Raw genomic sequence first — 57671 nt, 5'->3', positions numbered from 1 at the left:
TTTCTCCACCGGCAAAAATATTTGGTGTCGGAAGACCCATGAATGAAATCTTAGATCCATCTGTACCGCCACGAATCGGTTCAATGATCGGCTCGATAGAAAGATTTTTCATCGCTTCTTCAGCTATATCAACTACAGTCATATCTTTTTCGATGATCTCACCCATGTTGTAGTAAGAATCATTTAATTCGATCGTGATTCGTTCACTGCCATATTCTTTATTTAATGTTGCAACTTGTTCCAACATAAAGGCTTTACGCGCTTCAAATTGCTCACGGTCATGGTCGCGAATAATATAAGTCAAAGTCGCTTCGTCTACTTCACCAGTGATTCCAACTAAGTGATAGAATCCTTCACGTCCATCTGTTTTCTCTGGCACTTCATCTTGAGGCAATAAAGCATCAAAAGCCATTCCAATTTTTACTGCATTGACCATTGTATTTTTAGCCGTTCCAGGGTGAACATTTTTACCTTGAATCTTTACAATAGCTGAAGCTGCATTAAAACTTTCAAATTCTAATTCGCCAACAGGTCCGCCATCCATAGTATAAGCAAATGTGGCATTGAACCCCGGAACATCAAATCGATCTGCTCCGATGCCGATTTCTTCATCCGGACCAAATCCGACACGAATGTCACCATGTTCAATTGAATCATCATTGATCAAAATTTCCATAGCTGTCATGATTTCGGCAATTCCTGCTTTATCGTCAGCACCTAATAACGTTGTACCATCGGTTGTGATCAACGTTTGGCCAATATAATTTTTTAGGTTCGGAAACTCTTTAGGATCTAAAACAACTTGTTGCTCTTCGTTTAGAACGAGCACTTCTCCATTGTATTGTTCATGGAATTGCGGATTTACATTTTCTGCATTAAAATCAGCTGTATCCATATGAGCAATAAAACCAACAGTTGGCACTTTTTTAGCTGTATTACTTGGCAATGTTGCTGTTACATAACCATTGCTCTCATTATAAGAAATATCGCTTAAACCAATATCTTCTAATTCTTTCATTAACGTCTTAGCAAACGCGACTTGGCTTTGCGTAGATGGAATGGTTGTACTATTTTCATCAGAACGTGTTTCTGTTTTTACATAACGAATAAAACGAGGGACTAAATTTTCATACATAAGAATTAACTTCCTTTCAACATTGTTTTTCAGATAAATTCATAAGGATCTGTATTTAATTCTGATTGAATGATGTCAAAATCCCATTCAAGATCAGATTTCCACTCCGTGAATAGTTCAACCAATTTTGGTTTACAAATACTTTCAATGTGATGCCCAGGATCGATAACCGTCAAACCATCCGCTAACATATCGTGAGCTGTGTGGTAATAAACATCTCCAGTAATGAAGACATCCGCTTTTTTACTTAAGGCATCAGGGTAATAGCCCCCTGCATCCCCACCACAAACGGCAACACGTTGAATCAATTTATCTTTATCAGGTGTTACGTAGCGTAAGCCTTGTACACCAAAAGTTTCTTTTACCTTTTGAGCAAATTCCTGAACAGAAATAGGTTCAGCTAAATTCCCTATTCTTCCAAGGCCATATTCATCAACAAAATTCTCAATCGTATACAAATCATACGGCGGTTCTTCATAAGGATGAGCTTCAAATAAGGCTTTTTCAATTGTTTGCGTTAAATGTTCAGGAAAAACAACTTCAATTCGAACTTCTGCTACGTGTTCAGGTTCATCGATTTCTCCAATGGTCGGATTAGCATGGTTGATGGGTGTGAAGCGTCCAATACCCTCAAACGTATACGTACAATCTTTGTAATTCGGACCGATTTGACCCGCTCCTGCAGCGGTCAATGCTTTTCGAACCTCTTCTTCATTTTCTTTCGGAACAAATACTGCAATCTTTTTATAAGCTAATCTTTTCGTGACATGTAAAATCTCTGTTTCAGTTAAGTTCAGCTCATCGGCTAACCATGTATTCATTCCATTTGTAGCCACATCTAAATTTGTATGTGCAGCATAGACGGTAATATCATTCTTCAACAGATCTGCGTACATCTTCGTTTGTGCATCATCTGTGGCTAAATTTTTAAGCGGGCGGAAAATAGGTGGATGATGTGCAAAGATAAATTCAACGTGTTGTTCAATGGCTTCTTGCACCACTTCTGGACGAACATCTAACGTCACCATCATTTTTTTTATGGGTTTCTTTAACGTTCCAACTGCTAAGCCAACCGGGTCTCCAGCTTCAGCTAAATATTTTGGAGCAAATGATTCAAATTTTTGGATAAACTCAATTCCATAAGTCTCAGTCATTTTAGCACCTCTTCTATTTTTTGAATTTCTGCTTGGATTTTTTGGATTTTAGTTGTTTGATCTACACTTGAATGCGTTAGACTATCTAGAATATAGCGGTTCTTTTCAAGTTCTTTTTGCCATTTCTTTTTAAAGATAGCAGAACGTTCCTCTTTTAAATAAAAACCAAACATTAAGTTTGATTCTGTTGCCTTTACTTTTTGCGACGGATCTTTCACGGCCACCATTACTTCATAGATTTTATTGTTTTCTTCAATGATTTCTTCAGCCTTAATCGTGTACTCATGATCGACCAACCATTCACGCAGGGTTATTTCTCCTACGTTCGGCTGCAAGATCAAGCGTTCCTTTCCTGTCAAATGGCCTTTTTTAAATCCATTCTCCAAGATAGAGGCAATTAAGGATCCGCCCATGCCGCATATGGTAATCGCGGTTACTTCATCTTCAGGAGAAAGAACTTCTAATCCATCCCCTAAACGCACACTGATTTGGTCTGTTAAACCAAGACGTCGCACTTGATTTTTTGCTGCTTGGAAAGGGCCTTCGACAACTTCTCCTGCAATAGCAAACGTAATACGCTTGTTACTCGCTAAAGCACAAGGCAAATAAGCGTGGTCAGAACCGATATCGGCTAAACGATCACCGGGTTCGACATAAGACGCCGCTCTGCTTAAACGCAGCGATAATTGACTTTCGTCCATACTCATCACTTCTTTCTTTTCATGATCATTGTTTATCCTTGGAAGAACTCTTCATCCATTAAATAACCTTCTGCGGCATCTTTTGAATGAAAAACTCCTTCAACTTGATCGTTCGGTAAGGTAACGACCCATGTCGGATTATCATAGACTAAACGCAAAACATCGCCATTATTGTCAAACCATAATTCAGAATAGCCTTCTTCATATCCGTCAGCTGTTTTCTTTAAATGAGCAATCGCTTGATCAACTAAAGAACGAATCGTTGCTTCGTCTTCATCTCTTACAGAAATGTAACCTTTATCCGTTTCTTCTTTAGGCAAATAACCTGCATAGATCAAAGCATTTCCATTCGGGTGAAGGAAACGCACAGCCATTGTTTTAGGTACTGCGCTGTCTTTAAAATGGTAATTCAAACGATTCATCGATACTTTTGTTGCCGTTAATTCTTCGTAGCTATCAAAAATAGCCTTTTTTTCTTCAAATGATAACATGTCATTCATCCCTTCATTCCTACATCGTCTATTATTATACCAGTTTTTTCTTTCATTCGTTGAGTTTTATCTCTCCACACGAAAGAAGGCCGTCCAAATATTATTGATTTTGGACGACCTTAATCTATTTTTTATTCTAAGAAGTCTTTTAATTGTTTTGAACGGCTAGGGTGACGTAATTTACGAAGTGCTTTAGCTTCGATTTGACGAATACGCTCGCGTGTTACGCCAAATACTTTACCCACATCTTCAAGAGTACGATTGCGTCCATCATCTAAACCGAAACGCAAACGAAGTACATTCTCTTCACGATCTGTAAGAGTGTCTAGTACATCCTCTAGTTGTTCTTTTAGCAATTCATAAGCAGCGTTTTCAGCTGGACTTGTCGCATCGTGATCTTCAATAAAGTCGCCTAAATGAGAATCATCTTCTTCTCCAATAGGTGTTTCTAAAGAAACTGGCTCTTGTGCAATTTTTAGAATTTCACGAACTTTTTCAGTTGGAAGATCCATTTCTGCTCCGATTTCTTCAGGAGTTGGTTCACGTCCTAAATCTTGCAGCAATTGACGTTGGATACGAATCAATTTATTGATTGTTTCAACCATGTGCACTGGAATACGAATCGTACGTGCTTGGTCAGCAATCGCACGCGTAATTGCTTGACGAATCCACCAAGTCGCATACGTTGAAAATTTAAATCCTTTTTTGTAATCAAATTTTTCAACAGCTTTCATTAATCCCATGTTACCTTCTTGGATCAAATCTAGGAATTGCATACCGCGCCCAACATAACGTTTGGCAATACTAACAACTAAACGTAAGTTAGCTTCTGCAAGACGTTGACGTGCTTCTTGGTCGCCTTCTTCTATTTTTATCGCTAGTTCGACTTCTTCAGCAGCTGTTAATAAATTTACTCGTCCAATTTCTTTCAAGTACATTCTAACGGGATCGTTAATTTTAACTCCAGGAGGAGCCGTTAAGTCTTCCGGTTTTTCTGCTTCTCTTTCAGCTTTCATTTCTTTGAGTTTCAGTTGTCGAGCTGTTGGACCACCATCGTCTCCAACTACTCCAACACCTGCATCTTCAACCGTTTGGATCAATTGATCCATTTTTTCAGCATTTAAAGAAAAAGGAGTTGCTATTTTATTTGTTAACTCATCGTAATGAATAGTTCCTGCTGCTTTATACTCTTTGATCAAACTCTTTACTTCACTATCATACGCCTTTTTTGTTGTCAGTTTTTTTTCAGCCATTAAAAAGCCTCCTCTTTCAATCTTACTCGTACATATTATGAATTATTTTTATTTATTTTTCAATAAACGAGATAAATTAACTACTTCGATCATCAACACACGAAGCTGCTCTTTATCGCCTCGTCTGGATGCTTCTTTCAATGCATCTTGTTTTTCTTTCAATTGCAATTGAAGACCAGATTTCCTAGAGATTACGTCTAAATAATCTTCTATTTCTCTTGTCGAAACTTCGTTGCTTATCGATAACAGTTCAATTTCAACAATTAAATTTTTCAATTCCGGTTCTTTTACAAAATCAATAAACGCATCAATCGTACCTTCATTAGCTGTGTGTTCTCGGAAGCTTTCATACAAAATAAAGACCATTTGATACTCGTCGTGCACAAAATGAAATTCATCTGCAACATTTTTCAAAATAATCCACGCTTCTTCAAAATGAAATAACCGATTTAATAACAACCGCTCTGCGTGTTCAATATTAGTCGGTTTCCTTTTTTGGGTCTGCACTTGCGGGTAATTTGCCTCAGCAGGATGATTCTGCTGACTTTGCTGCTGTTTTTCTTTTGTTCGCTTATTACGAGACTCATGGAACTTCTGTTGAAACTGCTCTTTTAAAGAATCGATTGAAAGATCAAATTCCGTTGCTAGTTGCTTAAAATAAAGTTCACGTTCAACAGCTGAAGTGACTGAAAGCAGTTCGGATAATATCTTTTCAATATATCCAAGTCGTTCACTCTCATTTGATAAATTAAGCGACTTACGGTAATAAGACATCTTGAATCCAAAAAGTGTTTCTCTTCCGTGAGCGATTAATTCTTTAAAAGCATCTGCACCATTTTTTTTAATGTATTCATCCGGATCCATACCTTCAGCGAATCGAATGATATCAATATCAAAATTGGTCTCTGTCGCTAAAAGATCACTAGCTCTTTTGGTGGCTTCAATTCCAGCAGAATCTCCATCATAAGCAATTACGACATGATCTGTAGTTCGGTCAATCAAATGAATTTGTTCGTTGGTAAGACTGGTTCCCATTGAAGCAATTCCATTGGTTATACCGGCCTTCCAAGCTCCAATAACATCCATAAAGCCTTCAAACAAAATGACTTCTTTTTCTCGTCTGATCGAAGAGCGTGCAAGATCAAAATTAAACAGAATAGTTCGTTTATTGAATAATTGAGTCTCCGGACTATTTAAATATTTTGGTGCACCATCATCAGCATCTTGCTGAAAGATCCGCCCTGAAAAAGCCACGGTTTTTCCTTGTTGATTGCGAATGGGAAAGATGATCCGATTGTAAAATCGATCAAGCAGTTCCCCACTATCTTTCTCAACAAACAAACCCGTTTTTTTTAATAATTCTTGCTCATAATTTTTTCCAACTAAATATTGATGAAGCATGGTTCGTTCTCGTGGAGCAAACCCGATATTAAACGTATCAATTACTTCACGGGTCAATCCTCTTTGAGTTAAATACTCTAAAGCTTCTTCTCCTATTGTGGTATTCAAGAGAATATGATGAAATAATTCTGCACTTTCTTCATGGACACGGATCAGTTTTTCTTTAGCTGAGTCATTTGGCTGGTTTTTATGATCGTGGTCTTGTACCAATGATTCATCTAATTCAAATTGACTCAATTCAGCAGTTTTAATGACGGCTTCCGGGAAAGTTAACCCATCGACTTCCATTAAAAAAGTAAAAACATTCCCACCACGTCCACAACTAAAACAGTGAAAAATTTGTTTCTCTTCTGTTACAGAAAATGAAGGAGTTCGCTCTTCGTGAAAAGGACAAAAACCAAAAAGATTTTTACCTTTCTTTTTTAATTGAACATACTGACTGACAACATCCACTATATTGGTTTCTTGTCGTACTTTATTGACCGTTTCTTCTGGAATCATTATCGCCAAGCTGTTCACCTCTTAATCAAAAAAATAAAGAACGTTAGGCTCTATCAGAAATTACATTTAGTATCTAAAAGTCGCACTCAAATACTAGTGCGACTTTACTCTCAAAATCTATTCTCAGACAGAACTATACATGTTTTATAATAGCACACTCTCTATAAGAAAACAAATCTTTAAATTGGTTATTTAAAGAGCCCCTTATCGCCTATAAAGAGGTTTTATTACAAAGAATAATAAAAGTTATTTATTTTGCTCTAACCTTAATTGCTAGCATCTTTTTTATCACAGACAAACGTAAAATAAAAAGATTGGTTTAGAACATCACCTAAGCGCATTGTTCCAAACCAATTTTTTACTTCCGTAATTTTTATTTTAATTTTGCTACCGTTGCCGAGAATGTCGAGCGACTCATTAAAGATTTCCATACAATATGTGCAAGTGTGAAATCAATCATGCTGTGAACGATTGTGCCTGCTCCCACCAATAAGAAGACTGATTGCAAGAAACCTTGTGTATAGTATGCAGTTGTCATCTCACCACCAAAATAAAAAACAGAAACCACAGCAACTTCACAACTAGCATGCAGCAAGCCGATTAAAAACGAAAAGAGTTGCGTTTTAGCAGTTGATTGCAAGATAGAAGGTTTTTTAAGGAGAACATAAGATCCGACTCCCGCAAAAACAACATGGGTTAAAGCCCTCAAAGCAATAACAATCGGGAAACCACCAAGCAAAAATCCGAGTGCCGTTCCCAAAGCTACAGTCAATGCAATCATAGGCGAGATAAACATCGCAATGAAAATCGCCACATGACTAGCTAACGTAAAGGATGCGGGTTCCAAGATTAATTTAACTGGTGAAACCATTGGAATTAAAATACCTACAGCTACCAACAAAGCTGCAATCGTTAATTTATGAACTCTATTCGTTTTCATTTCAACAACTCCTATCATCAAATGCGCATTTACACGTGTCAAGACACGTTAGCAAATTTAATTATAGGTGTTTTCAAAAAGATGTCAAGACACCTTTTAGTTTTTGTATAACAATCCTAAGTCATTCAGTTCTTTTTTGATTCGATCAAACGTTTTTTTGTCTGGACAAGCTATTGTATGCAAATGAACACCACCGGTTAATTCAGATAGTAAGTTGGCTTGTTTATTTTCGATTGCTTCCATAAATTGATCTGCATCATATCGCGAAGAAATCATTAAACGTCCTTTTAGTTCTCCGTATATCGGGTGCTCAACAATAACATCAACTACTTCTCCTCCATTATCGACTACCGCATACAATTCAGTCTTTGTTTCTGCTGCACTATGGGAACTAGCTAATTGACCAAGATATTTGTTCGTCATAGTATCAGATTCTAATACGTATCCTTTTGGGGTAGCAATGACATCAACCCCACTCGCTCTTAACAAAGCCACATCGCCCACAATTATTTGGCGACTCACATTTAATCGAGCAGCTAGATTTCTTGCACTTATGGGTCTATTTTCTTGTGATAAAATTGAAATAATGTTGTCTCTTCTTTTCGTTGCCTCCATAAAAATCAGTCCTTTTTCATTATTGAGCTCGTTTTAATCTTATTATACCTTAATTGACCACGTTTGAAGTCTCTAAACAAAACTTCTTATATATAGGAACTATTTCTAAATATGCTATACTTTAAAAAACGATTTCAGTTAGGAGGTTCAAATGAAACTTTTTAAACTTAGTTTACTTATCTTGATCGGTTTAACTCTGCCTTTTTGTCTATATGGCTACTATCAAAATCGTTCATTAGACGTTGAATACCAAACGATTGCACTCGATGATCTACTCCAAGAATTAGATCAATTAAAAATCGTCCACGTATCAGATACCCATTTTGAAAGAAACCGCATCCCAATTGAAACGCTGCTTTCCGAAATAGAACAAGCTCAACCAGATCTGATTTTTTTAACGGGAGATTTGATTGACCGCACAGCTGACTTGAGCAATGTGCCTTTAGAAGAATTCGGCCGCTCCTTGAGTGCTCTTGCGCCAACTTATGCCGTATCAGGAAACCACGAAACGAGCAGTGGACAACTAGAGGAATGGGCTCAAGTAATCAATCAAAGCGGGGTTACATTATTAAACAATGAACAGATCACCATTGAATTTAATGGTGCTCAGCTAGCTTTGGTAGGGGTTAAAGATGAAGATTACCCTATTGATGTTCCTATGACAAATCCTATACAGAACAAGCCTGTATTGTTACTCGCTCATCACCCAGAATATTTTGAAACCTATCTAACTTCTAACCCTCTTATTGAACCAGATATCACATTTAGCGGTCATGCTCATGGCGGCCAAATAAGAATCCCACTTATCGGTCCGCTGTACGCTCCTGGTCAGGGATTTTTTCCTAAATACACGACAGGAATCTACAATAGCGAAGTAGACCCCTCAAAAAAATTGGTCGTGAGCCGAGGAATCGGAAATAGTCTATTTCCATTTCGCATCAATAACAAACCCCATCTGTTAGTGATCACCCTTGAACGTACTAAATAAAAGAAGCCACTTATGAGGAAGGAACAGGATTTCTCACAAGTGGTTTCTTTTTATATCTACTTTATTGACTAAATTGTGCTTCATAGAGGTTTTTATATGGACCATTTTTTGCTAACAATTCTTCGTGACTGCCTTGTTCGGCAATCCCTTCTTCATTTACCACGATGATACGTGTCGCATGCTTGATCGTTGCTAAACGATGCGCAATAATCAATGTCGTACGACCTTCTGCTAATGAGTTTAAAGACTCTTGAATCACTTGTTCTGTTTCAGTATCCAAAGCAGAGGTTGCTTCATCTAAAATTAAAATTGGAGGATTCTTTAAAAACATACGCGCAATCGATAAGCGTTGTTTTTGACCACCAGATAATTTTACCCCTCTTTCACCAATGATCGTATCCAATCCTTCCGGCATCTCGTTTACAACTTTTTCTAGATGCGCTAATTGGACTGCCTTGTGTATTTCTTCTTCACTAGCATCTAGTTTTCCATAGGCCACATTTTCTCTGATACTCCCTGGAAAAAGGTACACATCTTGTTGGACAACACCAACCTGATCCCGCAACGACTGCATCGTCATATCTTGAATATTGATTCCATCAATGGTTATTTCACCTTCGCTGACTTCATAAAAACGAGGCAGTAAGTTACAGATGGTTGTCTTTCCTGCTCCACTTGGGCCAACAAACGCCACTGTTTCACCTGCACGAATCGATAAATCGATTCTGTCCAAGACTTTTTTGGATGAGTCGTACCAAAAAGAAACATGTTTATATTCGATATTTCCTTTTAAGCGGTCGACTTCAATAGCATTTTCTTTGTCCTGAATCGTAGGTTTTTTATCAAGTTCTTCTGTCAATCTTTTGAATCCGGCAATTCCTTTAGGGTAACTTTCAATCATTGTATTTACTTTTTCGATCGGTCGAACAAACACATTAGATAATAAGATAAATCCTACAAAATCACCATAACTGATTTCACCTTGGATCGTATAATACGCTCCAAAAAATAACGCAAATAAATTAATTAAGCGAATCAGTAAATAATTATATGAAGAACTAATCGCCATCATCTTATAGAATAAAATTTTTGATGATCGGTAAGCTTGATTCAGCAACTCAAATTTTCCGGCTTCGTGTTCTTCATTTGCAAAAGCTTGAACCACACGTATTCCACTAACGGACGACTCAATACCCGCACTAAATTCGCCTAAATCATTAAAGATCTTTGTATTGATTTTGGTCATGCGTTTATTGAAAAATACTAGTGCGATCGTGATAAAAGGAATCATTACGAACGTTGCCAAAGCTAGTTGAACGTGCACTGTTAGCATCAGTAAAAATGCTCCACCCAAAGTAATAATGGTAATAAATACATCTTCGGGACCATGATGAGCAACTTCTGATATTTCGAACAAGTCCGTTGTCAAACGTGTCATTAACTTCCCTGTCTTTTGATTGTCATAATAACTGAACGGCTGCTCTTGCAAGTGGCCATACAATTCGCGTCGCATATCTGTTTCGATATTCACTCCCAGTTTGTGCCCAAAATAAACGACTACATACTGCAAATACGTGTTTACAACATACAAAAACAACAAAGATAACGAAACTGTTACAATCAATGTCCAATTTGCTGAAGGCAAAAGGTCATCGACTACTCGATTGACTACTAACGGAAAAGACAATTCTAAAACAGCTGCGAGTATCGCACAGCTAAAATCTAAGATAAATAATTTTTTGTATGGCTTATAATAACTAAAAAAACGTTTTAACATAGGATCCTCCAATCTGGTTTAGCCAATTTGATTCATAAAAATATTTTTTATGAATCTTATTTAGTTTGAACATACTCCATTAAGATTACTACATGATTGTATTGCTCATCTTTAGCAGCATAGATGAATGTTACCGGAGTGTGTTTCAATTGCTCAAAAATATGTTGTTTAAATTTTTCTGCGTGTGGATTTGCTTCTAATTCAGCCCAATAAGCTTGTTTAAACGCATTAAATTTTTGTGGTTGATGGTTAAACGATTTGCGAATCGTTGGAGTTGGAGCAATTTCTTTTGCCCATTCTTTTATATTGGCTTTTTCTTTTGCTACTCCTCTTGGCCATAGTCGATCTACTAAAATACGGTACCCATCTTCTTTTTCTATTTTTTCATAAACTCGTTTCATGGTTAAGGGATGATTAATCATATTTTCCCACTCCTTTGTCCAATTAAATAAAAACCCCACTAAGGAAAATTCTATCCTTAATGGAGTATAAAGTAAACTTATTTGCTAAAGGTTATTTAACAACTAATTTGTCTACACTTGCAAAAGATAACACAAAATCAGAGATCTGCATCAATAACGCTAATCGGTTATTTCGAACAGCTTCATTGTCTGCCATAACCATATTTTCATTGAAAAAGGCTTCAATCAATGGTTGTAGTTGTTCAAAAGCTTCATAGCTCTGACTGCTGTTTTCTTGGCTAGAATTTGTTGCAATTGTAGCAAATGATTCATGTAAGTTTTGTTCAGATGTTGTTTCAAACAAAGCAGGATCTACTGACGCTTGCGTTTGATCAAGGAGTTCTTCTCCTTTAGCAGCTAGATTTAGGACACGAGTCAATGCTTCGATGGTTGGTTTAAAAATAGCATCTGATAAATGACCATTGATGGTTCGACTAGCTTCGATCAATTTCAGTACATTTTCTTGGCGAGAATTTAAAGCCGCATCGATAACATCATGACGAATGCTCTCTGCCATTAATAATTGACGTACACGTGCTTTAATAAAATCAATGACTTGTACAGTGCTTGATCGGTAACCTTCTATCAAAGCGCTCTGTGTGATAACTGGAGTAGCTAAAATACCTTCTTTAAGTGAATCCATAGGGAAAATCCAATTTTTCGATTCAATAATACGAACAATACCATATGTCTGACGTCTTAAGGCATATGGATCATTAGATCCAGTTGGAATCATTCCGACTGCGAAGAAACTCAAGACACTTTCCAACTTATCGGCAATAGCTAACACTGCTCCGACAGATGATTGTGGAAGTTCTCCTTCACTTGAGATTGGCATATAGTGTTCTCTGATAGCAGCAGCTACAATTGGATTCTCTCCTTGCATCAAGGCATACTTTTCACCCATAATTCCTTGTAATTCTGGGAATTCTCCTACCATATTGGTTACCAAATCAAATTTATAAATTTCAGAGGCACGGTTTAAATCTGTTAGCTCAGTCGTCGTTAAGCCGACTTGTTCCCCAATTAATTGAGCAATAGCTTGTACTCGGTTCATTTTTTCATAGATCGAACCGATTTTTTCATGAAAGGTTACTTGTTTTAAACGGTCCACACAAGAAGCAATCGTTAACTTTTGGTCTTCTTCAAAGAAAAATTGTCCATCATCTAAACGAGCAGTCAACACTTTTTCATTTCCTTTCGCAACCGTTTCAATGTGTTCAGCATTTCCATTACGAACCGAAATAAAGTAAGGTAAAATGATTCCTTCGCTGTCTTTCACTCCAAAATAACGCTGATGGTCTTTCATTGATGTAATCAATACTTCTTCCGGTAAATCGAGGTATTTTTTATCAAATGAACCATAAAAAGCAGTTGGGTATTCAATCAAATTGTTTACTTCTTCTAATAATTTTTCATCAAATGTAACAGACCATTGATTTGCTTCCATCAACTCTTCAATTTGACTCACGATCATTTGTTTACGTTTGGTACTGTCCGCAATCACAAAAACGTTTTCTAACGTTTTTTCATAGTCTAATGCACTAGCAAAAGTGACATCTTGTCCTAAAAAGCGGTGTCCGCGTGAGGTATTTGCTGTTTGAATATCCAGTATTTTAAAAGGAATCACTTCTTCATCCAACATCGCAGTCAGCCAATGGAATGGGCGGATGTATTTAAAGGAGTGGCTGCCCCAATGCATGCTTACTGGGAAAGTCATAGATGTGATCACTTCATCTAAACCAACTAAAATTTCTTTAACGGTTTTACCTGAAATAAATTTATCTACATAAACATACTCAACGTCTTTAATTGATTTGAAATAAATATCCTCTGTCGTTGCTCCTTGTCCTCGCGCAAATCCCATAGCTGCTTTGCTCCAATTTCCTTCAGCATCTTGAGCTATTTTTTTAGCAGGGCCTTTTACAGATTCTTCAATGTCTTCTTGTTTTTCGGCAATATCCTTTACAATGACCGCTAGACGGCGAGGCGTTGAAAAAGGAATCACTTCTCCATGTGCTAACCGATTTTCTTTTAAAAAGGCAGCTACCTTTTGTGTTAATTGTTTGCTGCTTGGGGTAACGATATGAGCTGGGATTTCTTCTAAACCGATTTCTAACAGTAGATTTTTAGTCATATTACTTTGCCTCCTTATTTTCGACAGATTGACCTTGAAGCAAAGGGAACCCTAATTTTTCACGTTCTGTAACAAAAGCTTTTGCAATCGAACGAGCCATTTTACGAATACGAGCCAGATATCCAGCACGCTCAGTAACAGAAACGGCCCCTCTTGCGTCTAACAAATTAAAGGTGTGACTACATTTTAAAACATAATCATAAGCTGGGTGAACCAGGCCTGCTTCAATTTGGGTAGTAGCTTCTTTTTCATATTCATTAAATAACATTAGAAGCATTTCTTGATTGCTATTTTCAAAAGCGTATTTTGAATGCTCGTATTCAGGTTGAATAAAGATTTCGCCATATTTCACGCCTTTTGTCCATTCAATATCATAAACACTGTCGACATCTTGAATGTAAGAAGCTAAACGTTCTAAACCAAATGTGATCTCGCTAGTTACAGGATTGCATTCTAACCCACCAACTTGTTGGAAATACGTAAATTGAGTGATTTCCATTCCATCTAACCAAACTTCCCAACCTAAACCTGCACATCCCATAGAAGGATTTTCCCAGTTGTCTTCCACAAAACGAATATCGTGTTCTAAAGGATCAATGCCTAATAAGCGAAGACTTTCTAAATAAAGTTCTTGGATGTTATCCGGTGAAGGTTTCATAACGACTTGAAATTGATGGTGTTGGAATAAACGGTTTGGATTTTCACCATAACGGCCATCTGCTGGACGTCTTGAGGGTTCTACATAAGCTGCATTCCATGGTTCAGGACCAATAGCACGTAAAAACGTATAAGGACTCATCGTTCCTGCACCCTTTTCTGTATCATAAGATTGGAGCAATAGACACCCTTGATCAGACCAATATTTTTGTAAAGTCAAAATGATTTCTTGAAACGTTAAACTGTTTTCTTTCATTACGGCATTCTCCTTTTCATTTCAAATCCTAATGGTAACTAAAAAATAAGACAAAAAAAGTCCCTATGCTGATCAGGATCAGCATAGGGACGATAGTACAATCGCGGTTCCACCCTAATTCTAGTTTATAAAAAACTAGCATCTCTTTTTGTAAACAGCTCCAGAAGGCCTTTCAAAACTTTGTCTATACTTGGCTTTCACTATCCCAAGTTCGCTTTTATAGAAGAAAAATTTTTACTCTTTTCTTTCATCGCTGGTTATTCAGTTGTTACTATCATAGCTTGTCATAAGAACTTTTGTCAATCATTACTTTCATTCTCATCTGGTGTTTTATTCGGAGGAACTCTCTTATCTATTAAGAGGTTGCCCCAAGTATACATTTGATCGATAAATTTTTTGCTTTTCAATTTGATTCCGACCGATTCATCATAGATAAGATCAATCAATGTTCTGATTTCTCGCTTCGTCTCTTCTTTAACGGTAATAGCACCTAATTGATCCAACGAAACCACTGAGAACAGCCGTATAAAATGAATCGCTCTTCTACTTGCATGATAGCGGTGACGATCTAAATGCCAATGATTTTGGCATAGCAATCCACCATAACTGCCTGAGTAATCAAAAGGTCCATCTGTATCTCCGCACACACGGCAGCCTCTTAGTTCAGGCGAAACACCAAAGTATGGAAGAATCTGGATTTCAAATATATTGACAACGATTTCTGGATCCGTTTCTTCATCAATTTCGGTTAAGCACCGGTCTATTTTATGAAATAACGTACTATCTACAACACCATCGTCTAAAGCGGCATCCGCTAAATTTAAAATATACGTTGCATAAGCGTTTAAAAAAATATCGGTTTGCATACTTTTATACTGGTCAACTTCTTTTGCATCTCTTATAAAACAAAGCCCAGTATCACGAATATCTGCAATATACGTCGCTTTCGTAAATGGCAAAACTGCAGTTCTAAGTTTATTTTTTTGCTTTCTGGTTCCTTTAACAAAAAACATTCTTTTGCCAAAGCGATTGGTAAATAATTTAACTAATTGATCGTTTTCGCGATGATTTCGCACAGATAACACAATGCCTTCTACTTCTTCTACTTGAGCCATTTAGAATCCTCCTACGAGATACGAGCTCCGCTTAAAAAAACAAACCATAAAATATGGTTTGTTTTTTTAGTTGGTTAGTATTGCTTAATAATCATCTTTGCGGTAACCATAGTCTTGTAAATTCGTTTGACGGTCGCGCCAATCTTTTTGAACTTTTACCCAAAGATCAAGGTAAATTTTGTCTCCCAGTAACACTTCGATATCTCTTCTCGCACGAATACCAATATCTTTCAGCATTTTTCCGCCTTTACCAATAATAATGCCTTTTTGACTTGAACGTTCTACAATGATCGCTGCATGAACTTGGACTTTCCCTAGTTCATTGCGTTTCATACTTTCTACTACTACCGCCACAGAATGAGGAACTTCTTCTCTAGTCAACTCTAATACTTTCTCACGAATCAATTCAGAAACGATAAAGTATTCGGGATGATCGCTCACTTGATCTTCCGGATAGAATTGAGGTCCAGCAGGTAGATATTTTGTAATTTCCTCTAACAATGTATCTACATTGTTTCCTTCAGAGGCTGAAATCGGAATAACTTGTGCAAAATCTACTAGTGAACGGTAGTCTTCGATAATCGGCAGCAATTGATCTGGATGTATTTTATCAATTTTATTCAGAACTAAAAATACGGGACTTTTTACTGTTTTTAGTCTTTCCATAATAAAATTGTCTCCAGGACCGCGTTTTTCTGCAATATTTACCATAAATAAAATCACATCAACTTCTCTAAAGGCACTAAAAGCTGATTCCACCATGAAATCTCCAAGACGATGTTTTGGTTTATGAATACCAGGAGTATCAATAAATACGATTTGTGATTCTGGAGTTGTGTAGATCCCTTGAATTTTGTTTCTTGTCGTTTGAGCTTTATCACTCATGATCGCTATTTTTTGTCCTACAATTCTATTTAACAACGTTGATTTACCTACATTTGGGCGTCCAACTATAGAAACAAAACCTGATTTGTGCTCATTTTTATTTTTCATTAAACCATATCCTCCGATTTAAAAGCTCCGGGTAGCAATTCGCTAACCGTTGTTATCTGTTTATTTCCTTTATTATTCGTTAATAAGACAGGCATATCTGGACTACAAAATTCTGCTAGTACTTGTCTGCAAGCCCCACAAGGTGAGATAGGTCCATCTGTATCACCGGTAACCACCAAATAATCAAACTCTTTTTTTCCTTCAGAAACTGCTTTAAAAATCGCTGTACGCTCAGCACAATTTGTTAAACCAAAAGAGGCGTTCTCAATATTACATCCTGAAAATACTTCTCCCTCTTTCGTTAAAAGAGCTGCTCCAACTGGAAAATTGGAATAAGGAACATAAGCTTTATCTAGCATATCTGTTGCTTTTTGAATTAATTCTTCGACTTTTTGTTCTGTAGTGTGCATAAATGTTGATCCCCTTTAAAATAGTATTTGCCATAATTTAGGTAATATAATAATTGCTGCTACCACAACGGAAAATCCTGCTGTCATTAGAACAGCTGCGGCAGCCATATCTTTCGCCTTCTTTGCCAGAGAGTGATATTGTTCCCCAGCAGCTAAATCAACCACGTTTTCAATGACCGTATTCCAAACTTCCATTATGATCACTAAAAATATACTGAAAATAACCCATAACCATTCATTGACAGCTAAATTAAGGAAAACACACAACAATAGAACTATTGAACCAATCACAATATGGGAACGCATATTCCGTTCTTCTTGAAATACCGTTAGAACTCCCTTAAATGCGTATTTAAAGGAATCTGAAAATCTAGAGTTTTTCACTACTTCCTTGTTATCTTTTAAGTCCATAGGCTTCTAATATCTCTTTCTGCAATCCAAACATTTCTTTTTCATCTTCAGGGGTCATGTGATCGTACCCATTCAAATGTAAAAATCCATGCAAGGCCAAGAATCCTAATTCTCGATCAAAAGAATGTCCATATTCATCGGCTTGGCTTGCGGTTTTATCAACAGAAATAATAATGTCGCCAATATTTCTTGGCATAGGTTCTTCTAAAGTATCAAAGTTGATCATTAATTCGTCTTCTGCTTCATCTTCAATTGCAAAACTAATGACGTCCGTTGGTTGATCTTTTCCACGATACGTCTTATTGATTTTTTGAATATTTTCATTATCAACAAACGTCACTGACATCTCAGTATCCTTTGGCAACTCTAAATGATCTCCAGCAAATTCTAATAACGACTGGATTAATTCTTTTTGTTCAGTAGTAATTTTGCTGGTTTCATCATACAAATCTAATTCCATAAGTACTATCCTCACTCCTTTTTATTCCTCAATTGGTGCTCCTCAGCTGATATTACTTATTCAGCGTGGGGTATTCGATCCTCGAATGGAAAGTCCCATTCAATCCTTCACAAATCGCTTTTTCAACTATCTTCAATTCTTGTAAAGAAATCGAACATTCATCAAATTGACCATCTGTGATCCTTCCATTAATTAAATTATGAACAAATTTTTCAATGGATTCTTTAGTCGGATGCGACATTGACCTTACAGCTGCCTCAGCACTATCTGCAATATTGATGACGGCTGCTTCTTTTGTTTGCGGTTTTGGCCCCGGATACCTAAAATCACTTTCAAGTACGGTTTCATCTTTTTCTTTAGCCGTAACGTAGAAATATTTCATAAGTGTTGTCCCATGGTGCTGAGCACAGATATCAATAATCGATTGAGGCATTTTAGCTTTTTCAAGCATTTTGACCCCTTCACTAACATGTCCAAAAATAATTTCTTTACTTTCAAAAGGAGTTAATAAATTATGTGGATTTTCCATCCCAGGCGGCAAATTTTCTACAAAAAAGAGTGAATGACGCAATTTTCCAACATCATGATAGTAACAAGCCACTCGAGCAAATAAGGAATCTCCTCCTATAGCCCCGACTGCATTTGCGCTTAAGTTCGCTACCATTAAACTATGGTGATAGGTCCCTGGAGCTTTTGTCAGCAGTTCTTTTAGCAATGGGCTGTTTGGGTTAGATAATTCAGTTAACGTCAATACGGCATTTTCTTCAAACAAAACTTCAATGTACGGCGATAGAAGTACAGCCAGTAAGTAAGAAATGATTCCACTTAAGAGGGCATAGAAAATCATTAGAAAAACTTGTTGCGACCAAAAATGCATATTTAAGTATAAAATAAATGAACTGATAAACAAGGCATTGAATACAGTGACCCAAATAAAACTAGACCAGAATTGGTTGGTAATTTTAGTACGCGTAATCATTGTACCCATCATACCGCTCAATAGATAAAACAGGACTAAAATGATACTAAAACTAGTGCCTGAATCTGGGCTGAAAATAAAGATAGAAAATGCAGCTGTAAATCCATTTGCCAATATCCCAAAACGTCGTGAGCCAAATGCCGTTAATAACGTTGAAGCTAACGCAGCTGGATACAATAAACCGATGTAATCGATATCTGAACTTTGAAGCAGTTGCAAACTTTTCATCAGCACTAAAGAGACGATCATAATAATAGAATAGAACGTAATTTGACGTCCATGATCGATTCTGTCAATTTTTCTAGATTTGCCTAAATAATACAAAAGCAACGCTTGCGTAAAGATCAATACTATCAGACCATATAAAGATTGTTTTGAAGAAGAATTGTCTAGAACACCTAGTAATTCAAGCTGATGCATATCATTGCTGTCAACAACATGTCCTTCTTGAACGATTACTTGCCCTTGCAAAATCAGCGAAGGAGGAACATTAGCCATCTCTTCAATTTTCTTTTGCTCTGTAGCATTTGCATTGTAGGTATTATTTTCAACAATGGCATTATCGATGATCAGGCTTGCGATGCGTTGGTTATTTGAGTCTAAATCAGAATAATCCAAATTGTTATTGGCTTCTACTTTAATTTCACTTACTTCTTCACTTTTAATAGGGTGAGTCATGAATTGTGATACCACAGAAATAATCGATTCTCTCATACCTACTAAAGTTGCTTCATTCGTAGACAACAAATCTGAAACAGCCCAATCTGGAAGCATATCAATAAATTCTTTTGTGGCATCGTCTAAGTTATTTAGTTTTTCTTTAAATGACCTCAGAATTTCATCTTCTGATAATCTAGATACTTTTATTTCTGATAATTCCTCAGCACTTATCTCAGGATCGTCTTCGGCAGCTTTTTTTCTTGCTTCTTTCAAGTCAGCTTCATATTTTTTATCTGTTTCTTGAATCACTTCATCTATCGTAGCAAATAAAACTTCTACTTTTGATGTTTGGATAGCCTTCAAGTCTGGGTTATACGTGTATACAGGAGAAACCGTTGCTGCGACAGTTTCTTTATTTTCTTTTGTCTTTTCTGTATCTTCTACAGTTGCATTTGCACGTATGGTCTCTTCTGCCACTTGAAACAACTCGATGTCTAAAGCAGTGGGTTTAACAGTGCTGTACATAATAAAAAATAAAATCACAGAAGTAAGCAAAAGAATAGAAGGAATATATAGCTTGCCCAGTTTTTTCTGAAGGCGTATTAAATTTCTTCGCATTCCTTCACTTCCTATTCATTTTTTTCAGTGCTCAGTTTCTCAATTTCGTCTTTTTTTACTTCGCTCATCGTTTTCTCTTCACTGTAAGCATTTATAATACTTGCAACTACTGGATGCCGCACGACATCATTCGAGTCAAATTGCACAAAATCAATCCCTTTAACTTTGTGTAATACTTTTTCAGCATGGACCAATCCGCTGATAGCTCCTCTAGGCAAATCAATCTGAGTAACGTCTCCATTTACAATCATTTTAGAACCAAAACCAAGACGAGTCAGGAACATCTTCATTTGAGCTTTTGTCGTATTTTGTGCTTCATCTAATATAACAAAAGAATCTTCCAACGTACGCCCTCGCATATAGGCTAATGGAGCAATTTCGATAACGTTGCGATCCATCAAACGAGTAGTGTGCTCCAAGCCAAACACGCTATACAAAGCATCATAGATTGGACGCAAATACGGATCGACTTTTTCTTTTAAATCTCCAGGTAAAAAACCAAGATTTTCGCCTGCTTCAACAGCCGGACGAGTCAAGACGATTTTTTTCACTTCCCCTTTTTTCATAGCAGCAACTGCCATGACAACAGCTAAATAGGTTTTACCTGTTCCAGCGGGTCCTACACCAAAAGTAATATCATTTTTTTTAATGGATTGAATATATTGACGTTGACCAAATGTTTTTGCTCGTATTGGTTTGCCGCTATGATCTTTCCCAATTTCTTCTTCATACATGCTGATGAAAAATTGCAATGTATTCTTTTTAGCCATCTTGATGGCAGTGACCACATCTGATGGACCAATTTGAATGGAGCGTTTGATCAACTCTTCTAATTGATTAAGGATTTCCTCAACTATAGCTGTGTTTTCTTCAGAGCCAATAATTTCTAAATGGCTTCCACGGCTGTTAATGATAACTTCCATTGATTCTTCTAATAACATTAAATGTTTATCTTGAGCACCAAATAGAATAGCTGTAGTATTTTCATTTTTCAAATTTACTAAACGTGTTTCGTTCGTCAAGTTAGTCAACCAAACAACACTCTCCTTCTTCTTTCTATACTTTAAAGAATAGCACATTTTTTGTTTAAAATGAAGCTTTCCTTCTCAGTTAGAAATCCAATTCTTAAACCTTAAGAGCAGAAAAAAAGATAAAGTTAAGAATTATCTTAACTTTATCTTTTTCAACGGATAATTGCTTATCCTTTATGCATTCAAAAGTTCTTTTACTAATCGATTGACTTCGTTACCATCTGCTTTACCTTTTGTTAAAGGCACAACAACTCCCATAACTTTTCCAAAATCTTTCATAGACTTAGCGTCTACTTTAGTAATAGTTTCTTGAATGATCGCTTTAAGTTCGTTTTCAGAAAGTTGCTGAGGTAAATAGTTACCAACAAGGTGCATAGCTGCTTCAGTTTGTTCAACTAGGTCTTCTCGACCAGCTTCTTTAAACTCCGCAAGAGATTCACGACGTTGTTTCATTTCGCGAGAAAGAACTGTTAACTCTTCATCCTCACTTAAATCATTACCTTTGCTGATTTGATCATTTTGCAATGCAGCTTTTAACATACGTAGAATAGCTAAAGTTTCTTTATCTTTGGCTTTCATCGCAGTTTTAATGTCTTCATTAATGGTTTCTAAAAGTGACAAGACTTTCCCACCCTCAATCCTAAAAGCATTTTACTAGAATTTACGTTTTCTAGCTGCTTCAGATTTTTTCTTACGTTTCACACTTGGTTTTTCATAGAATTCGCGTTTACGAGCTTCTTGTAAAGTACCTGTTTTTGAAACGGAACGTTTGAAGCGACGAAGAGCATCATCAAGAGATTCATTTTTCTTAATAACTGTTTTTGACATATAAATTCCCTCCCTCCGTGCTTGAAAAAGTAACTGTAATTTTAGAACACATTAATAAAATTACTGTATTCTTAAACACTGTCCTTCCTTATTATATCGAATGTATTTTTTTACGTCAATACAACATTTCCATATTTTAACAAAAAATAAGCAGTTTTTTGCTTTTTAGACCATTTATTTAGAACAATTTTCACATTTTCCGAAAATTTCAAATCGATGAGATTCAATCTGGCACCCATTTAGTTGATTTTCAAAGAAATTCATTGGGCACATTTCGATTTGTTTTGTTTTTCCGCAATTAGTACAAATAAAATGATGGTGGTGTCCAGTATGTTTACACCCAAAACGAAACATTTTTTCTCCATTTAATTCAGTTTCTTCAAGTACCTCTAATTCTACAAAGGTATAGATATTTCGATAAATCGTATCGTAACTGATAGAAGGGTATCTTTCTTTCAATCCAAGTTGCACTTCTTTTGCGGTTAGATAACGATTTTCAGCTGCAAATACCGATAACATATTTTCACGTTTATCTGTGTATTTATATCCATGTTCTTTTAACGTTTCAATTGCTTGTTCAACTGCTGTCATATAAGTGATCGCCTCCTTTACATGATCCAATTACCATCACATAGTATAACGCATATGCTACAGCTTAATCAAGTTCTTGATTTCAAGTGATTTATTGTTGTTTAGTTGGTGGTTCTTGTATACTATTAATGAAGTAAGCAGATACAAAAAGGAGGAACAACATGTCTTCAAAATCAACTATTAATTTTTATATCATCTCCGATTCAGTAGGCGGGACAGCTAGTCAACTTGGACAAGCTGCTATGACTCAGTTTCCTGATGCAGATATTAAAGTTTCAGCCTACCCTTTCATTCGCGGATCGGACACCCTTTTATCTATTTTAGAAAAAGCAGAAGTCGATAATGCGATTGTCCTTCATACATTGGTAGATGAAAAATTAAATAAAACAGCTAAAACGTTTTGTGAAACACATGAGTTGGTTTGTTTTGACCCACTCTCTCCAATCATAAGCGAACTTGAAAAACGTTCTGAAATGGTTCCTATACAAAAGCCAGGAGCTTTGCATCTTTTAGATGAAACCTATTTCAATCGAATAAAGGCAATTGAATTTGCTGTTAAATTTGATGATGGTCGTGATCCAAAAGGATTTTTAGAAGCTGACATCGTCTTGCTTGGGATTTCTAGAACGTCAAAAACACCTCTTAGTATGTTTCTAGCTAATCAGAATTATAAAGTTGCTAATTTGCCTCTTATCCCTGAAGCACACATACCCGAACAAATATGGGAAGTTGATCCTAAAAAAATAGTTGGTTTAACCAGTGACCGTGAAGCGCTGAATTCTATTCGTCGTGAAAGAATGATAACTTATGGAATGAATCCAGATACGGAATATTCTAAATTAGATCGAATTGATCGAGAACTCGTTTTCGCAAAAGATTTATATGATAAACTAGGGTGTTTAGTGATCAATGTTTCAAAAAAATCGATTGAAGAGACAGCTGCAATTATTATCAATACTTTGCAAATTGCACATAAAAAATACGAACAAAACTAAGTGTAGCCTATTTCTAATTGAATAGACCATGTAATCTTTCTATTCGTCGCAAAAAAATAAACCTGAAGAATTAAAGCGTTTAAGCTATAATTTTTTAGGTTTATTCTTTATATTCTGAAAGACCAGTCCACTATCTAGATAAATTTTAGCTAAAGTTAGAAAGGATATCCGTTAACTAGTCTAATTAGTCATAATAAACTTCATCTAGGAACAATCCTTGAGAAGGAACTGTCATGCCGGCATCGCTTCGGATTCCGCTCTTAAAGATAGCATCAATAGATTCCGGCTCCGTCATTCCCGCTCCAATTTCTAGGAGCGTTCCCATAATGATTCTAATCATTTTATATAAGAAACCTTCTCCTACGAACGTAAAGTGCAGCAGATCGCCTTCCTTATGAATCGTGATTTCATTGATAGTCCTAACTGTCGATTTTTTAGATTTTTTAAGTGAAGAGAAACCTATGAAGTCATGGGTTCCAACAAGCTTGTTACAAGCCTCGTTCATTTTGCCAATATCAAGTTCTCCAGGAAAATCATAGCTGAAATTGCGCTCAAATACAGAAGGGACACTATTATTCCAGACATAGTAGCTATATTTTTTTCCATTGGCATTATACCTAGCATGAAATCTTTCTGGTACTTCATCAAGTTTCTTCACGACAATATCACGTGGGAGATAACGGTTTAGATGGTCCAACATCGCTGGAAATTCCATGGTAGATGTTGTTTTGAAATTGGCTACCTGCCCTTTAGCATGAGCTCCGGCATCCGTACGTCCTGATCCGATTATTTCAGTTTTTGTTCCTGTCATTGCGGTCAAAATATTTTCTATTTTTCCTTGAATGGTTTTGTCTGAATCACTGAGCCTTTGCCAACCTAAATATCTACCGCCATCATACTCAATCGTCATTTTAATGTTTCTCATTATATCCCTCTTAATCATCTAATTCTGCCCTATTTCCATGTCGTATACTTCTCTATTAGACCTATAATTGTTTATTAGATTAGACATTAACAGTATTTGTTACTAAATTACTTGTTTATTTATGCCCCTCTATACGACAGGGGCATTAAGATTTTTTTGCTACTGATTTAGTTCAAAGAATCTAGCTATACTTTAGAATCCTCGGCTTGATCCTCCACCACCGGATGATCCGCCGCCTCCAAAGCCGCCGCCTCCACCACCGAAACCTCCGCCGCCAAAACCGCCACCGCCTCCACGGTAACGACTTCCGCCGGACATTCCAAGTAAGAAAGGCCACATGCTGCTTCGTCTTCCTCTTCCGCCACCCGATCCGCCGCCTCCAAAAAAGCTGCTGATAACAAAGAAGATAAGCACCACTATAAGGATAGCCGGAAAGTCTCCTGAGTCGTCTTCATAATCTTCGGCATTGACGTCGTAGCCTGAAAAAATCGTGTCATTATCAAACTGATATTCTTCATTAACTTTTATTGCTGTTTCAGTAAAAATATTTTTCAATGCCGCATCGTAATTATCATTGGATAAATCTTCAAGATTCCGATCTAAGATCGCTCCAGTTCCACTATCTGTCAAAGCACCTTCTAATCCATAGCCAATTTCAAAACGAATTTCACGTTCCTCAGCAGATAAAAGAATCAAGACCCCATTATCTAACTCAGAATTCCCAATTCCCCACTTTTCAAACAATTCAACCGTGTACTCTTCAATTGTCACACCTTGCAAACTATTTACAGTGGCTACAACTATTTGCGGCTTCTCTTGGGTATCTTCATAATGTTTATTGACATCTATAATAAATTTTTCTGTTTCGTCAGAAAGCAAATTTGCTTCATCGTAAACATAAAATTCAGTAGAAGGTTCTGGATAATCAACAGCCGCCTCGGCAGTTAAAGGAAATAGTAACATAAGCAACAATCCGAAAGAAATCGAGAAAAAACTTAAAATTGAAAAACGGTCAATTTTCCTCACTAAATTTCCTCCTAACACATAAGACTTTATGATTATTCCTCATCATTATCAAAATTCACTTCAGGAGCTATTTCAGCACCTTCAACTGCTTCAAAATAAGGTTTTTCTGAAAATCCAGTCATACTTGCAATAATTGAACCTGGGAAACGTTTCACACGATTGTTGTATCCTTGTACTGTCTCATTGTAACGTTGTCTTTCAACGGCAATTCGATTTTCTGTACCTGCTAATTCATCCATTAAAGCTGTTACATTTTCATTGGATTTTAGCTCTGGGTAACTTTCAACCACTACTAATAATCGTGATAAAGCTGAATTCATTTCGTTATTTGCTTCTACTTCTTCTTCCATCGAACCCGCTCCACTTAATGAAGCACGTGCATCTGCTATTGCTGTAAACACTTCTTCTTCTTGATCCATCGCGCCTTGAACGGAATTAACCAAGTTAGGAATCAAGTCATTTCTACGTTGCAATTGTGATTCAACTTGTGACCAAGCAAGATCCACGTTACTTTCTTCTTTGATCAATCCATTGTACGAACTAATTAACGGAATAGCGATAATCACTACAGCTACGATAATTCCTATAATTATTTTTGTGCCGCTTTTCATATTTTTCATTTTGTCATCCTTCTTTCTTATATTATTCTATTGCTTTAATTATACTGTATATTTTTGATTGATGCATCCGCCTTAAGGATGAAAACATTGTCTTTATTCTTAAAAAAGACACTTTACTTTCCTGTAAAGCTTTATTCACCTATTAAGTATGTCATAAAATGCTTTATTTAGGAAATAATCGAGTTAAGAAAAGAGAAAAAGAAAGGTTACTTTCTTTTTCTCTTAGGATTAATAGCCTACTTGGTTTAAAATGTCCTCTAATAAATTGGGATTAAAAGTTTGTTCTTTTAGCATTTTGATTTCATAGCCATAAGGTGCTTTTTTATCTTTCTTATCTTCTCCAACATAGGGAGTTTCCAATATTTTAGGCACATTGGTTAATTGAGGATGGTGAACAACTTTATTTAAAGCGTCAAACCCAATCGTTCCAAAGCCAATGTTTGCATGACGGTCTTTATGACTGCCCTGTGGATTTTTTGAATCATTTACATGAACTACTTTAAGTCGTTCCAATCCTACAATTTTATCAAACTCATTTAAAACACCATCAAAATCTTCTTTTACATTATAGCCGGCATCATTTATATGACAGGTATCCATTGTTACAGAGAGTTTGTCGTTTAAAGTTACACCTTCAATAATTTTAGCGATTTCTTCAAAATTACGTCCTACTTCAGTTCCTTTTCCAGCCATTGTTTCTAAAGCAATCTGTGCTAGTTGATCTTTATGCAAAACTTCATTTAATCCTTTAATAATTTGAGCAATACCTGCCTCTGATCCAGCACCTACATGTGCGCCTGGATGCATAGTAATTTGTCTAGCTCCTAATGCTTCCGCTCTTAAAATTTCTGCTCTTAAAAACTCAATCGCAAATGTGAAATTTTCAGGTTTGATGGTATTGCCTAGATTAATAATATATGGAGCATGAACAACCATGTTAGACAGATTATTTTCCTGCATAAAGGAAGTACCCAGCGGAATATTCATATCTTCAATTGATTTGCGTCGTGTGTTTTGTGGAGCTCCAGTATAAATCATGAACGTTGTAGCGTTGTAACTGCTCGCTTCTTCAGCTGAACCAAGCAACATTTTTTTTCCACCCATTGAAACATGTGAACCTAATAAAACCATCTTTTTTTCTCCTAACGTTAAATGCATTTTCTTTTATTCTAAGCTAGTTGTTTCAAAAGAACAACCAAGCTTGATCTTGTTCTTTCATTTATTGCTTTTCAAATGACAATTGGTTTGCTCGAATTAAATTTTCAGAAACAACAGATGTATCACTGAAAAAATCACCTAAATGTTGTTTTTCTTGCGTAAACAATACCATTAGATAGATAAATGGAAATGTTTTTAAAATATAGCGACTAAAACATTCCCGGATAATTACCGTTGTCCAACTTAGTTTTTCTTCTTTAAAACTGACTACTCGAATACCAAAAATGATTTTCCCAATTGTTTGGCCATTCGTTAATTTTGTTGCCAGTACAAAATAAAGTAAGTAAATAGCCAATTTACTTAATGAAAACGCTGAAAAAGCATCATCATTTAATGGGTATCTCAATAATAAGAACAGCGGTTGAACAATTAATCGGTTGATACTTGAGATTACGAGTAAATCAATTAAAAAAGCAAAAAGTCTAAACCAAAATCCTGTATAAAAAAAGGCAGGATAACTGTGAAAAGGTTTGCGTTTGCGTTCTTCTTGTTTTTGTTTTTCTTGCCAATACTTTCGTCTAGCATCTCTAAGATCTTGTGAACTTATTTTTTCTGTTGATTTATCTTGAGATTCTTGTGAAACTGGCTTAACAGCAGAATCTTCCTCAATAATCGTTGCTTCCATTTGTTCTTTCTGTTGTTCCAAGCGTTTTAATCGTTTTGCGCGTTCAAGTTCCGCTTCTTCACTAGCTAACGCTTTTTTCAACTCACTTAAATCTAGCTCTTTTGTATCGCCTTTTTTTTCTTGGGTCGGCCCTTTCAAGTGTTCGTGTTCATTTTTATTGGAAGGTGTGCTCATTCTACTCACCTCCATAATAGTACATCATCTTAGGAGAATCGGGTGTTCCTATTGCAGTCATCAGTTTATCAATATCTGAGTTCATGGTCTCACCTGATTGAAACAGGCTACTTACTTTCGAACTAAATAGTGAAGTAAATGACATTGAAGGACCTTGATAAGTGAATAGTTCTGCATCTTCTAAATCATAATCTTTTTTTATCGCTTCAAGAGCATCTTCTTGGTAGCCGATTTCATCTACTAAACCATTTGAAACAGCTTGTGCGCCATCGTAAATACGCCCGTCAGCTATTGCCCTAACGACTTCTTCATCCATTCCACGACCTTCGACAATAACGTCTACAAAGCGGTCATACGAGGTATTTACCATCGTTTGTAAAATTTCTGCATCCTCTTCAGTCATTGTTCGAGTTGAAGAGCCAATATCTTTAAACTCGCCACTTTTAATAGTCGTGTCATCGACCCCGATTTTTTCAAACAACTCACTAAAATTCGTTCCGGACATAATGACACCAATCGATCCTGTCAGAGTTTCTTCAGAAGCAAATATTTTTTCTGCTGAAGCTGAAATATAATATCCACCACTAGCAGCCATACTTCCCATTGAAACATAAATAGGTTTTTCGGTTGTTTCTTGAATTTCAACTAGTTTATCTTTGATTTGGGCGCTTTCGTATGTACCTCCACCTGGAGTATTGACGGATAAAACAATTGCTTTGATCGTATCGTCTACTAATACTTGTTCCAACTGTTGTAAAAATAAGTCATGATCGTACACTGAATCTCCTGTAAAGCCAGATGTCTGACCATCCAAAATTGTTCCGTCTACTGACAACAATACGATTCGTTTAGAAGCATCCCCAGCCTCTAATAAACTTTCTTCCAGTACAGTAGTGCCTAAAAAACCTAATACACTATCGCTTAACGATTCCGTTGCTTCTTGTTTTTCGACAATATAAGAAAAATAATTACTGAAAAATACTGAAAAAATAAAAATACCTAGTGCAACACCAATCGCACTCCATCTTTTTGCATTCATCTATAAACCTCCCAAATTTTGTTTCCTTAGTCTATTTTGACAAAATTAAATATGAATAACAAGCTAAATCTTAATTCGTTTCGACATAATTTTTTCTAATTAACAAAAAAAACGTGAGCAACAATCGGTTGCTCACGTTTTTTACTGTCAAAGAAATTTTTACAATTTAATCTTCAATTTTTGTTGTATGAATTGATAATTCATCTAATTGTGCTTCACTAACCAAACTAGGTGCTGAAGTTAATGGATCTGTCGCTTTTCCATTTTTAGGGAAAGCAATCACTTCACGAATATTTTCTTTACCTGCCAATAGCATTGCAAAACGGTCAAGTCCTAAGGCAATTCCACCATGTGGAGGGAAACCATAGTCAAGCGCTTCTAACAAGAACCCAAATTGTTCTTCTGCTTCTTCTTTTGAAAATCCTAAAGCTGCAAACATTTTTTCTTGTAAGTCACGGGTATGAATTCTAATTGAACCTCCGCCTAATTCGTAGCCATTTAATACAATATCATATGCTTGAGCGTAGACTTTTCCAGGATTCGTTTCAAGTAAATCAATATCAGATTCTTTTGGCATTGTGAACGGGTGATGAGCAGCTGAGTAGCGCCCTGCTTCTTCATCGTACTCCAGTAACGGCCAGTCAACGATCCACATAAAGGCATAAACAGATTCATCGATCAATTCTAACTCTTTTCCTAATTTCGAACGCAATGCGCCTAATGAATCATGGACAACGGATTTTTTATCAGCCACAAACAATAACAAGTCACCTGTTTCAGCTTCCATTTTTTCAATCAATGCTTCTGCATCTTCTTTAAAGAATTTAGCGATTGGTCCTTTTAAGCCATCATCTTCAACTTTTAACCATGCTAAACCTTTAGCTCCATAGACAGAAACAAATTCGCCTAAAGCATCAATATCTTTTCGAGAATAGTTGCTGGCAGCTCCTTTAGCGTTGATGGCTTTAACAGCTCCACCATTTTCAATTGCTCCACTAAAGACTTTGAAACTAGAATCTTTCACTAAATCACTAACGTCTACTAATTCTAATCCAAAACGAACATCTGGTTTATCACTACCGTAACGACTAATTGCTTCGTCATATCCCATACGTGGGAATGGTAACGTCAATTCAACGTCTTTTGTATCTTTTAGTACTTTAGCTAATAATTCTTCAGTAAATGATTGGATCTCTTCAGGCTCCAAAAAGCTGGTTTCAATATCGACTTGAGTAAACTCCGGTTGACGGTCTCCACGTAAATCTTCATCTCTAAAACAACGCACGATTTGATAATAGCGATCAAATCCAGCTCCCATTAAGAGTTGTTTGAATAATTGTGGCGATTGAGGCAATGCATAAAAATGACCTGGATGAACTCGAGATGGTACCAAATAGTCTCGCGCTCCTTCTGGAGTTGATTTCGTTAAATAAGGTGTTTCAGTGTCAATAAAGTTATGATCATCCAAATAATGACGAATTGATTTTGTCATTTGGTGACGCAAGATCATATTCTGAGTCATCTCTGGACGTCTTAGATCAAGGTAACGGTATTGCATTCTTTTATCATCGGATACAGCTACACCATCTTCAATATAAAACGGTGTTGTTTTTGAAGCGTTAAGAACCTTGACATCATATACTTCGACTTCTAATTCTCCCGTTGAGATATTCTTGTTTACCACAGCTTCTTTTCTTTCAACAACTTTCCCTTTAACTTCAAGGACATATTCACTACGTACGTCTTCAGCGATAGCTAATGCTTCTTTTGAAAAAGTCGGGTTAAAAACGATTTGAACGATTCCTTCGCGGTCGCGTAAATCAATAAAAATCAAATCTCCTAAATCTCTTCTTTTTTGTACCCATCCTTTTAAAATCACTTCTTGTCCTAATAAATCACGCGAGACTTTCCCGCAATATTCTGTTCTTTTTCCCATTTGCTCCAGCTCCTATCACTAGTTGTTCCTATTTAATCTTCTTTATTGAAAAAGTCATTGAAAGCTGTCATATCTGCTACTTTTAAATTAAATAATTTTTCAAAATCTTTGTAGACTTCTGTTAATGGAACTTTTGATTCATTTCCAGTCTTCATGACTTTAAAATTCACTTCTTTTTGTTCTAATTCTGCATCGCCTAAAGTAATTACCACTTTGGCATTTAGTTTTGAAGCTGTTTTAAACTGGCCTTTTATTTTACGGTTCATGTAATCTCGTTCAGCAGACAATCCAGCTCCTCGAGCAGCTTGAACGATCTTCAGCGATTCAAGATTTGTTGCTTCTCCTAAACCAATAACATAGACATCTACTTCATGCGTATCCGGTATTTCAATTTCTTCTGCTTCTAATGTCATCATTAAACGTTCTAAGCCTAGCGCGAAGCCAAAACCAGGAGTAGCAGGACCACCCACTTCTTCTACTAATCCATCATAACGGCCACCGGCACAAATTGTTGTAATTGCACCAAATCCTGGGGCATCGCTCATTACTTCAAAAATCGTGTGCGTATAGTAATCTAATCCTCTAACCATATTGCTGTCGATTACAAAAGGAATATCTAAAGCTGTTAACATTTCTTTAACGGCTTCAAAGTGGTTTGCTGAATCTTCACTTAAATAATCTAGAATAGATGGAGCATTTTTAACAATTTCTTTATCTTTTTTATCTTTGCTGTCTAATACACGTAAAGGATTTTTGTGCAAGCGTGTTTGTGAATCGGCACTTAACTCTTCGAAATGAGGTTCTAAATAAGCAATTAAAGCTTCTCTATAAGCTACTCGACTTTCAGAGTCTCCCAATGAATTGATCACTAAAGTCAATTTTTCTAGGCCAAGTTCTTCAAACAAAGCCATGGCAAGAGCCATTGACTCTACATCTGTTGCCGGATTTGTACTGCCAAAAACTTCAACACCTAATTGGTGGAATTGTCTCATTCTACCGCCTTGAGGACGTTCATAGCGGAACATTGGACCTTTATAATAAACTTTGTATGGTTTATTGTGTTCAGGTCCGAATAGTTTGTTTTCAACAAATGCACGAACAACTGGCGCTGTTCCTTCTGGACGAAGCGACATATGACGTTCGCCTTTATCATAGAAATCATACATTTCTTTTGAAACAATATCGCTTGTTTCTCCTACACCGCGAGAAAATAGATCATAGCTCTCAAAAATAGGTGTTCTTATTTCTCCAAATTGATAATCAGCCAATACCATATTTAAAATTTCTTCAACGTATTGCCATTTTCTTGAATCTTCTGGTAATAAATCTGCTGTCCCTTTAGGTTTTTGAATAGCCATTAATCAACACTCCTTATTTTTTACAATTATTCTAAAAAAATACAAAAAAAACGCCCTTATTCTAAATAGAATAAGGACGAATGATTAGTTATTATCGTGGTACCACCTTTGTTTGAAAGCCTAAGCTTTCCTCAACGATTAACGCTCGTAACGTAACAGCTTTTCACTGCTAACCCTCAAGAATGTCTTTCAGTTAACTCTACGGGAATTTCTTTCAGCCTAAGGAAATTCTCTCTATTCACACGTCAGAACTACTTACTTTTTCTCTCATTGGGTGTTATATACAATAATGTAAGATTACAAGAAAGCATAAACAATGTCAAGACTAGAAAGTAAAAAGGTTTTGTTCTGTTAATTCATAAAAAAAATAAAGGAATATTAGGATTTAATTGCATATTAAAGCGCATCATTGCTATAATTGAAAAGTACATATAATCTATAGTTGGTTGCGTTACCGCCATTAAGAAAGTAGTGAAACTATCAGTGGAAAATAAATTGACATTAAAAAAGCAAAAAAAGATTGTTACATTGTTCATCATTGCATTGTTTATCGGATTAACTACTTTTGCCACCGTCGTTCTGGCTAATCAAGGAACCATCAAAGTGGATGCGAGTGTTGTCAATGTCCGAACAGGACCAGGACTATCTTACGACATTATGACCCAGGTTACTGGCGGAGAAAAAGTAACCATGTTAACTGAGGAAAATGAATGGTATAAAGTACGTTTAAGCAATGATCAGATCGGCTGGATCGCCAGCTGGCTTATTGAGAATACCGAAGTGAGTGCTGCAACCAATAAAATTGGTGTGGTTACTGGAGACGAAGTAAATATACGTAGTGAAAGCAATGCGGATTCTACTATTCTTGGAAAAGTAGTCAATGGAACAGAGCTAACTGTATTATTCCAACAAGAAGGTTGGACACAAGTTCAATATTATGGACAAGTTGCTTGGATCAGTTCAAAGTTAATTGAAATTACTGAATCATCTACTGAAACAACCACTGTTGCAGTAGCAGAAGAAGACTCAGCGCCTATACAAACCGTTACAACTCGTGGCGCTAGGACGAATATACGTACCAGCCCTTCTGTTGAAAGTAGTGTTGTGGCAACTGCTGAAAAAGGAGAAAGTTTCACCTATCTCTCTACTAAAGGCGATTGGTATCAAATAGAGTTAGCAAATGGTGAAATGGGTTATGTAGCCAACTGGGTGGTAGACTTATCAGCCAACCAAACACCTGCCCCAACTGCCAACATCACTTCCTTAGCTGAAGCAACAATCGTAATTGATGCCGGACATGGTGGAGATGATCCTGGTGCCTTAGCACATTCATTTTATGAAAAAGATGTTACACTAGATACAGCTAAGCTCGTGGCTAACCGGTTGCGTGATGCTGGAGCAAATGTTATCTTGACGCGTTCAGATGATGAATTTGTCAGTTTAGATGAGCGAGCGGTCATCAGTAATCAATCAAATGCAGATGTATTCATTAGTTTACACTATGATTCAACTGAAATAGCTAATGAAATCAGTGGTACTACAACGTACTATTACCATGACAAAGACATGCCATTAGCTGAAATCGTAAATGCTAATTTGAAACAAAATGGCTTACTGCCAAATAATGGTGTGCGATTTGGGGATTTCTACGTCACAAGAGAAAATACTCAGCCTGCCATCCTGCTTGAATTAGGATATCTAAATAATGATGTAGATCAAGATACGGTCAATTCCGTATCCTATCAATCTTCTATTGCAGAGATCCTTTATCAATCATTGAATCAATACTTTATTCCATAGTAAACAAAAAACTGAGCATACAAGGGAATCCCCTTATATGCTCAGTTTTTTTAACGTTGTTTACTATCTATGATAATGGTTACTGGACCATCATTTACAAGCGAAACTTGCATGTCTGCGCCAAATATTCCTGTTTGAACCGTAAGACCGGTCGCTCTTAACTGATTATTGAACGCATCATAAATTGGAATAGCCATGTCTGGTTTTGCTGCTTTAATAAAGCTTGGGCGATTCCCTTTTTTAGTATCAGCATGTAGTGTAAATTGAGAAATGGAAAGAATTTCTCCACCAACATCCTCTATACTTAAATTCATTTTTCCTTGTGTATCTTCAAAGATACGCATTTTACTGATTTTACGTACAAGGTATTCGATATCCTCTTGTTGATCCTCTTCTTCTATTCCAACCAATAGAACGAATCCGTGAGCAATCTCTCCCACAACCGATTCTTCAATGCTGACGCTTGCTTGCTTTGTTCTTTGTATGATAACTCTCATCTTGGACCACCTTTTTACTTTCTAAGAATTTTTGCTTGTCTATCTTCTTGTTTAACAATTGTATCGGACCTGGTATTAATTTGAAAGATAAGATTACTTCTATTCCAAAAGAAATATCCTTTAGGGCATCTCAACAATTGTAAAAGAACCCATAAAAAAAGCAGAAATATCCTATAAGATAGGTAACTTCTACTTTCTTTATTACTATTAAGAAGACATTCTTCTCACACTGTATACATCAGGAATCGATTTTATTTTTTCAACAATTTTATCTAATTGTTGAATATTTTGAATACCCACTGTTAATGTAATAGTAGCCATTTTGTTATTGTCTACTTTTCCATTCACATTGTTTAAATTTTTGGTCGTACTGTTTACAACTTGCAGTACTTCATTCAACAAACCGGAACGGTTATAGCCAATGATCTGTAATTCCGCATTGTATTCTTGACTCTTAGATGTCGTATCTTCCCACTCAACATCAATTAATCGATTTTCAGCATCTTTTGCTGCTAAAACATTTGGACACGTTTTTCGATGAATCGAAACCCCACGGCCTTTTGTAATATATCCAACAATTTCATCACCCGGAACAGGATTGCAACAACGACTGATACGAATCAGTAAATTGTCTATTCCTTGAATGACAATGCCGCCCTCATGTTTTATTTTGATTTTTTCAGGTTCTTTTTTAGTTTTCAATTCTATTGACGTAGTATCTTGGATTTTCTTTTCAAGATCTCGATCTCTGCGCTCTTTTTCCGTTAAACGATTGGCTACTACAAGAGCTGTTAATTCACCATATCCTACGGCAGCATATAAGTCGTCTTCTGAAGTGAAATTAAATCTTTCTAAAAGCATTTTGATATTATTTTTCGTCAAGAAATTTTTCGGCGGAAATTGCATTTCAGTTAACTGTTTTTCAACCATTTCGCGACCTTTTATAACATTAACTTCACGATCTTGTAATTTAAAGAAACGTTTTATTTTATTTTTGGCTTTACTGGTTGATACTAAATTGATCCAATCACGACTTGGTCCATAAGAATTTGGAGAAGTTAAAATTTCAATGATGTCACCCGTTTTTAATTTGTAGTTTAAGGGAACGATCTTTCCATTAACTTTAGCACCAGTCGTCTTATTCCCTATCTCAGTATGAATATTGAATGCAAAATCTAACGGGCCAGCACCAGAAGGCAATTCGCTGACATCGCCTTTTGGTGTAAAGACGTAAACTTTGTCTTTAAAAATATCTTCTTTGACACTTTCCATAAAGTCACTTGCATCACTGGATTCATCCTGTAATTCAATAATATCTCTAAACCAAGAGATTTTTTTACCATCTGAATCATCTTCAACTTTTTTGGTAATGCCTTCTTTGTATGCCCAGTGAGCTGCAACTCCATATTCCGCAACTGCATGCATTTCTTTTGTGCGGATTTGAACTTCTATTGGTTTACCAAATTCCCCTATAACGGTAGTGTGGATGGACTGGTACATGTTCGATTTTGGCATAGCAATATAGTCTTTGAATCTACCAGGCATCGGTTTCCAACGTGTATGAATCGCACCTAACACTGCGTAACAATCTTTAATCGAGTCTACAATCACGCGAATAGCTAATAGATCATAAATTTGATCAAATTGTTTCTTCTGATCGCGCATTTTGCGGTAAATGGAATAGATGTGTTTTGGTCTGCCTGTAATATCTGCAGATATATTTAATTCCTCTACAGACTCTTCAATTTTTGAAATAGAATCTGTGATATATTTTTCTCGTTCTTCTCTTTTAGAATTCATTAAATGAACAATACGGTAATATTGTTGAGGATTTAGGTAACGCAAAGAAGTGTCTTCTAATTCCCATTTAATTAAATTAATCCCTAATCGATGAGCTAGTGGAGCATAGACTTCAAGAGTTTCATTTGCGATACGTCTTTGCTTTTCAGGTCTATGAAATTTTAATGTGCGTAAATTGTGCAAACGGTCAGCTAACTTAACCATGATAACTCTTAGGTCTTTTGCCATTGCCAACAACATTTTACGGTGATTTTCTGCTTGTTGTTCTTCGTGTGATTTATATTTAATTTTCCCTAGTTTAGTAACGCCATCAACGAGCATGGCTACTTCAGGTGAAAATTCTCTGGAAATATCTTCAAAAGTATATTCAGTATCTTCTACAACATCATGAAGAAATCCCGTTGCCACTGTTACAGGATCCATTTTTAATTCAGCTAAAATGCCCGCTACTTGTATTGGATGAATAATATAAGGCTCTCCAGATTTTCTGAATTGATCTTTATGGGCATTCTTAGCAAAATCGCATGCTTTTTTGACAAAAGCCACATGACTGCTATTCATATAAGTAACAGTTAAAGCAATTACTTCTTGTGCAGTATAATCTTTATTTTTAGGCATCTTGTCACCTTCTTTTCATTTATCCCTAGCTTGTAAAAAATTCATTACAAAATAAGCACTCCAAAATGAGTGCTTTAATTCCTGTATTCTCACTATATTATACTCATTTTAGTCCTTAATTTCAATATAAACCAAAAAATCAACTAAAACAGTCTTTATTTTAATCATTTTTTTGATAAAAAAGAATACGAGTCAATCATTCGACTCGTATTCTTTCAAATTAGTTATTTCATTTATTAGAGGCACGATTAACCTTTAACGATTGCTAGTCCATTTGAAGAACCTAAGCGAGTTGCTCCAGCTTCAATAAATTGTTTAGCATCTTCCGTTGTACGGACACCGCCACTTGCTTTAACGCCCATATCAGGACCTACAGTAGCACGCATTAATTTAATATCTTCAAGTGTTGCTCCACCTGTTGAAAAACCAGTAGATGTTTTCACATAATCTGCTCCTGCTTTTTTAGCAAGTTCACATGCACGTACTTTTTCTTCGTCAGTTAATAGAGCTGTTTCAATAATAACTTTTGATAAAGCTTTTCCTTTTGAAACGTTTACTACACTTTCAATATCACGTTGAACTAAAGCGTCATCTCCGCCTTTAAGAGCGCCAATATTGATAACCATGTCTACTTCTGTTGCGCCATTTTGAATCGCATTTTCTGCTTCAAAAGCCTTAACTTCTGGCGTATTAGCTCCTAAAGGGAAACCAATAACTGTACATACTTTTACATCTGTACCTTTAAGCAATTCAGCAGATTTTTTTACCCATGTAGGGTTTACACATACAGACATAAAGTTATATTCTGCAGCTTCTTCACAAAGCGTGATGATTTGTGCTTCCGTTGCTTCAGGTTTTAATATCGTGTGATCAATTGTTTTATTTAATTCTATTGTCATATTATATCCCTCTTTCTTATACTGTTGATAGCATTTTCATTATACCCGACTTTTCATTTTGGAACAAAAAAGAAATTTCTCATTTATGCATTAATTCAAAATGATATGAGGTTGCTGCTAAAGCATATAACGGAGCAGTTTCTGTTCTTAAAATTCTTGGACCTAATGCACAAGGTAAAAAACCATTTTGAAGGAAAGCATCGATTTCTTCTTTTGATAATCCACCTTCTGGACCAAAAATAATCAATAACTTACCGCCAACAGGAACCTGTTTCAATCCTTTAACAAAATTTTGATCTTCCCCCGCTTTAGCACTTTCTTCATAAGCTACTAAGCAGGCATCAAAATCTTCTTTCATCTCTATTAACTGTTTTACCGAAGAGAGCGACTCAATTGTTGGGATTTTTGTACGATGAGACTGTTCAGCTGCTTCTTGCGCAATTTTTTGTAACCGTTCAATTTTTTTTGCCGCTTTTTTGGTGTCCCATTTTGTAATTGAAAAAGAACCTGCAAAAGGAATAAAGGCACTTGCACCTAACTCTGTTCCCTTTTGAATGATTAGATCTAATTTATCACCTTTAGGAAGTCCGCTTGCAATCGTTACTTCAATTGGTAATTCTTGTTGTCTAAGGTCATCTTCTACCCAATTTAACTGAACTTCTTTCTCTTCTATAGCACTGATTCTAGCAATGAAAGCTTTTTGATCTTTTGTGACAAGATACACGCGATGATCAACTTTCATGCGCATAACTTTTACCATATGATGGAAAGCATCTCCGTTAATTGAAATGGTTTGGTTTTGGTAATCTGTTAAGTCCTCTTTCAAAAAATAACGTTGCATTTATTCATCCTCCGCCAACGGTTTTTGAGCGACAATACTACACCAATCTTTCATTTGTTGCACTTGAAGAATGATGAAACCTTGTTTCTTTTGCTCAGAAAGAATGAGTTCTTTTTTATCTTCAATAATTCCAGATGTTAAAAATAGACCACCTGGTTTTAAAACATCATAAGCTTCTGGGATAAGTGGCACAATAATTTCTGACAAGATATTAGCTACCACAATATCTGCTTCGATTGTTACACCTTTCAGCAAGTCATTGGCTTTTACAGTAACGTCTTTAGCATAGTCATTTAATCTAATATTATCCATGGCTGATTTTACTGCAACATCATCTAAATCATATGCATGAACATGCTTGGCGCCTAGAGCTTTACTGGCAATACTTAATACACCTGAACCTGTTCCTACATCTAAAATCGTTTCATTTCCACGAATGTATGTTTCAAGAGCTTGTAAAGACAGCATAGTGGTTGGATGAGTTCCTGTACCGAAAGCCAAGCCTGGATCTAACCGAATCACACGCTCATCTGCATGTTTTAATTCATACTCTTCCCAACTTGGAACAACCGTTAAAAATCGTGTTACTTGCAACGGATGGTAATATTTTTTCCACGCAGTAGCCCAGTTTTCTTCCATAACTTCGTCCACTTTTACAATATTTGGCGCAATAGTTAAACCAAACGTTTCTAATTCACTAATGCGAAGTTTAATACTCGGGAGCAATTCAGGTAAGAATAGTGTATTTGGAAAATATCCTTTTATAATTACGCCTTCTTGAGAAAAATCGGCTTCATCTAATGCCCAGATTTCACCAAATCCATCATCTGGAGAATTTAAAAAATCTTGGATATCTTCAATAGCTACCCCTTGCGAACCTGCTTCAATAAGAATATTTGACACAGCATCTAAAGCTTCATTTGATGTTTGTATTTGTATTTCTGTCCATTTCATCTTGTTACGTGGCCTCCAATAAAAAATATAGTTGATTCTACTCGTTCAGTACTTCGGATAGATTAGCTTTTCCTCACTGTAGCGATTAATATCTTTCAACGTTTTAATCGTTCCGTCAAAATTCGTATCGTTCCAATTTAATTCAAATGTATCAATTTCGGGATCAGTAGCAAAATCTAACAAATCAGATTGTCCTTCTGTTACCACAATACGCAATGTTTTCAATACTGCATCAACATATCCTTTTTCAATCCCCATTTTAAAATCAAACGGAATAGCTTTTAAGTAGTTGTCCATTTGAATTTTTGATTTTTTAGGGTCAAAAAAACAAATCGCGTCTTCAAATTGAATGATCTCACCTTTATTTGCAGTTCCTTCAATATCTTCAATCACAACATGATTTTCTTTATTTTCAGCAAAAATCGAAAAATATAATTCAATAGCATGTTGACGCTTATTCCATTCTAATTTCCAATCAAATTCAAAATCACTTTCTTCTAATGCTTCTCCTAAATAATCTAATACTGTTTCTTGTGCCATTATTTTTCGCCTCCATTAGTTGTCGATTCATTCCAACCGAAATCTGCATCTATCTTGCCTTTTTTTCTTGATACGTATGGATTTCCTGCAACCGTATACCGAAGCAAAGCTTCTGTCCATTCTCCTTTATTCGGAATACCTATTCTAGAAGAAACGTCAATTTTTTTAGGTATTTTTCTCGTTTCCACATCAATTCTTAAAGGAGGTTCTGTAGCAAGTGTGCCGTCATCCAATTTTGTAATATTCATTGCTTTTGTTAATTTACCAGGTCCATCTGTTACTACAAAACCAGTCTTCCCTCTACGTTCAGACATAAGTGCCATGCCTTTATAAGGTTCAATAGCCCGTATCAAAATCGCTTCCGGTATACCTTTATCTTGAACCACAACGTTCAACATCAAATGAGTGTGCATACTATAGATATAAATCGTACCTGATTCTTTGTACATAGAAGCTAATCGAGGTGTCTTTTTCAATCCGTAACTGTGAGCAGCTTCATCCACTTCACCCAAATAGGCTTCCGTTTCTACGATCCAACCAGATGTCACCCCTTCATCAGTTTCTTTGATCACCAAACACCCAAGTAAATCTTGAGCAATTTCTTGTGTTGTTTTTGTTTGATCTGTCCAAAAATTCATTTTCAATCCTCTTTCTAGTTTAATGCACATTAAATGCTACTTCCTTCACTTCTTAGTATACAATAAAATAACACTTAGATAAAAAGAAACTCATTTTTGTGTCTCTTTATTTAGCAAAGTAGGCTCCTATTCTGTATAAGCAGTACAAAGACTTTTGCCATTAGTAACCTAAAGTTTGTATTCGGCTGGCATCAATAATTTTGATTTTTGAGAATAAACTCTATAAGTTAATGAGTTTTTCTATATTTTTTACGCATATTAATAGTGATAAAAATTTTGCGAAGGGTGATTTTTCATGATTATAAAAAAACGTACCAAGCCACTGATGCTGCAGATTTTAGAATCCTTAAATTATCGAACTGTACTCAGTACTTCAGAGAAAAAAGATTATTACAATCACCTGAAAGGCTACAATGGTGAATTACAATTCGATAACTATTTGGAAAAGTTGCAGTTTGACTGTTTAGTAATAAATGACTTATTACTTAAGGAACGGGGTAAAATGGTTCAAATCGATGCGCTTATTTTAATGGGGGATACCATTTATCTCTATGAAGTAAAAAACTATTCGGGAAGTTATGATTACAAAGAGGATGGTCTTTACGCCCAATCTGATTTCGTCATTACTGATCCTCTGACCCAAATTCACAACAGCCAACCCCTTCTATACAATTTAGTGCGAAAATTAGGACACAAAATGGAGATACGATCACAAGTTGTTTTCATTGATCCAAATTTTTACTTGTACCAGTTACCTCGGGATAAGCCATTCTTGTTTGCACATCAGTTGTCTCGTTATTTTGATTACATGAAGAAAAAGCAGACCTCTATAAAACAAACTAATACGCGGCTTGCCACCCAGTTGAGTGATTTACATATTACAAACTACCGCCCATCTTTTTTACCAGAATATGATTTTAGCACTATTAAGAAGGGAACTTTCTGTCCGAAATGTTTTTCATTTGAGTACAAGAATACGCGAAATAACCGTCTATGTTCTTCTTGCGGTCATAGAGAAACTATAACAGAAGCCATCAAACGTTCATCAGAGGAATTTCATCGCCTTTTTCCTGAATTAAAAGTTACAAAGCACCTTATTTATGAGTGGTGCGGAGGAATGTACAGTGAACAGCGGATTCAAAGAGTTTTGAGCAGTAATTACGTTTCACATGGTAACTACAAATCGACTTATTATGAAGTAAACTGTCCGATATTAATCAAATAAAATATGAACTAGGGTTTCATTTGATTAATAAAGTGGGTTTATTAATTAAACGAGTACTTGAGCAAAGTCCAATTTGACTAATAAGTAGATTTATTGATTAAATGAGCATTACGGCAAGACCCAGTTTGACTAACAAACAGATATTATTTATTAAACGAGCAACGAAGAGAGTTTAACTTGACTAATAAGCACCTCCAAGACAATTTAAAAAGCTCTATTGAAGATTTTATCGTCTTCAATAGAGCTCTTTCTATTCCTTTAAATATAAATTGGCTTAAAAGGTATCATTTAGTTCATTTCAAAAGCACCAGTATAAAGTTGGTAATATTCTCCTTCTTGAGAAATCAGCTCTTCATGGTTTCCTCTTTCAATGATGCGTCCTTGTTCCATTACCATGATCGCATCCGAGTTGCGGACAGTTGAAAGGCGATGAGCAATTACCAATACCGTTCTGCCTTTCATCAAAGCATCCATTCCGCTTTGGACAACCGATTCCGTCCGTGTATCAATACTTGACGTAGCTTCGTCAAGAATCAAGACTGGTGGATTCGCAACAGCTGCTCTAGCAATTGCCAGCAATTGTCTTTGCCCTTGAGAAAGCGAACCGCCATCTCCTGTTAATTCTGTATCATACCCATGTGGCAATTGTCTGATGAAAAAGTCAGCATTGACTAATTTTGCCGCTGCTTCAATTTCTTCATCCGTAGCATCTAATCGTCCGTAACGAATATTGTCCTTAATCGTTCCTGAGAATAAATGTGTATCTTGTAGAACGATGCCTAACGATCTTCTTAAATCATCTTTTTTGATGTTTTTGACATCGATCCCATCGTAAGTGATGGTTCCTTTTTGAATATCGTAAAACCGATTGATCAAGTTGGTGATGGTTGTTTTCCCAGCACCCGTTGCTCCAACAAAAGCAAGTTTTTGTCCTGGTTTTGCAAATAAATTAATGTTATGAAGAATCGTTTTATCTGAATTATAGCCAAAGGTCACATCTTTAAAACGTACATCCCCGGTTAACTCCTTGTACACAACTTCATTGGCAGTAATAGCTTGTTTCCATGCCCAACCACCAGTCCGTTGTGTAGATTCTACAATTGTTCCATCTGCTTGTTTGGTGATGTTTACTAACTCAACCGTTCCACCATCTTCTTCAGGTTTTTCATCTAATAAATTAAAGATACGTTCTGCACCCGCAAGCGATAAAATAATCACATTAAACTGTTGTGAGATCTGTGCTACAGGCATAGTGATACTTTTCGTAAATTGAACAAAAGATGCTATACTACCGACCGTTAAAGCCGTTAATCCAGTGATTGAGAGAGTAGCTCCTATGACAGCTGTTAACAAATACATAAAGTTCCCAATATTTCCCATGATCGGCATTAAGATATTTGCATACGTATTAGCTTTCGTAGCATTCTCTCTCAAGTCTTCATTTAATTTGCTAAAGTCAGCGATTGCTTCATCTTCATGATTGAATACTTTCACAACTTTTTGGCCTTCAATCATTTCTTCTACATAACCATTTAATGTACCTAATGCGGCTTGTTGAATCGAGAAGTATCGGCCACTTTTGCCACCGATCGTACGAATAACAGCAACCATGATCCCTACCATAAACAACACGACTAAAGTCATCGGAATATTAATGATAAACATCGCAATAATAATCGATAAAATCATGATCAGCGAAGAAAATATTTGTGGAATCGATTGACTGATCATCTGTCTTAGAGTATCCGTATCATTTGTATAGTGGCTCATGATATCGCCTGTTGCATTGCTGTCAAAATAACGAATCGGCAAAGATTCCATATGTGTAAACATTTCATCACGAATATCTTTAAGGATTCCCTGTGACACTGTAACCATTGTGCGATTAAAAATATAGGTAAATAGAGCACCGGTCAAATACAACATCGCCATTAGCCCAATAGTACGTGCTAAATTCGAATAATCAGGTGTTGCCTGAGTAAGAAGAGGCGCAATGTACTCATCAATCAAAGTCTTTGTAAAACTGATCCCAATTGCATTGGTTGCTGCACTAATAATAATGCTGACAACTACCACAATGATCCGTAATTTGTATTGCTTCGTTGCGTAAGACAGAATTCTTTTAAATATTTTTAATGGACTAACAGTTGGTCTCGTAATCGGATTATTCTTCAACTATTGTCCCCCCTTTTACTTGAGAATCAAATACTTCTTTATAGATCTCATTATTTTCCAGTAATTCTTCATGTGTACCAACTCCACTGATTTCTCCTTCGTCTAAGACGATGATGCGGTCAGCATCTTGAATGGAAGAAATGCGTTGTGACACAATAATTTTTGTTGTATTTGGAATTTCTTCAATAAATGCTTTTCGAATATAAGCATCTGTTTTTGTATCTACAGCACTTGTTGAATCATCTAAAATCAAAATCTTTGGTTGTTTTAATAAGGCACGTGCAATTGTTAACCGTTGTTTTTGACCACCGGAGACGTTTGAACCACCTTGGTCCAGCACTGTTTCATATTTGTTTGGAAAGTCTTGAATAAAGCCATCTGCTTGGGCTAATTTCGCAACACGGCGAACTTCCTCTTCAGAGGCCTCTTTATTTCCCCAACGTAAGTTATCGATGATCGTTCCTGAAAATAACGTATTTTTTTGCAGTACCATTGCAATTTGATCACGCAAGGTGACTAAATCATACTCATTTACGTTATGACCTGAAACATATACCTCACCTTTAGTCACATCGTATAAGCGCGGAATCAATTGAATCAGTGAAGTCTTACCACTACCTGTCCCGCCAATGATCCCAATTGTTTCACCAGACTTGATCTTGAAATTAATAGCATTTAAATCAGGCTCTTCTGAAAGTTCATTGTATTTAAATTGAACATTTCTAAATTCTATTTCCCCATTTTCAATTGTTGTAATCGGGTTTTCAGGATTTGTTAATGTTGCTTTTTCTTTCAATACTTCTGTTACACGTTCTACTGAAGCTTCAGAGATAACGATCATGATAAAGATCATAGAGATCATCATGATACTGCTTAAAATCTGCATCATGTACGTAATGAAACTTGTTAATTCACCTGTACTCATTGTTCCGCCTACAACGTATTTCGCCCCAAACCAATAAACAAGAAGCAAACAAGAGTAAATAGCAATCTGCATTACTGGAGCATTCAATGCTGTGATTTTTTCTGCTTTTGTAAACAGCTTTTTAATATCCTCAGATGCTATTTTGAATTTTTCGATTTCTTTCTCTTCACGAACAAAAGATTTTACAACACGTACACCATTGATATCTTCTTGTACGGTTTGATTCAATCGATCATATTTCTTGAATACTTGTATAAAATAAGGGTGCACGCGATAGATTAGTCCAACTAAAATAAAACCTGCAATCGGAACAATAATTAAAATAGTTAAAGATAATTTCAAATTCGTATAAGAGGCCATTGCAAATGCAAATGCAATCATGAATGGTGCTCGAATAATTGTTTTTAGAATCATTTGAAAAGCCATTTGAATATTGGTAATATCCGTTGTCAATCTTGTGATCAGACTAGATGAAGAATATTTATCAATATTATCAAAGGCAAACGTTTGAATATTTTCGTAGATATCTTGACGAAGATTCGTCGAAAGCCCTACAGCGGCATCTGAAGAAAATTTCCCACCTAGCACTCCAAACAGCATAGACATGCAGGCCATCAGAAACATTAGTGATCCGATCTTAAAAACATAATCTAGATCACCTGCTATCAACCCTTTGTCAATAATTTTTGCCATAAGAAATGGAATGAAAATTTCTGTAGCAACTTCTAATGCCATAAAAAGCATAGTTAAATACGACGGTTTCTTGTATTGTCGCAATGATTTCATTAATGTTTTATACATTGTTAGCTTCTCTCCTCTTAATTGAGCGAATGTTCTTGCTCCATTAAATCATATATTCGGTAAATCGTTTTTATCGTTAACCGGATATCTTCTTCCGGAATATCTTTTAGAATCTGACTATTTTTGTGATGAAATTCATAGACCACTTTTTGGTACAACGCTAGTCCTTTTTTAGTTAATTTGATATTTACTACCCGTTTATCCTCAATGTTGGCTACTTTTTTTATATAACCTAAGTCTTCTAACGAGGTTATATTTTTTGTGATACTTGGCAGCGTTACGCCGAGTGTCTCAGCGATGTCACTTATACGTACCTCCGTTAACTCTTTTGATAAATTGTATAATGTTTTGATGATATAAACGTGTCTTTGTTGGACTTCAGGAGGAGGTTCAGGCAACAACCGCATCGTGTGTTTTGCACTTAAACATGCATCAATGTATTCTTCAGATAGTTGACTATCCATTGCTCAGCCCTCTTTTCTAATTAGTTTACCTAGTATAATTACTACAGGTAACTATATTAGCAAAAAAAAGAATAAATAGATAGTGAAATCTACTTATTCTTTAAAAGTAATTTTATTCAGTCGTTATTTACTTTTACCTAATCCTGTTAAAAACTTAACGGTCTCTGGATCATAATGAGAGAAAAATAAACTTTCTTTTTGGTTCAATCCTAGAATCGTTGCCATCTCTTCATCCGTCAATGAAAAGTTAAAGACATCAAAATTTTGGATCATGCGTTCTTTTGTTACTGTTTTAGGAATGACAACTATATTCCGTTGAATCAAATAACGTAAAGCAACTTGTGCTACAGATTTGCCATAGTTCTCACCGATTTTTTTCAATGTTTCATTGTTAAAGAAATCATTTTTACCTTCAGCGAATGGTCCCCATGATTCAATTTGAGTATTGTATTCTTCCATAATACTTTGAGCTTCTACTTGTTGGTTAAATACGTGCGTTTCGACTTGATTTACCATAGGTTTGATTTCGCTGAACTCAGCAATATCAATAAAACGGTCCGGATAAAAATTACTGACCCCAATAGCTTTTATTTTTCCTGCTCTATAATATTCTTCCATCGCACGATAAGTTCCGTAGTAATCGTTAAACGGTTGGTGGATCAAAACTAAATCCAAATAATCGGTTTGCAATTTTTCCATAGACTCTTCTATAGAAGCTTTTGCATTTTCATATCCTGCATTTGAGATCCACACTTTTGTTGTGATAAAAAAGTCTTCACGGGGAATTCCGCTCTTCTTCACAGCATTTCCAACAGCGGATTCATTCCCGTAAGCTTGCGCGGTATCAATCGAACGATAACCTACCTCGATAGCTTCACTTACTACACGTTCACATTCCTCAAGATCATCTACTTGATACACTCCATAACCTAAAATTGGCATTTTTATACCATTCGCTAACGTAACTGTTTCCATTTGATTTGCCTCCATTTTTTTATTTATTTGTCTATGAAAAACCAACGATACGATGTGGAGTATAAGGTTCTTCTAGAAATTGAACATCTTCTTGAGTAAGTTTAAAATCTACTGCAGCAACAGCTGTTTCAACATGTTCAAGTTTAGTTGCTCCAATAATCGGTGCAGCCACTCCCTCTTTTTGCAAAAGCCACGCAAGTGCTACATGCACTCTACTGACTTCATAACGTTCCGCTAGTTGTGCAACTCTTTCAATAATTTCAAGATCCTGATCAGCTGTTTTGTCATATTTAAGACGCGCTATTTTATCCGTTTCTGTCCGTTTTGTCTGAATCGATAAATCTCGTGTCAAGCGACCTGAAGCTAAAGGACTATAGGGCGTCAGAGAAATTTTTTCTGATAAGCAATAAGGAATCATCTCGCGTTCTTCTTCACGGTAAATCAAATTTAAATGATCTTGCATGGATATAAATTTAGTCCACCCATTCCGTTCTGCTATATTTTGTGCTTTTTGAAATTGCCAAGCATACATTGAAGAAGCACCAATATACCTTGCTTTACCAGATTTCACGATATCATGCAGTGCTTCCATCGTTTCCTCTATTGGCGTATCATAGTCCCAGCGATGAGTAATATACAAATCAACATAATCGGTTTGCAATCGTTCTAAACTTTGGTCAATTTGAGAAAGAACAGCTTTCCTTGATAGACCGCCACCATTTGGACCGTCAAACATATGACCATGGACTTTTGTTGCTAATACGATCTCATCTCGATTAGCATACTGTTTTAATACTTTTCCTAAAATTTCTTCGCTTTTCCCAATCGAGTAGATGTTCGCAGTATCAAAAAAATTGATACCTAGTTCCAATGCTCGTTTAATAATCGGAAAACTTTCTTTTTCATTTAAAACCCATTTGTGAATCCATTTTTCTGGATCTCCAAAACTCATTGCTCCTAGACAAATCCTTGAAACATCCATTCCTGTATTTCCTAGTTTCGTATATTCCATCTATTCACCCCTTAACTAATAATGAAGCTACCTCATAAAGTTTATTTTACTAAATTATATCTCTTTTTCTTATTCAAAAGCCTTTCAATAAAAGTTACCTTATTAGTGACTAGGATACACCTTGAAGTGAACTTTAAGTCAAGTAAAAACAACTTTCTTTTATTTTATTCAATCGTTATACTTTTTTATCACAAAAAATAAGCCCTAATTCTTAATGAAGAAAACTTACATTTCTTTGGACTATTAGGAAAATTTGATTCCAGATACTGGTATCTACAAATTTAGTGATTGATGCTGAACATTGTTTTTTATGAGCCTAGCTTTTTTAATTCTGTATGCTAGCTAAAACACTTATAGCTTTTTGATAATCTACATTAGGGCTTCCATCTAAGTTCTTATCCGTTATCTCAAATCCTAGTTTTTGATACAACCGAATTGCCACATAACTCCACGTTTGAGTGTGCAAATAAATAGGCGAATTTTGTTCAAGTTCCTGTAATAGTTTAAGAGTTTGATTCACCATTGCTTTTGCGAGCCCTTTACCTTGGTAACCTGGTTTTACAGCTACCCAATGAACTAATGGATAACGCTCACCATTAGGTAATTCCTTCCACCAAGCTGAACACGTGCCAACTTTTTCTCCTGTAGAATCTAGGACAAATAACAATCGCGTTCTTAGATCTTTAGAGTATGGCGCAAATTTTTCCTCGAAGTAATCCAATGCTAGTCTCTCATTCTCAAATTCTGAAACAGCCGTTTCGATAGCTGCCCATTCTACTTCATCGCCCTCTTGATAACTTTTAAAGTAAAAACCTTCCGGTAAAATCGGTTCATTAACTGGAAGATTTTTTGAACGATACATCCAAATTTCCGCATATGGAATTGTTTTATCTAACAAAAAAGCACCACCTTTCTTTTATTGTTGAAAATAATTAACGATTTTCAGATTATTATTCTTAAGATCAACTCTTTCAATCTTTTTTCCATGCCACAACAAATAACTTGAATAGTAAAATTTTAAATACACTTAATTCTATTATAATACTAGAACCATTTATACGAAAGCGTTTTAAATACGTTTGTCTAATCTGTAATCCAATTATTGCAATAGATTCTGTACTTGAGTTTCACTTTTAGAACTCTTGATGTTCATGTTGTAGGGGTTTTACATTTAATTATTGTTGGAAGCTTGATGATTTAATCTTTATTTTATGAAGTGAAGTTTTCTTGTATCTAACTATTTTTTATGAGTGTTCGCTTTACAAACAGAACGCATGTTCGTATAATAGAATGAAAGGAGGGGTTCTTATGTCATTCAATTATGCAAAAGAAAAAAGCGATGATATTTTTTGTATTGACGTTAAATCTTTTTATGCGTCTGTGGAATGTGTTGAACGTGGCTTACATCCTCTAAAAGCTCTATTAGTTGTTATGAGTAACGCAGATAAACCCGGCGGAATCGTACTAGCTGCTTCACCAATGGCTAAAAAAGTATTAGGTATTAGAAACGTTACTAGGAAATGGGAAATCCCTTATCACCCGAATTTGGTTATCGTACCACCTAGAATGAGCTATTATATCGAAAAGAATACTGAAATCAACGATATTTTTCGTAAGTACGTTTCTGATGAGGATTTACATATTTATAGTATCGACGAATCGTTTATTTCTGTCCGAGGAAGTTTAAAGCTTTTCAAAAGAAAAAGTGCCTATGAAATGGCTAGAATGATTCAATACCATATTTTTAAAAAAACCGGTCTATACGTAACGATTGGCATTGGCGATAATATGCTAATGGCTAAACTAGCTTTAGACAATGAAGCCAAACATAATGGAGATTTTATTGCGGAATGGCGATATAAGGACGTTCCAAAAACCGTTTGGAAAATAGAAAACATGACAGACATGTGGGGTATTGGAAGTCGAACAGCACTTAGATTAAACAGTTTAGGAATTAAAACAGTCTATGATTTAGCCCATGCAAATTTTTATCAGTTGAGAGATTCAATGGGCTTGATTGGTGAACAATTATATGCAAGTGCTTGGGGCATCGATCGCAGCGACATTAGAGACTCCTATCGTCCTTTAGAAAAAAGCTATGGCAACTCTCAAATTCTCAAAAAGGATTATTATAAAAAACATGAAATTAAAATCGTTATTCGTGAAATGGCTGAACAAGTTGCTACCCGAATTAGAAAGCATTATTGTCAAACAGGATGTGTCAGTCTTTCTGTTAGTTACTCTAAGTATGAGGAACAAGATGGTTTTTCGCGCCAATTAAAGATACCAAGTACTTCTAATACAAAAAAATTAGTTGAATACTGCTTTGAAATCTTTAATAAGTATTACGAGGATGACAAATCCGTCCGGCGCATAGGAATTACCTATTCAAAATTATCCTATACGAGTGATATTCAATTGGATCTATTTGAAAATCCAACTGAACAAATTACAAATGAAAAATTAGATTTGTTAGTCGATAAAATAAGAGATAAATATGGTTTTCAGTCATTAGTACACGCTAGTAGTCTTATGGACGGCGCAACAGCTATCGACCGTAGTTCGCTTGTTGGTGGTCATGCTGGTGGAATGGAGGGTATAAAATGAATTACTTAAATGATGAATACCGTGATCGGGGTATTAAAAAATGGGCAGGATTTTATTTGTCTGAACACACAGCTGCTCAAGAAAAATTAACGAATGAGAAAAAGAAATTCAATCCACAAAAAAGACAAATGAACTCACAAGAAATCACATCTGTAATCAATGAAGCTGTACTCAAGAATAAATCTATTGCTATTCAAATTGAAGCAGTCGACCAAAATGGGCATTATAAAGATGATATTGTTGGTCTGGTCATTGGTGGAGATGAACTAGGTATCTACGTAAAGGATACAAAAGTTGATTTCGATGAAATTCGCAACATTCAATTTATCAGTCTAAAAAAATGGACTGATCTTACTGATGACAATGAAATGGAGGGGAAAATATGAATACGGCTATCATTACAGGAAAAGTTGATTCAGATGTTAAGGTGATCAATACAAAAAACGGCACACCTTTCTGTAGGTTTACTCTACTCTCGGATGGTCGCAAGTTTAATTGTTTAATAGCTGGTAAAAAAGCTTTTAGCTTTATGTATGAAATAGAACTTGGTTCAAAAATTACAATTGAATCTGTCATTAACGACCGCAATCAATTAGTGGTGCAAAAGTTCAAACTATTAAGCCCACCTAATTACTTTGGGCAAGTATTTGATTATAAAGGTCATCGAATGCCACACAAAAAGGTTATGTTTTAAAGTTTATTCCATTATTTTTACTATTAAATAGATCAGCGAGTTCAATAAAGTTGATCAGCCTATTGTTTTTAATAAAAGTTTGGTAGTGATATACTCTAATCAGGCAATAAAAATTATCCAATCAAAAAATAACACTAATAGAATAGTTGCATCTTCTTTTTTCAAACTATTCCTATTATGAAAGGAGAAAGAATGAAAAAATTAAGTATGACTTTAACTATGCTGATGGGGTTATTTATTTTAACCAGCTGCGGTACTGGAAATGGAGATGAAGAAGCTTCTTCACAATCTTCTGTTGCACAAAGTATTTCATCAAGTTCAAGTAGCTTGGAAGAATCGGCAGAAAGTGCTTCAAGTACACCTACTTCTGATGGACAAAGTGAATCATCGAGTTCAAGTAGTTTGGAAGAACCAACAGAAAGTACTCCAAGCACATCTGAAAATGTCATCAATTCTGAAGAAGAAGCTTTTGCTTTTATCAAAGAACAAACTGGAATTGAAGCTGATAACACTGATATCGTCTATGGTCTTTTAGAATCAGATGAAAATTCATATACATTAAGATTAGTAAGTCAATCGCTAAGAGAGCAAGGCGGTTCTGGAACTGCTGGTATATATAAAATCTATAAAGATGGTACTTATGAAGTAATAGCCTAACTAAGTTAACCAATAGATTCATCGACTGCCCTACACGTCATATGTGTAGGGCAGTTTCCTATTTTTATTGTAAATACCCTTTTTAATAATAGTTCCATCATCAATTATGATACTAATGAATTAACTTAATATAAAAAAGACCCCTAAAAGGAGTCTTGAAGTTTATTTCACTTTATAAACAACTGTTGTAAGTAAAATATGCGGTTCAGTCAGAACTTGGTTGACAGAAACAATTTCTCCTTCATTTTCACTTACTTCTCCTAACAATACTTCTAAATCGTTTTGTACAGTTTCGCGTCCTTCAAATTCTCCAATAGGATTACTCGTAACAGTTAAAACTCTATAGTTATACATTATATTTCTCCCTCCTTTCTGGTAATTATATTATACCAGAAAGGAATCTCAACTCGATGTAGTTAGCTTGCTAAAAAATCCAAATAAACGAATGCTCTTATACTAAACTATGAAGATCAATAAGTAGTTATGTCTCAAAACATAATTTTTTATTTTCAGATACACAATGTACTCTTATAATGCTAAAATCAATTATATAAATTAACTGATATAGAACCAAAATGTTTAGAGAATAAATTAGAATAATTTTCTAAGTAACTATTATACATAAGCACAATGAAGGCAATATTTTGGAGGTTTTTAATGGGAAAATTTACTCTATTCATGAACATTTTATCGCTGATTGCTATACCAATTCTGCTGATTCGAGCTTTAGTTTTCTTTATCAAGGATCCAAACAACAAATATAAGTGGATCAATCCTCTAAGTTATTCATTATTTTTCTTTTATCTATTGCTTCTCTATTTTGATTCAGATTGGTTATTTTATGCTGGATGGCTATCAATGGTTTTTTCTTTTTTTCTTGACCATATTGCTGATACATTTAAAGAGGGAATAAATGTGTTTGATTCAACTGATATTTCTAAGAAAAAAACTAAATTATATCAGATCACTCTATATTCATTTCCAATAGTAATCCTATTCTTGATTTCACTTTATTTTATATTTCCTCAAAACTATTAAGAACAACTAGAGTCTCCTACTCTCTTTTTGAAAACAAAAGAATCAAAACTTCTATGAATTTTTTTAAGTAAGTTACCTAATGACTTAAAATATATTTTAAGTTTTATTTTTAAATAACGAATGTATTAAAAATTGGAGGGATTTAAATGACTGTAGTTAATAAATCAATGTTACAGATCAAAAATGGACGTGAAAAAATTGGTGTTGGTTTTGTTGGAAATACGATATTTTTTGTCGCAAGTGTGGCTACTCTGATTATATTTTTCAACTTAAATTTTAACTTAAGGTCATAATAATTCGTAATTCTGATATTGTGTGCGATACTCCCATAAAGGAAATGTTATAACATGAAGTTAGTTATTACATTTATTAATGGAGAAGAGCTTGAACTGATTAGTTCTTCTATTCTTAACGGTTATGTTACTACACATAAACAGAATAAAAAAAACAGATTCGAGAAAATGTTTTCAAACTCATTTGATGGTTTAAATACAAATGTTTTTTCTTTAATCGCTACAAGTACACCTCAATTAGGTTATGCTAGTTTAATTACTAAAGCAGACTGGATTACAGTAGGAAAAGATAGTGAATTCGCTACTTTTTATAAAACTTCATCTATAAATCTACTGCACGAAAATTATTATAAATACAATAGTTAATGACCTGTACCTAAAAAGTTAGAGAAAACTCTATTTTTTTTAGGTACAGGTCATTTTTGATTACTTTTTTATGTTTTTTAGTTGGAATTACATTTTAAGCATACCATGATTGGCTTTTTTACTTGTCTAATCTAACCTTAGAATCGACGTAATATAATTTTTTTATTTAATACCTTTTTTTCTTCTTTTATCATCTAAAATAATTTTTAATGCACGCTTCTTTGTTTTTATATTTGGACTTTTCATTCTTCGTCTAGCACTCGCTAAATCTTCTTTTTCAGACATCTTATCTTCTCCTTATCTTTAATTTCATTAAGTAAATTTAACTAATTTAACTATCATTTTTTTGAATGAATATATTAAAGGTTAACTAGTAACAGTTTTCTTATAAAGACAACCTTTTATTTCTTCTAAATAATGATGGTATCTATTTAATAATCTACTAAAACCTTAAAGCCTTTACCAGCTGGCTTTTTTTACGCCAGGTATAAGTCCAGCATGAGCCAAATTCCTGAACGTAATTCTTGATACACCGAATTTGCGCATGTAACCTCTTGGCCTACCATCTATAAGATCACGATGATGCAAACGCGTTGGTGAAGCATCTCGAGGCAATTTCTGTAATGCAGTATAATCTCCATCTGCTTTTAGCTCTTTTCGAATAGCAGCATATTTTTCAACTGTTGCTTGTTGGCGTTTATGTTTTTCAATTTTACTTTTTTTAGCCATCATTCATTTCCTCATTTCCTATTTATATAACATTCAGCACATAAAAATTGATAAACCAATAAAGTCATTTTATAATCAATGATCTTTATTTCTTATATATCCGTAATAAAATTCTCAAAAGCAATCTCTTTTACCATTCCTGATGCTACTTTACTTCCGGAGCTTGCTGAGTGAACAAGTTGTTCTTCAAATATTGCATTACTATCTCCAGCTGCATAAGCATTTTTGAAAGCTGTACTTCCAAATTGATTCATTGTTGTGTAAGTTAATCTTGCCTTTACTATCAATTTTTTCAATGGATTCAATTCTTTCCAAAAACAATTGGATCTTGTTTTTGGAAAGAATTGATTTAATGGAATCAGCAACTTTCATACCATTTGTGAAGACACTTAATTGCTTGCTCCAATGAAAAATCATTGTTGAAAAATGTAATAAGTGTTCTTCTTGTTCGACAATGATGGCTAATTTCGGATCCTTCAACTCCCAACCATCACAAAAAGGGCAATAAAAAATAGATTGCCATATACTGACTCTAACCCTTTAACGTTAGGAATAGTTTCTTTCAAACCTGTTGCTAAAATAATTCGTTTTGTTTCCAATTTATTTTTTAACGTTTCACTGATAAAAAAAGAACGTTGATCAGAAATATCGGCAACATTGTCAGATATTAGTTGAATATTGGAGTATTTTAGTAGATCATTTTTTGCTTTTTCTCTAATAGTGAACGAGGATAAGCTGTTATTTGTGATAAAGCCATGTGATTCATTTGTTACTTTATTACGCGGGTCGTTATTGTCGATCAAAAGAACATTAAGTTTGGCTCTTCCTAAAACAAGTACTGCACTAAGACCTGTAGGGCCTCCTCCAATAATCGCGCAATCGTATACCCTAAAAATTCTCCTTTTTATAAATAGTTTGTATGATTCATACTTTCTACTTTATGACTTGATTGCAACTCGAAGTGAGTATTTACAAAAAAGATAAAATAAATTTATGTATAAGAAAAAAAGACTTATACAAAACAGAATAAAAATTCTATAACTAAATATACTAACGAATTTCTTTATACAAGATTTTCTTTCTTAATTTAGGAGAGTACTTCATTAATTCTAACCGTTCTGGTTGAGTTCGTTTGTTTTTAGTTGTGTGATAATTCCTCTCATCTGTTTCAATACTTTCAAGTATCACTTTTACTCGCATATAATGACCACCTTCCTTTTTAAAACGTAATGATTACGTTTTAAAAATAGCACAGATTAATAATCTCGTCAACTTAAATATCCAAAAGAGCACTATTTTTTAATTTGAGCGTCTGTTTAAGATGACACCTACATTAAACTTTTGCAACATGATTTTTTATTTAAAAACAACTAAACCTTCCGACAAAAATAATACAAAAAATATTTTATCGGAAGGATAGCATTTATTTCCATTATTTGATTATAAAGTTACTGTTTATCAACATTTTTACTCGTCATCCATCTTAAGAACAGACATAAACGCCTCTTATGATATTGAATTTTGATACTGATAAATTCGAATCATTTCTAAACGATTATGCCTTTATGTATAAGAATTAATATTATGCCTTTATGTATAAGAATTAATAATTAGTTTTGAAGACCAAGGATTTAAAATTAAGGCTTTTTAAATCAGTAGTAAAAAAATCTTGTGTAATAGATTCAGGTGCCTCCCCTTGTAATACTAATCTTGGTGCTCATTTCCTAGCTGAGCAATTAATTTACGAATATTTTATTAAGATTAGATCTGTTTAAAAATTCTTTGATATATCGCCGATTGTAAAATTAATTTTCCAATTTTAATTTGCTCATTCTATCAATCTTAAAAAATTTTCTATTGTTTCCACTCCTCTTAACTGAATCCTTTTCAAATAAATCAAATAAAACGGATGAACTACACTGAAATCACTTAACGGAATCTTTTTTAAAGTTCCTTTATTTAGTTCTTCTTCAACAGCTTTCTGATACACAAAAGTAATACCTAAATTTTTTTCGACCAGTTTTTTTATTGCACCGATACTCCCAATCGTCATGACTTTCGAAAAGCTATCTAAATGGATTCCTTTATTTTTTATGGCTGTTTCGAAAATAAGCCGTGATCCAGATCCCGCTTCACGCACCAAAATCGTCGTAGAAAATAAGTCATTAATACTTTGATCCTGTTTCCATAAAGAGCATTTTTCGGAACAGACAGCGATAAACGGTTCCTCAGCAATTTTTTGAAATTCAAATAAAGATTGATTGAATTCTCCTTCCACAAGTGCAAAATCGATTTTCCCATGTTCCAATAGTTCGATCAAGTGTTGAGTGTTGTCCGTTACCATCGAAATATCATGCGTTGGATATTGATTTAAATACGACTCAATGAGGTCCGGCATCATATATTCCCCAATCGTCAAAGAAGCTCCAAATGTAAGAGTAGTGTGTTCTACAGTAGAGGCCAATTGTTTTTGCACTTTAGTGATCTCTCTTTGCAGCAAATAAAGATCCTTTTGCAGTTGCTTGCCTTTAGCTGTTAAGGACAGTTGTCTATTTTCATAGCGAATCAGTTCGACCCCTAATTCCTGCTGCAAATACTGGATGTGTTGAGTGACAGCGGGTTGAGTAATGTGCAGTCTTTTGGC

At 35.3% G+C, this 57671-nt stretch carries 61 protein-coding genes and 2 other annotated features (1 of these 63 running past the window's edge); of the genes, 11 read left to right on the top strand and 50 right to left on the bottom strand.

What is annotated here, in order from left to right; all coding sequences use genetic code 11:
• From pepT to ABS911_RS03890, 8 genes are all read right to left on the bottom strand, one after another.
• Positions 1–1135: the 5' portion of a peptidase T gene (pepT, locus tag ABS911_RS03925; RefSeq protein WP_350466401.1), read on the bottom strand. 101 nt of this gene lie to the left of the window's left edge; the window shows 1135 of its 1236 coding nt (coding positions 1–1135); the start codon lies at positions 1133–1135; its stop codon lies beyond the left edge, outside the window.
• A gap of 29 nt (positions 1136–1164) precedes the next feature.
• Positions 1165–2289 carry a Nif3-like dinuclear metal center hexameric protein gene (locus ABS911_RS03920; RefSeq protein ID WP_350466400.1) on the bottom strand — a complete coding sequence of 375 codons (1125 nt, stop codon included), beginning with the start codon at positions 2287–2289 and terminating at the stop codon, positions 1165–1167.
• Complete coding sequence (locus ABS911_RS03915; RefSeq protein ID WP_350466399.1) at positions 2286–2990, bottom strand: tRNA (adenine(22)-N(1))-methyltransferase; 705 nt, start codon at positions 2988–2990, stop codon at positions 2286–2288. Before ABS911_RS03915 ends, ABS911_RS03920 begins: the two co-directional genes overlap by 4 nt.
• A gap of 32 nt (positions 2991–3022) precedes the next feature.
• A complete protein-coding gene (locus tag ABS911_RS03910; RefSeq protein ID WP_226776651.1) occupies positions 3023–3490 on the bottom strand; it encodes a hypothetical protein in 468 nt (155 codons plus the stop codon).
• A 122-nt stretch (positions 3491–3612) separates the two neighbouring features.
• A complete protein-coding gene (gene rpoD / locus ABS911_RS03905; RefSeq protein WP_350450033.1) occupies positions 3613–4734 on the bottom strand; it encodes an RNA polymerase sigma factor RpoD in 1122 nt (373 codons plus the stop codon).
• Positions 4735–4782: 48 nt separating this feature from the next.
• A complete protein-coding gene (gene dnaG, locus ABS911_RS03900) occupies positions 4783–6636 on the bottom strand; it encodes a DNA primase (protein WP_350466407.1) in 1854 nt (617 codons plus the stop codon).
• A 373-nt stretch (positions 6637–7009) separates the two neighbouring features.
• The gene (locus ABS911_RS03895; RefSeq protein WP_350466398.1) at positions 7010–7576 is read right to left on the bottom strand and encodes a hypothetical protein; all 567 of its coding nucleotides are present in this window, start codon (positions 7574–7576) and stop codon (positions 7010–7012) included.
• A 96-nt stretch (positions 7577–7672) separates the two neighbouring features.
• On the bottom strand, positions 7673–8191 hold the full coding sequence (locus ABS911_RS03890) for a transcription repressor NadR (RefSeq protein WP_350466397.1): 519 nt from the start codon (positions 8189–8191) through the stop codon (positions 7673–7675).
• Between the two features lie 151 nt (positions 8192–8342).
• On the opposite strand from ABS911_RS03890, the gene ABS911_RS03885 reads away from it, so the two are divergent.
• The gene (locus ABS911_RS03885; protein WP_350466396.1) at positions 8343–9179 is read left to right on the top strand and encodes a metallophosphoesterase; all 837 of its coding nucleotides are present in this window, start codon (positions 8343–8345) and stop codon (positions 9177–9179) included.
• Positions 9180–9240: 61 nt separating this feature from the next.
• On the opposite strand, the gene ABS911_RS03880 is transcribed toward ABS911_RS03885, so the two are convergent.
• The 14 genes from ABS911_RS03880 to ABS911_RS03815 all read right to left on the bottom strand — a co-directional run bounded on the left by ABS911_RS03880 (position 9241) and on the right by ABS911_RS03815 (position 22572).
• Positions 9241–10956, bottom strand: a complete 1716-nt coding sequence (locus ABS911_RS03880) for an ABC transporter ATP-binding protein (protein ID WP_350466395.1) — start codon at positions 10954–10956, stop codon at positions 9241–9243.
• A gap of 56 nt (positions 10957–11012) precedes the next feature.
• Positions 11013–11378 (bottom strand): DUF488 domain-containing protein, encoded by a 366-nt coding sequence (locus ABS911_RS03875; RefSeq protein ID WP_350466394.1) that lies wholly within the window; start codon positions 11376–11378, stop codon positions 11013–11015.
• 91 nt (positions 11379–11469) lie between these two features.
• Entirely contained in the window at positions 11470–13554 is a 2085-nt protein-coding gene (gene glyS / locus ABS911_RS03870; protein ID WP_350466393.1) for a glycine--tRNA ligase subunit beta, read from the bottom strand.
• A 1-nt stretch (position 13555) separates the two neighbouring features.
• On the bottom strand, positions 13556–14467 hold the full coding sequence (glyQ, locus tag ABS911_RS03865; protein ID WP_350466392.1) for a glycine--tRNA ligase subunit alpha: 912 nt from the start codon (positions 14465–14467) through the stop codon (positions 13556–13558).
• 82 nt (positions 14468–14549) lie between these two features.
• Positions 14550–14727 (bottom strand) — a binding site (T-box leader).
• A gap of 39 nt (positions 14728–14766) precedes the next feature.
• Positions 14767–15582, bottom strand: a complete 816-nt coding sequence (recO, locus tag ABS911_RS03860) for a DNA repair protein RecO (protein WP_350466391.1) — start codon at positions 15580–15582, stop codon at positions 14767–14769.
• A gap of 84 nt (positions 15583–15666) precedes the next feature.
• On the bottom strand, positions 15667–16575 hold the full coding sequence (gene era, locus ABS911_RS03855) for a GTPase Era (RefSeq protein WP_350466390.1): 909 nt from the start codon (positions 16573–16575) through the stop codon (positions 15667–15669).
• Positions 16575–16985 (bottom strand): cytidine deaminase, encoded by a 411-nt coding sequence (locus ABS911_RS03850; protein ID WP_350466389.1) that lies wholly within the window; start codon positions 16983–16985, stop codon positions 16575–16577. Before ABS911_RS03850 ends, era begins: the two co-directional genes overlap by 1 nt.
• A 15-nt stretch (positions 16986–17000) precedes the next feature.
• The gene (locus ABS911_RS03845) at positions 17001–17396 is read right to left on the bottom strand and encodes a diacylglycerol kinase family protein (RefSeq protein ID WP_350466388.1); all 396 of its coding nucleotides are present in this window, start codon (positions 17394–17396) and stop codon (positions 17001–17003) included.
• Complete coding sequence (gene ybeY / locus ABS911_RS03840; protein WP_350466387.1) at positions 17380–17856, bottom strand: rRNA maturation RNase YbeY; 477 nt, start codon at positions 17854–17856, stop codon at positions 17380–17382. Before ybeY ends, ABS911_RS03845 begins: the two co-directional genes overlap by 17 nt.
• Before the next feature lie 52 nt (positions 17857–17908).
• Positions 17909–20113 (bottom strand): HD family phosphohydrolase, encoded by a 2205-nt coding sequence (locus ABS911_RS03835; RefSeq protein ID WP_350466386.1) that lies wholly within the window; start codon positions 20111–20113, stop codon positions 17909–17911.
• Between the two features lie 11 nt (positions 20114–20124).
• Positions 20125–21135, bottom strand: a complete 1011-nt coding sequence (locus ABS911_RS03830; RefSeq protein ID WP_350466406.1) for a PhoH family protein — start codon at positions 21133–21135, stop codon at positions 20125–20127.
• Between the two features lie 183 nt (positions 21136–21318).
• Entirely contained in the window at positions 21319–21765 is a 447-nt protein-coding gene (locus ABS911_RS03825) for a GatB/YqeY domain-containing protein (protein WP_350466385.1), read from the bottom strand.
• 33 nt (positions 21766–21798) lie between these two features.
• Positions 21799–21972: a 30S ribosomal protein S21 gene (gene rpsU / locus ABS911_RS03820; protein WP_007725241.1), complete on the bottom strand. Its 174-nt coding sequence runs from the start codon at positions 21970–21972 to the stop codon at positions 21799–21801.
• A gap of 174 nt (positions 21973–22146) precedes the next feature.
• Positions 22147–22572 carry a Fur family transcriptional regulator gene (locus ABS911_RS03815; RefSeq protein ID WP_350466405.1) on the bottom strand — a complete coding sequence of 142 codons (426 nt, stop codon included), beginning with the start codon at positions 22570–22572 and terminating at the stop codon, positions 22147–22149.
• 152 nt (positions 22573–22724) lie between these two features.
• Here ABS911_RS03815 and ABS911_RS03810 point away from each other — a divergent pair, with 152 nt between their 5' ends.
• Positions 22725–23558, top strand: a complete 834-nt coding sequence (locus ABS911_RS03810) for a pyruvate, water dikinase regulatory protein (protein WP_350466384.1) — start codon at positions 22725–22727, stop codon at positions 23556–23558.
• 184 nt (positions 23559–23742) lie between these two features.
• Here the strand turns inward: ABS911_RS03810 and truA are convergent, their stop codons facing one another.
• The 8 genes from truA to hisS form a co-directional block, all read right to left on the bottom strand.
• Positions 23743–24483 (bottom strand): tRNA pseudouridine(38-40) synthase TruA, encoded by a 741-nt coding sequence (gene truA / locus ABS911_RS03805; RefSeq protein WP_350466383.1) that lies wholly within the window; start codon positions 24481–24483, stop codon positions 23743–23745.
• Between the two features lie 192 nt (positions 24484–24675).
• Positions 24676–25509, bottom strand: coding sequence for a TPM domain-containing protein (locus tag ABS911_RS03800; RefSeq protein ID WP_350466382.1), 834 nt, complete (start codon positions 25507–25509; stop codon positions 24676–24678).
• Positions 25510–25541: 32 nt separating this feature from the next.
• Positions 25542–26129 (bottom strand): LemA family protein, encoded by a 588-nt coding sequence (locus ABS911_RS03795; RefSeq protein WP_350466381.1) that lies wholly within the window; start codon positions 26127–26129, stop codon positions 25542–25544.
• 228 nt (positions 26130–26357) lie between these two features.
• Positions 26358–27260 carry a deoxyribonuclease IV gene (locus ABS911_RS03790; RefSeq protein ID WP_350466380.1) on the bottom strand — a complete coding sequence of 301 codons (903 nt, stop codon included), beginning with the start codon at positions 27258–27260 and terminating at the stop codon, positions 26358–26360.
• Between the two features lie 88 nt (positions 27261–27348).
• Positions 27349–28146 (bottom strand): RDD family protein, encoded by a 798-nt coding sequence (locus ABS911_RS03785; protein ID WP_350466379.1) that lies wholly within the window; start codon positions 28144–28146, stop codon positions 27349–27351.
• Between the two features lies 1 nt (position 28147).
• The gene (gene sppA, locus ABS911_RS03780) at positions 28148–29185 is read right to left on the bottom strand and encodes a signal peptide peptidase SppA (RefSeq protein WP_350466378.1); all 1038 of its coding nucleotides are present in this window, start codon (positions 29183–29185) and stop codon (positions 28148–28150) included.
• Positions 29186–29351: 166 nt separating this feature from the next.
• Positions 29352–31121, bottom strand: a complete 1770-nt coding sequence (gene aspS, locus ABS911_RS03775) for an aspartate--tRNA ligase (RefSeq protein ID WP_350466377.1) — start codon at positions 31119–31121, stop codon at positions 29352–29354.
• Positions 31122–31153: 32 nt separating this feature from the next.
• Complete coding sequence (hisS, locus tag ABS911_RS03770; RefSeq protein ID WP_350466376.1) at positions 31154–32479, bottom strand: histidine--tRNA ligase; 1326 nt, start codon at positions 32477–32479, stop codon at positions 31154–31156.
• A gap of 69 nt (positions 32480–32548) precedes the next feature.
• Positions 32549–32759 (bottom strand) — a binding site (T-box leader).
• Between the two features lie 215 nt (positions 32760–32974).
• Between hisS and ABS911_RS03765 the strand changes: the two genes are divergently transcribed.
• The gene (locus ABS911_RS03765; protein ID WP_350466375.1) at positions 32975–34279 is read left to right on the top strand and encodes an N-acetylmuramoyl-L-alanine amidase family protein; all 1305 of its coding nucleotides are present in this window, start codon (positions 32975–32977) and stop codon (positions 34277–34279) included.
• A gap of 50 nt (positions 34280–34329) precedes the next feature.
• Here ABS911_RS03765 and dtd read toward each other — a convergent pair whose 3' ends face one another.
• The 7 genes from dtd to ABS911_RS03730 all read right to left on the bottom strand — a co-directional run bounded on the left by dtd (position 34330) and on the right by ABS911_RS03730 (position 41066).
• Positions 34330–34776 carry a D-aminoacyl-tRNA deacylase gene (gene dtd, locus ABS911_RS03760; protein WP_350466374.1) on the bottom strand — a complete coding sequence of 149 codons (447 nt, stop codon included), beginning with the start codon at positions 34774–34776 and terminating at the stop codon, positions 34330–34332.
• A 207-nt stretch (positions 34777–34983) separates the two neighbouring features.
• On the bottom strand, positions 34984–37194 hold the full coding sequence (locus ABS911_RS03755; RefSeq protein ID WP_502880493.1) for a RelA/SpoT family protein: 2211 nt from the start codon (positions 37192–37194) through the stop codon (positions 34984–34986).
• A 248-nt stretch (positions 37195–37442) separates the two neighbouring features.
• Positions 37443–38087 (bottom strand): deoxyribose-phosphate aldolase, encoded by a 645-nt coding sequence (gene deoC, locus ABS911_RS03750; protein ID WP_202945007.1) that lies wholly within the window; start codon positions 38085–38087, stop codon positions 37443–37445.
• Between the two features lie 85 nt (positions 38088–38172).
• A complete protein-coding gene (locus ABS911_RS03745) occupies positions 38173–38934 on the bottom strand; it encodes a 16S rRNA (uracil(1498)-N(3))-methyltransferase (protein ID WP_350466373.1) in 762 nt (253 codons plus the stop codon).
• Entirely contained in the window at positions 38935–39888 is a 954-nt protein-coding gene (gene prmA / locus ABS911_RS03740) for a 50S ribosomal protein L11 methyltransferase (protein WP_350466372.1), read from the bottom strand.
• A gap of 45 nt (positions 39889–39933) precedes the next feature.
• On the bottom strand, positions 39934–40428 hold the full coding sequence (locus ABS911_RS03735) for a DUF3013 family protein (RefSeq protein ID WP_350466371.1): 495 nt from the start codon (positions 40426–40428) through the stop codon (positions 39934–39936).
• Positions 40428–41066, bottom strand: coding sequence for a DNA-3-methyladenine glycosylase (locus ABS911_RS03730; RefSeq protein WP_350466370.1), 639 nt, complete (start codon positions 41064–41066; stop codon positions 40428–40430). Before ABS911_RS03730 ends, ABS911_RS03735 begins: the two co-directional genes overlap by 1 nt.
• Before the next feature lie 295 nt (positions 41067–41361).
• Here ABS911_RS03730 and ABS911_RS03725 point away from each other — a divergent pair, with 295 nt between their 5' ends.
• The gene (locus ABS911_RS03725; protein ID WP_350466369.1) at positions 41362–42291 is read left to right on the top strand and encodes an NERD domain-containing protein; all 930 of its coding nucleotides are present in this window, start codon (positions 41362–41364) and stop codon (positions 42289–42291) included.
• Positions 42292–42579: 288 nt separating this feature from the next.
• Here ABS911_RS03725 and ABS911_RS03720 read toward each other — a convergent pair whose 3' ends face one another.
• From ABS911_RS03720 to ABS911_RS03695, 6 genes are all read right to left on the bottom strand, one after another.
• A complete protein-coding gene (locus ABS911_RS03720; RefSeq protein WP_350466368.1) occupies positions 42580–44466 on the bottom strand; it encodes an ABC transporter ATP-binding protein in 1887 nt (628 codons plus the stop codon).
• Positions 44456–46192: an ABC transporter ATP-binding protein gene (locus ABS911_RS03715; RefSeq protein ID WP_350466367.1), complete on the bottom strand. Its 1737-nt coding sequence runs from the start codon at positions 46190–46192 to the stop codon at positions 44456–44458. The genes ABS911_RS03720 and ABS911_RS03715 overlap by 11 nt, the downstream gene beginning before the upstream one ends.
• Before the next feature lie 17 nt (positions 46193–46209).
• Positions 46210–46656, bottom strand: a complete 447-nt coding sequence (locus tag ABS911_RS03710) for a MarR family winged helix-turn-helix transcriptional regulator (RefSeq protein ID WP_350466366.1) — start codon at positions 46654–46656, stop codon at positions 46210–46212.
• Between the two features lie 123 nt (positions 46657–46779).
• Positions 46780–47631, bottom strand: coding sequence for an aldo/keto reductase (locus tag ABS911_RS03705; RefSeq protein ID WP_350466365.1), 852 nt, complete (start codon positions 47629–47631; stop codon positions 46780–46782).
• Positions 47632–47662: 31 nt separating this feature from the next.
• Entirely contained in the window at positions 47663–48643 is a 981-nt protein-coding gene (locus ABS911_RS03700) for an aldo/keto reductase (RefSeq protein WP_350466364.1), read from the bottom strand.
• Positions 48644–48968: 325 nt separating this feature from the next.
• On the bottom strand, positions 48969–49541 hold the full coding sequence (locus ABS911_RS03695) for a GNAT family N-acetyltransferase (protein WP_350466363.1): 573 nt from the start codon (positions 49539–49541) through the stop codon (positions 48969–48971).
• Positions 49542–49951: 410 nt separating this feature from the next.
• Here ABS911_RS03695 and ABS911_RS03690 point away from each other — a divergent pair, with 410 nt between their 5' ends.
• The 4 genes from ABS911_RS03690 (at position 49952) to ABS911_RS03675 (ending at position 52601) form a co-directional block, all read left to right on the top strand.
• Complete coding sequence (locus ABS911_RS03690) at positions 49952–51250, top strand: Y-family DNA polymerase (RefSeq protein ID WP_350466362.1); 1299 nt, start codon at positions 49952–49954, stop codon at positions 51248–51250.
• Entirely contained in the window at positions 51247–51636 is a 390-nt protein-coding gene (locus ABS911_RS03685; RefSeq protein WP_350466361.1) for a hypothetical protein, read from the top strand. Before ABS911_RS03690 ends, ABS911_RS03685 begins: the two co-directional genes overlap by 4 nt.
• Positions 51633–51944, top strand: coding sequence for an ssDNA-binding protein (locus ABS911_RS03680; protein WP_350466360.1), 312 nt, complete (start codon positions 51633–51635; stop codon positions 51942–51944). The genes ABS911_RS03685 and ABS911_RS03680 overlap by 4 nt, the downstream gene beginning before the upstream one ends.
• 192 nt (positions 51945–52136) lie before the next feature.
• Entirely contained in the window at positions 52137–52601 is a 465-nt protein-coding gene (locus tag ABS911_RS03675; RefSeq protein ID WP_350466359.1) for a hypothetical protein, read from the top strand.
• Positions 52602–52763: 162 nt separating this feature from the next.
• Here ABS911_RS03675 and ABS911_RS03670 read toward each other — a convergent pair whose 3' ends face one another.
• Positions 52764–52955: a hypothetical protein gene (locus ABS911_RS03670; protein WP_350466358.1), complete on the bottom strand. Its 192-nt coding sequence runs from the start codon at positions 52953–52955 to the stop codon at positions 52764–52766.
• 303 nt (positions 52956–53258) lie between these two features.
• Here ABS911_RS03670 and ABS911_RS03665 point away from each other — a divergent pair, with 303 nt between their 5' ends.
• The 3 genes from ABS911_RS03665 to ABS911_RS03655 all read left to right on the top strand — a co-directional run bounded on the left by ABS911_RS03665 (position 53259) and on the right by ABS911_RS03655 (position 54298).
• Complete coding sequence (locus ABS911_RS03665) at positions 53259–53639, top strand: hypothetical protein (protein WP_350466357.1); 381 nt, start codon at positions 53259–53261, stop codon at positions 53637–53639.
• 146 nt (positions 53640–53785) lie between these two features.
• Complete coding sequence (locus ABS911_RS03660; protein WP_350466356.1) at positions 53786–53932, top strand: hypothetical protein; 147 nt, start codon at positions 53786–53788, stop codon at positions 53930–53932.
• Between the two features lie 54 nt (positions 53933–53986).
• The gene (locus tag ABS911_RS03655) at positions 53987–54298 is read left to right on the top strand and encodes a hypothetical protein (RefSeq protein ID WP_350466355.1); all 312 of its coding nucleotides are present in this window, start codon (positions 53987–53989) and stop codon (positions 54296–54298) included.
• Positions 54299–54460: 162 nt separating this feature from the next.
• Here the strand turns inward: ABS911_RS03655 and ABS911_RS03650 are convergent, their stop codons facing one another.
• From ABS911_RS03650 to ABS911_RS03625, 6 genes are all read right to left on the bottom strand, one after another.
• Positions 54461–54583: a putative metal homeostasis protein gene (locus ABS911_RS03650; RefSeq protein WP_198022524.1), complete on the bottom strand. Its 123-nt coding sequence runs from the start codon at positions 54581–54583 to the stop codon at positions 54461–54463.
• Between the two features lie 174 nt (positions 54584–54757).
• Positions 54758–55027 carry a 30S ribosomal protein S14 gene (gene rpsN / locus ABS911_RS03645; RefSeq protein WP_350466403.1) on the bottom strand — a complete coding sequence of 90 codons (270 nt, stop codon included), beginning with the start codon at positions 55025–55027 and terminating at the stop codon, positions 54758–54760.
• A gap of 92 nt (positions 55028–55119) precedes the next feature.
• A complete protein-coding gene (locus tag ABS911_RS03640; protein ID WP_350466354.1) occupies positions 55120–55323 on the bottom strand; it encodes a hypothetical protein in 204 nt (67 codons plus the stop codon).
• A gap of 180 nt (positions 55324–55503) precedes the next feature.
• Positions 55504–55899 (bottom strand): FAD-dependent oxidoreductase, encoded by a 396-nt coding sequence (locus ABS911_RS03635; RefSeq protein WP_350466402.1) that lies wholly within the window; start codon positions 55897–55899, stop codon positions 55504–55506.
• 178 nt (positions 55900–56077) lie between these two features.
• Positions 56078–56227: a 50S ribosomal protein L33 gene (rpmG, locus tag ABS911_RS03630; RefSeq protein ID WP_350466353.1), complete on the bottom strand. Its 150-nt coding sequence runs from the start codon at positions 56225–56227 to the stop codon at positions 56078–56080.
• A gap of 628 nt (positions 56228–56855) precedes the next feature.
• On the bottom strand, positions 56856–57671 hold an 816-nt coding region (locus tag ABS911_RS03625; RefSeq protein WP_350466352.1), incomplete at its 5' end, for a LysR substrate-binding domain-containing protein.

Source organism: Carnobacterium sp., from assembly GCF_040274425.1.
This window is presented reverse-complemented; position numbering and strand designations above follow the sequence as displayed.

What these genes read in the sequence shown, in the direction of transcription:
- ABS911_RS03920 (WP_350466400.1), bottom strand. Translation starts at nt 2,289, where the DNA reads ATGACTGAGACTTATGGAATTGAGTTTATCCAAAAATTTGAATCATTT.
- ABS911_RS03915 (WP_350466399.1), bottom strand. Translation starts at nt 2,990, where the DNA reads ATGGACGAAAGTCAATTATCGCTGCGTTTAAGCAGAGCGGCGTCTTAT.
- ABS911_RS03910 (WP_226776651.1), bottom strand. Translation starts at nt 3,490, where the DNA reads ATGAATGACATGTTATCATTTGAAGAAAAAAAGGCTATTTTTGATAGC.
- rpoD (WP_350450033.1), bottom strand. Translation starts at nt 4,734, where the DNA reads ATGGCTGAAAAAAAACTGACAACAAAAAAGGCGTATGATAGTGAAGTA.
- dnaG (WP_350466407.1), bottom strand. Translation starts at nt 6,636, where the DNA reads ATGATTCCAGAAGAAACGGTCAATAAAGTACGACAAGAAACCAATATA.
- ABS911_RS03895 (WP_350466398.1), bottom strand. Translation starts at nt 7,576, where the DNA reads ATGAAAACGAATAGAGTTCATAAATTAACGATTGCAGCTTTGTTGGTA.
- ABS911_RS03890 (WP_350466397.1), bottom strand. Translation starts at nt 8,191, where the DNA reads ATGGAGGCAACGAAAAGAAGAGACAACATTATTTCAATTTTATCACAA.
- ABS911_RS03885 (WP_350466396.1), top strand. Translation starts at nt 8,343, where the DNA reads ATGAAACTTTTTAAACTTAGTTTACTTATCTTGATCGGTTTAACTCTG.
- ABS911_RS03880 (WP_350466395.1), bottom strand. Translation starts at nt 10,956, where the DNA reads ATGTTAAAACGTTTTTTTAGTTATTATAAGCCATACAAAAAATTATTT.
- ABS911_RS03875 (WP_350466394.1), bottom strand. Translation starts at nt 11,378, where the DNA reads ATGATTAATCATCCCTTAACCATGAAACGAGTTTATGAAAAAATAGAA.
- glyS (WP_350466393.1), bottom strand. Translation starts at nt 13,554, where the DNA reads ATGACTAAAAATCTACTGTTAGAAATCGGTTTAGAAGAAATCCCAGCT.
- glyQ (WP_350466392.1), bottom strand. Translation starts at nt 14,467, where the DNA reads ATGAAAGAAAACAGTTTAACGTTTCAAGAAATCATTTTGACTTTACAA.
- recO (WP_350466391.1), bottom strand. Translation starts at nt 15,582, where the DNA reads ATGGCTCAAGTAGAAGAAGTAGAAGGCATTGTGTTATCTGTGCGAAAT.
- era (WP_350466390.1), bottom strand. Translation starts at nt 16,575, where the DNA reads ATGAAAAATAAAAATGAGCACAAATCAGGTTTTGTTTCTATAGTTGGA.
- ABS911_RS03850 (WP_350466389.1), bottom strand. Translation starts at nt 16,985, where the DNA reads ATGCACACTACAGAACAAAAAGTCGAAGAATTAATTCAAAAAGCAACA.
- ABS911_RS03845 (WP_350466388.1), bottom strand. Translation starts at nt 17,396, where the DNA reads ATGGACTTAAAAGATAACAAGGAAGTAGTGAAAAACTCTAGATTTTCA.
- ybeY (WP_350466387.1), bottom strand. Translation starts at nt 17,856, where the DNA reads ATGGAATTAGATTTGTATGATGAAACCAGCAAAATTACTACTGAACAA.
- ABS911_RS03835 (WP_350466386.1), bottom strand. Translation starts at nt 20,113, where the DNA reads ATGCGAAGAAATTTAATACGCCTTCAGAAAAAACTGGGCAAGCTATAT.
- rpsU (WP_007725241.1), bottom strand. Translation starts at nt 21,972, where the DNA reads ATGTCAAAAACAGTTATTAAGAAAAATGAATCTCTTGATGATGCTCTT.
- ABS911_RS03810 (WP_350466384.1), top strand. Translation starts at nt 22,725, where the DNA reads ATGTCTTCAAAATCAACTATTAATTTTTATATCATCTCCGATTCAGTA.
- truA (WP_350466383.1), bottom strand. Translation starts at nt 24,483, where the DNA reads ATGAGAAACATTAAAATGACGATTGAGTATGATGGCGGTAGATATTTA.
- ABS911_RS03795 (WP_350466381.1), bottom strand. Translation starts at nt 26,129, where the DNA reads ATGAAAAATATGAAAAGCGGCACAAAAATAATTATAGGAATTATCGTA.
- ABS911_RS03790 (WP_350466380.1), bottom strand. Translation starts at nt 27,260, where the DNA reads ATGGTTTTATTAGGTTCACATGTTTCAATGGGTGGAAAAAAAATGTTG.
- ABS911_RS03785 (WP_350466379.1), bottom strand. Translation starts at nt 28,146, where the DNA reads ATGAGCACACCTTCCAATAAAAATGAACACGAACACTTGAAAGGGCCG.
- sppA (WP_350466378.1), bottom strand. Translation starts at nt 29,185, where the DNA reads ATGAATGCAAAAAGATGGAGTGCGATTGGTGTTGCACTAGGTATTTTT.
- aspS (WP_350466377.1), bottom strand. Translation starts at nt 31,121, where the DNA reads ATGGGAAAAAGAACAGAATATTGCGGGAAAGTCTCGCGTGATTTATTA.
- hisS (WP_350466376.1), bottom strand. Translation starts at nt 32,479, where the DNA reads ATGGCTATTCAAAAACCTAAAGGGACAGCAGATTTATTACCAGAAGAT.
- dtd (WP_350466374.1), bottom strand. Translation starts at nt 34,776, where the DNA reads ATGAGAGTTATCATACAAAGAACAAAGCAAGCAAGCGTCAGCATTGAA.
- ABS911_RS03755 (WP_502880493.1), bottom strand. Translation starts at nt 37,194, where the DNA reads ATGCCTAAAAATAAAGATTATACTGCACAAGAAGTAATTGCTTTAACT.
- ABS911_RS03745 (WP_350466373.1), bottom strand. Translation starts at nt 38,934, where the DNA reads ATGCAACGTTATTTTTTGAAAGAGGACTTAACAGATTACCAAAACCAA.
- prmA (WP_350466372.1), bottom strand. Translation starts at nt 39,888, where the DNA reads ATGAAATGGACAGAAATACAAATACAAACATCAAATGAAGCTTTAGAT.
- ABS911_RS03735 (WP_350466371.1), bottom strand. Translation starts at nt 40,428, where the DNA reads ATGGCACAAGAAACAGTATTAGATTATTTAGGAGAAGCATTAGAAGAA.
- ABS911_RS03730 (WP_350466370.1), bottom strand. Translation starts at nt 41,066, where the DNA reads ATGAATTTTTGGACAGATCAAACAAAAACAACACAAGAAATTGCTCAA.
- ABS911_RS03725 (WP_350466369.1), top strand. Translation starts at nt 41,362, where the DNA reads ATGATTATAAAAAAACGTACCAAGCCACTGATGCTGCAGATTTTAGAA.
- ABS911_RS03715 (WP_350466367.1), bottom strand. Translation starts at nt 46,192, where the DNA reads ATGTATAAAACATTAATGAAATCATTGCGACAATACAAGAAACCGTCG.
- ABS911_RS03710 (WP_350466366.1), bottom strand. Translation starts at nt 46,656, where the DNA reads ATGGATAGTCAACTATCTGAAGAATACATTGATGCATGTTTAAGTGCA.
- ABS911_RS03705 (WP_350466365.1), bottom strand. Translation starts at nt 47,631, where the DNA reads ATGGAAACAGTTACGTTAGCGAATGGTATAAAAATGCCAATTTTAGGT.
- ABS911_RS03700 (WP_350466364.1), bottom strand. Translation starts at nt 48,643, where the DNA reads ATGGAATATACGAAACTAGGAAATACAGGAATGGATGTTTCAAGGATT.
- ABS911_RS03690 (WP_350466362.1), top strand. Translation starts at nt 49,952, where the DNA reads ATGTCATTCAATTATGCAAAAGAAAAAAGCGATGATATTTTTTGTATT.
- ABS911_RS03685 (WP_350466361.1), top strand. Translation starts at nt 51,247, where the DNA reads ATGAATTACTTAAATGATGAATACCGTGATCGGGGTATTAAAAAATGG.
- ABS911_RS03680 (WP_350466360.1), top strand. Translation starts at nt 51,633, where the DNA reads ATGAATACGGCTATCATTACAGGAAAAGTTGATTCAGATGTTAAGGTG.
- ABS911_RS03675 (WP_350466359.1), top strand. Translation starts at nt 52,137, where the DNA reads ATGAAAAAATTAAGTATGACTTTAACTATGCTGATGGGGTTATTTATT.
- ABS911_RS03670 (WP_350466358.1), bottom strand. Translation starts at nt 52,955, where the DNA reads ATGTATAACTATAGAGTTTTAACTGTTACGAGTAATCCTATTGGAGAA.
- ABS911_RS03665 (WP_350466357.1), top strand. Translation starts at nt 53,259, where the DNA reads ATGGGAAAATTTACTCTATTCATGAACATTTTATCGCTGATTGCTATA.
- ABS911_RS03660 (WP_350466356.1), top strand. Translation starts at nt 53,786, where the DNA reads ATGACTGTAGTTAATAAATCAATGTTACAGATCAAAAATGGACGTGAA.
- ABS911_RS03655 (WP_350466355.1), top strand. Translation starts at nt 53,987, where the DNA reads ATGAAGTTAGTTATTACATTTATTAATGGAGAAGAGCTTGAACTGATT.
- ABS911_RS03650 (WP_198022524.1), bottom strand. Translation starts at nt 54,583, where the DNA reads ATGTCTGAAAAAGAAGATTTAGCGAGTGCTAGACGAAGAATGAAAAGT.
- rpsN (WP_350466403.1), bottom strand. Translation starts at nt 55,027, where the DNA reads ATGGCTAAAAAAAGTAAAATTGAAAAACATAAACGCCAACAAGCAACA.
- rpmG (WP_350466353.1), bottom strand. Translation starts at nt 56,227, where the DNA reads ATGCGAGTAAAAGTGATACTTGAAAGTATTGAAACAGATGAGAGGAAT.